50 protein-coding genes (1 of these 50 only partly in view) are annotated in these 57671 nt (G+C 39.3%); 34 read left to right on the forward strand and 16 right to left on the reverse strand.

What is annotated here, in order from left to right:
• The first annotated feature begins 170 nt into the window (after positions 1-170).
• From G3O08_RS01790 to G3O08_RS01825, 8 genes are all read left to right on the forward strand, one after another.
• Positions 171-986 (forward strand): polysaccharide biosynthesis/export family protein, encoded by an 816-nt coding sequence (locus tag G3O08_RS01790; protein WP_204336739.1) that lies wholly within the window; start codon positions 171-173, stop codon positions 984-986.
• 11 nt (positions 987-997) lie between these two features.
• The gene (locus tag G3O08_RS01795) at positions 998-3262 is read left to right on the forward strand and encodes a GumC family protein (protein ID WP_163282957.1); all 2265 of its coding nucleotides are present in this window, start codon (positions 998-1000) and stop codon (positions 3260-3262) included.
• A gap of 141 nt (positions 3263-3403) precedes the next feature.
• Positions 3404-4729 carry an MATE family efflux transporter gene (locus G3O08_RS01800; RefSeq protein ID WP_204336740.1) on the forward strand — a complete coding sequence of 442 codons (1326 nt, stop codon included), beginning with the start codon at positions 3404-3406 and terminating at the stop codon, positions 4727-4729.
• 206 nt (positions 4730-4935) lie between these two features.
• A complete protein-coding gene (locus tag G3O08_RS01805) occupies positions 4936-5871 on the forward strand; it encodes a glycosyltransferase family protein (RefSeq protein WP_163282958.1) in 936 nt (311 codons plus the stop codon).
• Positions 5872-6040: 169 nt separating this feature from the next.
• Positions 6041-7162 (forward strand): glycosyltransferase family protein, encoded by a 1122-nt coding sequence (locus G3O08_RS01810; RefSeq protein WP_163282959.1) that lies wholly within the window; start codon positions 6041-6043, stop codon positions 7160-7162.
• A complete protein-coding gene (locus tag G3O08_RS01815; RefSeq protein ID WP_163282960.1) occupies positions 7159-8196 on the forward strand; it encodes a glycosyltransferase family 4 protein in 1038 nt (345 codons plus the stop codon). The genes G3O08_RS01810 and G3O08_RS01815 overlap by 4 nt, the downstream gene beginning before the upstream one ends.
• Positions 8197-8206: 10 nt before the next feature.
• Entirely contained in the window at positions 8207-9085 is an 879-nt protein-coding gene (locus G3O08_RS01820; protein WP_163282961.1) for a glycosyltransferase family 2 protein, read from the forward strand.
• A 183-nt stretch (positions 9086-9268) separates the two neighbouring features.
• Entirely contained in the window at positions 9269-10516 is a 1248-nt protein-coding gene (locus G3O08_RS01825; RefSeq protein ID WP_163282962.1) for a glycosyltransferase family 4 protein, read from the forward strand.
• Positions 10517-10751: 235 nt separating this feature from the next.
• Here G3O08_RS01825 and G3O08_RS20845 read toward each other — a convergent pair whose 3' ends face one another.
• On the reverse strand, positions 10752-10988 hold the full coding sequence (locus G3O08_RS20845; protein ID WP_204336741.1) for a hypothetical protein: 237 nt from the start codon (positions 10986-10988) through the stop codon (positions 10752-10754).
• Between G3O08_RS20845 and G3O08_RS01830 the strand changes: the two genes are divergently transcribed.
• From G3O08_RS01830 to G3O08_RS01870, 9 genes are all read left to right on the forward strand, one after another.
• Entirely contained in the window at positions 10975-11919 is a 945-nt protein-coding gene (locus tag G3O08_RS01830; protein ID WP_204336742.1) for a hypothetical protein, read from the forward strand. The two genes, G3O08_RS20845 and G3O08_RS01830, sit on opposite strands and share 14 nt — an antisense overlap.
• Positions 11916-12986, forward strand: coding sequence for a glycosyltransferase family 9 protein (locus tag G3O08_RS01835; protein WP_163282963.1), 1071 nt, complete (start codon positions 11916-11918; stop codon positions 12984-12986). Before G3O08_RS01830 ends, G3O08_RS01835 begins: the two co-directional genes overlap by 4 nt.
• A gap of 104 nt (positions 12987-13090) precedes the next feature.
• On the forward strand, positions 13091-14197 hold the full coding sequence (locus G3O08_RS21620; protein WP_204336743.1) for a glycosyltransferase: 1107 nt from the start codon (positions 13091-13093) through the stop codon (positions 14195-14197).
• On the forward strand, positions 14198-14770 hold the full coding sequence (locus G3O08_RS01845; RefSeq protein WP_204336744.1) for an LbetaH domain-containing protein: 573 nt from the start codon (positions 14198-14200) through the stop codon (positions 14768-14770).
• An 18-nt stretch (positions 14771-14788) separates the two neighbouring features.
• Complete coding sequence (locus G3O08_RS01850) at positions 14789-15643, forward strand: glycosyltransferase family 2 protein (RefSeq protein ID WP_163282965.1); 855 nt, start codon at positions 14789-14791, stop codon at positions 15641-15643.
• A gap of 9 nt (positions 15644-15652) precedes the next feature.
• On the forward strand, positions 15653-16627 hold the full coding sequence (locus tag G3O08_RS01855; protein WP_163282966.1) for a glycosyltransferase family 2 protein: 975 nt from the start codon (positions 15653-15655) through the stop codon (positions 16625-16627).
• Positions 16628-16659: 32 nt separating this feature from the next.
• Complete coding sequence (locus G3O08_RS01860) at positions 16660-17904, forward strand: WcaI family glycosyltransferase (RefSeq protein WP_163282967.1); 1245 nt, start codon at positions 16660-16662, stop codon at positions 17902-17904.
• Between the two features lie 567 nt (positions 17905-18471).
• Positions 18472-19869 (forward strand): undecaprenyl-phosphate glucose phosphotransferase, encoded by a 1398-nt coding sequence (locus G3O08_RS01865; protein ID WP_163282968.1) that lies wholly within the window; start codon positions 18472-18474, stop codon positions 19867-19869.
• 296 nt (positions 19870-20165) lie between these two features.
• Positions 20166-20972, forward strand: coding sequence for a universal stress protein (locus G3O08_RS01870; protein ID WP_163282969.1), 807 nt, complete (start codon positions 20166-20168; stop codon positions 20970-20972).
• 2 nt (positions 20973-20974) lie between these two features.
• Here the strand turns inward: G3O08_RS01870 and G3O08_RS01875 are convergent, their stop codons facing one another.
• A complete protein-coding gene (locus G3O08_RS01875) occupies positions 20975-21400 on the reverse strand; it encodes an NUDIX domain-containing protein (protein WP_163282970.1) in 426 nt (141 codons plus the stop codon).
• A gap of 97 nt (positions 21401-21497) precedes the next feature.
• Here G3O08_RS01875 and G3O08_RS01880 point away from each other — a divergent pair, with 97 nt between their 5' ends.
• The 4 genes from G3O08_RS01880 to ppsA all read left to right on the forward strand — a co-directional run bounded on the left by G3O08_RS01880 (position 21498) and on the right by ppsA (position 27250).
• Complete coding sequence (locus G3O08_RS01880; protein ID WP_163282971.1) at positions 21498-22586, forward strand: endonuclease/exonuclease/phosphatase family protein; 1089 nt, start codon at positions 21498-21500, stop codon at positions 22584-22586.
• A 261-nt stretch (positions 22587-22847) separates the two neighbouring features.
• Positions 22848-23855 carry a DNA cytosine methyltransferase gene (locus tag G3O08_RS01885; protein ID WP_163282972.1) on the forward strand — a complete coding sequence of 336 codons (1008 nt, stop codon included), beginning with the start codon at positions 22848-22850 and terminating at the stop codon, positions 23853-23855.
• Complete coding sequence (locus G3O08_RS01890) at positions 23852-24382, forward strand: HNH endonuclease (RefSeq protein ID WP_204336745.1); 531 nt, start codon at positions 23852-23854, stop codon at positions 24380-24382. The genes G3O08_RS01885 and G3O08_RS01890 overlap by 4 nt, the downstream gene beginning before the upstream one ends.
• Positions 24383-24814: 432 nt before the next feature.
• Positions 24815-27250: a phosphoenolpyruvate synthase gene (ppsA, locus tag G3O08_RS01895; RefSeq protein ID WP_163282974.1), complete on the forward strand. Its 2436-nt coding sequence runs from the start codon at positions 24815-24817 to the stop codon at positions 27248-27250.
• Between the two features lie 269 nt (positions 27251-27519).
• On the opposite strand, the gene G3O08_RS01900 is transcribed toward ppsA, so the two are convergent.
• Together G3O08_RS01900 and G3O08_RS01905 are read right to left on the reverse strand one after the other, a co-directional pair.
• Entirely contained in the window at positions 27520-27909 is a 390-nt protein-coding gene (locus G3O08_RS01900; protein WP_163282975.1) for a group III truncated hemoglobin, read from the reverse strand.
• A 2-nt stretch (positions 27910-27911) separates the two neighbouring features.
• Complete coding sequence (locus tag G3O08_RS01905) at positions 27912-28259, reverse strand: cupin domain-containing protein (protein WP_163282976.1); 348 nt, start codon at positions 28257-28259, stop codon at positions 27912-27914.
• A gap of 292 nt (positions 28260-28551) precedes the next feature.
• On the opposite strand from G3O08_RS01905, the gene G3O08_RS01910 reads away from it, so the two are divergent.
• From G3O08_RS01910 to G3O08_RS01945, 9 genes are all read left to right on the forward strand, one after another.
• Entirely contained in the window at positions 28552-29742 is a 1191-nt protein-coding gene (locus G3O08_RS01910; protein WP_163282977.1) for a hypothetical protein, read from the forward strand.
• A gap of 15 nt (positions 29743-29757) precedes the next feature.
• The gene (locus G3O08_RS01915) at positions 29758-30330 is read left to right on the forward strand and encodes a condensin complex protein MksE (RefSeq protein ID WP_163282978.1); all 573 of its coding nucleotides are present in this window, start codon (positions 29758-29760) and stop codon (positions 30328-30330) included.
• A gap of 3 nt (positions 30331-30333) precedes the next feature.
• Entirely contained in the window at positions 30334-30861 is a 528-nt protein-coding gene (locus G3O08_RS01920; RefSeq protein WP_163282979.1) for a DUF1016 N-terminal domain-containing protein, read from the forward strand.
• Positions 30862-30867: 6 nt separating this feature from the next.
• Entirely contained in the window at positions 30868-31956 is a 1089-nt protein-coding gene (locus G3O08_RS01925) for a PDDEXK nuclease domain-containing protein (RefSeq protein ID WP_239540832.1), read from the forward strand.
• 8 nt (positions 31957-31964) lie between these two features.
• Positions 31965-35639, forward strand: a complete 3675-nt coding sequence (locus tag G3O08_RS01930; RefSeq protein ID WP_163282980.1) for an ATP-binding protein — start codon at positions 31965-31967, stop codon at positions 35637-35639.
• A complete protein-coding gene (locus G3O08_RS01935) occupies positions 35632-36498 on the forward strand; it encodes a DUF7281 domain-containing protein (protein WP_163282981.1) in 867 nt (288 codons plus the stop codon). The genes G3O08_RS01930 and G3O08_RS01935 overlap by 8 nt, the downstream gene beginning before the upstream one ends.
• Before the next feature lie 165 nt (positions 36499-36663).
• Positions 36664-37032: a KilA-N domain-containing protein gene (locus G3O08_RS21965; protein ID WP_449397379.1), complete on the forward strand. Its 369-nt coding sequence runs from the start codon at positions 36664-36666 to the stop codon at positions 37030-37032.
• Between the two features lie 24 nt (positions 37033-37056).
• Entirely contained in the window at positions 37057-37494 is a 438-nt protein-coding gene (locus G3O08_RS21970) for a hypothetical protein (protein WP_449397380.1), read from the forward strand.
• Positions 37495-37918: 424 nt separating this feature from the next.
• The gene (locus G3O08_RS01945) at positions 37919-39424 is read left to right on the forward strand and encodes an RNA-binding domain-containing protein (protein ID WP_163282982.1); all 1506 of its coding nucleotides are present in this window, start codon (positions 37919-37921) and stop codon (positions 39422-39424) included.
• A gap of 487 nt (positions 39425-39911) precedes the next feature.
• On the opposite strand, the gene G3O08_RS01950 is transcribed toward G3O08_RS01945, so the two are convergent.
• From G3O08_RS01950 to G3O08_RS01985, 8 genes are all read right to left on the reverse strand, one after another.
• Positions 39912-43046: an efflux RND transporter permease subunit gene (locus G3O08_RS01950; protein WP_163282983.1), complete on the reverse strand. Its 3135-nt coding sequence runs from the start codon at positions 43044-43046 to the stop codon at positions 39912-39914.
• Between the two features lie 51 nt (positions 43047-43097).
• On the reverse strand, positions 43098-44156 hold the full coding sequence (locus tag G3O08_RS01955) for an efflux RND transporter periplasmic adaptor subunit (protein ID WP_163282984.1): 1059 nt from the start codon (positions 44154-44156) through the stop codon (positions 43098-43100).
• 13 nt (positions 44157-44169) lie between these two features.
• Positions 44170-45498: a TolC family protein gene (locus G3O08_RS01960; protein WP_163282985.1), complete on the reverse strand. Its 1329-nt coding sequence runs from the start codon at positions 45496-45498 to the stop codon at positions 44170-44172.
• 95 nt (positions 45499-45593) lie between these two features.
• Positions 45594-46028, reverse strand: a complete 435-nt coding sequence (locus tag G3O08_RS01965) for an OsmC family protein (RefSeq protein ID WP_163282986.1) — start codon at positions 46026-46028, stop codon at positions 45594-45596.
• A gap of 1 nt (position 46029) precedes the next feature.
• Positions 46030-46419 (reverse strand): DUF302 domain-containing protein, encoded by a 390-nt coding sequence (locus G3O08_RS01970; protein WP_163282987.1) that lies wholly within the window; start codon positions 46417-46419, stop codon positions 46030-46032.
• An 8-nt stretch (positions 46420-46427) separates the two neighbouring features.
• Positions 46428-46913, reverse strand: coding sequence for a hypothetical protein (locus tag G3O08_RS01975; RefSeq protein WP_163282988.1), 486 nt, complete (start codon positions 46911-46913; stop codon positions 46428-46430).
• A gap of 6 nt (positions 46914-46919) precedes the next feature.
• The gene (locus tag G3O08_RS01980; protein ID WP_317164000.1) at positions 46920-47564 is read right to left on the reverse strand and encodes a TetR/AcrR family transcriptional regulator; all 645 of its coding nucleotides are present in this window, start codon (positions 47562-47564) and stop codon (positions 46920-46922) included.
• A gap of 361 nt (positions 47565-47925) precedes the next feature.
• Entirely contained in the window at positions 47926-48552 is a 627-nt protein-coding gene (locus G3O08_RS01985; protein WP_163282989.1) for a porin family protein, read from the reverse strand.
• Between the two features lie 1370 nt (positions 48553-49922).
• Here G3O08_RS01985 and G3O08_RS01990 point away from each other — a divergent pair.
• Together G3O08_RS01990 and G3O08_RS01995 are read left to right on the forward strand one after the other, a co-directional pair.
• Positions 49923-50171: a DUF6364 family protein gene (locus G3O08_RS01990; protein ID WP_163282990.1), complete on the forward strand. Its 249-nt coding sequence runs from the start codon at positions 49923-49925 to the stop codon at positions 50169-50171.
• Entirely contained in the window at positions 50168-50584 is a 417-nt protein-coding gene (locus tag G3O08_RS01995; RefSeq protein WP_163282991.1) for a type II toxin-antitoxin system VapC family toxin, read from the forward strand. The genes G3O08_RS01990 and G3O08_RS01995 overlap by 4 nt, the downstream gene beginning before the upstream one ends.
• An 11-nt stretch (positions 50585-50595) precedes the next feature.
• On the opposite strand, the gene G3O08_RS02000 is transcribed toward G3O08_RS01995, so the two are convergent.
• The 3 genes from G3O08_RS02000 to G3O08_RS02010 form a co-directional block, all read right to left on the reverse strand.
• The gene (locus tag G3O08_RS02000; protein ID WP_163282992.1) at positions 50596-52458 is read right to left on the reverse strand and encodes an ABC transporter ATP-binding protein; all 1863 of its coding nucleotides are present in this window, start codon (positions 52456-52458) and stop codon (positions 50596-50598) included.
• A 115-nt stretch (positions 52459-52573) separates the two neighbouring features.
• Positions 52574-54244, reverse strand: coding sequence for a CotH kinase family protein (locus G3O08_RS02005; protein WP_163282993.1), 1671 nt, complete (start codon positions 54242-54244; stop codon positions 52574-52576).
• A 225-nt stretch (positions 54245-54469) separates the two neighbouring features.
• The gene (locus G3O08_RS02010; RefSeq protein WP_163282994.1) at positions 54470-55555 is read right to left on the reverse strand and encodes a BamA/TamA family outer membrane protein; all 1086 of its coding nucleotides are present in this window, start codon (positions 55553-55555) and stop codon (positions 54470-54472) included.
• 117 nt (positions 55556-55672) lie between these two features.
• Here G3O08_RS02010 and G3O08_RS02015 point away from each other — a divergent pair, with 117 nt between their 5' ends.
• On the forward strand, positions 55673-56746 hold the full coding sequence (locus G3O08_RS02015; protein ID WP_163282995.1) for a CNNM domain-containing protein: 1074 nt from the start codon (positions 55673-55675) through the stop codon (positions 56744-56746).
• A 6-nt stretch (positions 56747-56752) separates the two neighbouring features.
• Here the strand turns inward: G3O08_RS02015 and G3O08_RS02020 are convergent, their stop codons facing one another.
• Positions 56753-57484, reverse strand: coding sequence for a TIGR04283 family arsenosugar biosynthesis glycosyltransferase (locus tag G3O08_RS02020; RefSeq protein WP_317164010.1), 732 nt, complete (start codon positions 57482-57484; stop codon positions 56753-56755).
• A gap of 65 nt (positions 57485-57549) precedes the next feature.
• On the opposite strand from G3O08_RS02020, the gene G3O08_RS02025 reads away from it, so the two are divergent.
• On the forward strand, positions 57550-57671 hold the start of the coding sequence (locus tag G3O08_RS02025; RefSeq protein ID WP_239540837.1) for a DUF547 domain-containing protein. 703 nt of this gene lie beyond the right edge of the window; 122 of the gene's 825 nt are visible here — the first part of the coding sequence; it begins with the start codon at positions 57550-57552; the stop codon falls past the right edge of the window.

The following is a 57671-nucleotide window of genomic DNA, read 5'->3' on the forward strand; positions in this document are numbered from 1 at the left end:
ATACTGAATTTGAATAGATAAGTATAGCAATATCGAAGATTCACCATTATTTCCTAATATTGCACGTTTTTAAAGGCTTGATAAAAGACTTTAAGTACTTTAGTAGATTTTTTGAAACCAATTTGTAATTGCTCGCTTGGCAAATAAATTAATACACCTAAAAACCTGTTTTGAAACAAATTTTTAGATTAAAATTTCCGTGGTTACTACTTATTCTAATAACTGTGGGATGTGGTCCGAACCGCGATATTGTTTATTTCAGTAATCTGGATGATGATGACATAAATAAAGCAAAGATTATTGAAAATGTTGTTATACCTACAATACAGCCTGACGACCTATTAAGTATAACCGTTAATAGTTTGAGTGCTGAATCGAATATGCTCTTTAATCAAGGGGTGCTAGGTAGTTTGGGAAGTAGTGTTTCAGACGCGAATAGATCACGTCAATCAACTCAGGCTGAAGGTTATCTGGTAGATAAAAACGGAAATATAAATTTTCCAGTTCTTGGCAGGATTCATCTCGGCGGTTTAACAAAAGAAGCTGCAACAGATACTATTCAGAATATACTGAATAGAGAGTACGTAAAAGACCCGACGGTCAATATTAGATTTTTGAATTTTAAGATTACTTTGATCGGAGAAGTAAAAAACCCATCTACGGTAACTATTTTAACAGAACAAGTCAATATTCTGGAAGCGATAAGTTTAGCAGGAGATTTAACTGTAATCGGAAAGCGCGAAAATGTACTTATCATTCGTGAAAAAGATGGTGAGCGAAAATTGATACGAGTTAATTTAAATGATAAAGAGTTATTGACTTCGCCCAACTATTTTTTGCAACAGAACGATATAGTATACGTAGAGCCAGATAGTTTTAAAGCTGCGCAAGCCAACTTGAGGCGGGCAAACATTCAGTTTGTATTATCAACAACTTTAAGTGCGCTTAGCGTTTTAACCGTCATACTAGCACTTAGCACAAGATAAAAATCAGTTTTATGTTTGATCAAAAAACCGACTCTAAAGACGTTAAGGCATTAGTTTTTAAATACTTGAGGTATTGGTATTTATTTGCTATCGGTGCAGTTGTAGCCTTTATTATTTCACTTATTTATTTGCGTTATACCACTCCTCTGTATGTAGCTAAAACCTCTATTTTATTTAAGGATGAAAAGGGTGGAGGGCCTTCCGAAGCAGCTGTATTCAGTGATATTGCGACATTTTCGGCAAGCCGCAGTATTGAGAATGAAATATTAATACTGAAGTCTAATAGTTTGATGCAGCGCGTAGTTGGTGAATTAAAGCTAGGAGTTAACTACGTTATAGAAGGATCTGTGCGTGATGTAGAAATATACAGTGAAGACTTAACGCTCAATATTATTCCAAAAGATTTTTCTCCAGATTTTTACGGAAAGTCTTTTATAATATATTTCAAGGATGACAATAGTTTTGAAATCGAAGATGGTGAAATAGAAAACTACAGGTTTGGGCAGGAAATAACCAAACCCTATGGGACATTTACTATCGTAGCACAAGCTGATGCTACATATAATAAAAATAATAAGCCATTAACAGTAAGTTTTAAAAACGTCGAAAATTTGGCTAAAGAATATTCGGCCAAGCTTCAGGTTAATTCAATTACGAAAGATGCCAATGCATTGTCTATTTCTATCATAGACGCCGTACCAGCGCGTGCTCGCGATATTTTGTCAAAATTAATTGAAGTGTATGAGGATGAGAGTATTGAAGATAAAAATCAAGTAGCAGAAAAGTCAGTTGAATTTATTGATGAAAGACTTAAATACCTTACTGCCGAGCTAAGCAGTGTAGAGCAAAATGTAGAGCAATATAAGCAGCAGTATGAGCTTACCGATGTAAGCTCACAAGGGCAGGAATATATGGCTGCCGCAAGTGCCAACCGCAGAGAGCTTGAAGCCATGAACGTACAATTAGATGTATTGCGTTCTATAGAAAACTATTTAAAATCGCAAAGTGCCGATGAATATGAGCTTGTGCCGAGTTCTCTAACCATTTCAGACGCCACTTTGAGTGGATTAATTACATCTTTCAATGCCATACAACTCGATAGGGAACGACTGCTTCGCACCAATAAACCAAACAATCCTATTATTATCAATATGAGTGAGCAGCTCAAAAACCTGCGTGATAATATACTCGAAAATCTTAAGAATATTCGAAGTGGATTGTATATTAGTAGAAGAAGTTTGGAGGCACAATCAGGTATTGTTAGCGACAAAATTCAGCAAGTACCTGTAAGAGAGCGACAGTACATTGAAATTACACGACAGCAGGAAATTAAACAGTCCTTATATCTTTATTTGCTTCAGAAGAAAGAAGAGGCTGCGCTCTCTCTCGCATCTGCCGTGGCGAATACCAGAATGATAGATCCACCAACATCAAAAGGGCCTGTTTCTCCAAATAGAACCAATGTTATGGCCTATTCGATTCTGCTTGGAATCTTTGTCCCATTTATCGGATTGTTTATTAAGAATTTACTCACCCAAAAAATTGAGCTTAGAAGTGAAGTGAATAAACTTACTCAAACACCTATTCTCGGTGAAATCTGCCATGATAAAACTGGAGATATCGTGATCGCCAATGCTCACAAACGCACGCCAATAGCCGAAATGTTTAGATTGCTGCGTTCAAACTTGCGTTTCTCGCTTGCCGGTAAAGAAAACAAAGTCATACTAATTACTTCAAGTATGAGTGGTGAGGGCAAAACCTTTTTTAGCATCAACATGGCTGCAAGTTTAGCCGGCGCGGGAAAGAAGGTTCTCATAATGGAGTTTGACCTTCGCAGACCAAAATTGTTAAAGGGTCTCGGAATGCCAAAAACAAAAGGACTGACCGACTACCTTGTTGGTGATATTCCCGATGTAGATTCGATCATTAAATCTACTGATATTGATGCAAATTTGGACGTTATTTCTGCGGGAACCTTGCCTCCAAACCCTGCGGAGATTATTTTGAATGACCGTGTAGCTCAACTTATAAAGAATATGCGCGAGCGCTACGATTATATTCTTCTCGATTGTCCTCCGGTAGGAAAAGTTGCCGATGCACTTACCCTTAACGAGCATATTGACACAGCTATTTATATTGTACGCTATAACTATACCGATAAAGATCAGATAAAAATAATAGATGATATCTTTCTGAATCAGAAATTGCATAATCCACTAATAGTACTCAATGATTCAAAAAAGCTCAATAGCGGCAACTATGTTTACGGATATTGATTTCTATTTATTGGAGCCTGAAATTTGTGGTTTTTACGTTGAACAGATACAATTCTGATTTGACATCCTACCTTATTTATTTAGGAGCACTAAACCTGAGAAATATTATAAACAGAGTGATTTTTAGAATAAACTTCTGCAATGTTTAAGCTTAAAGACGGTTTGAAAAAAATGAAGGAGGTCGGTTTCGACACTGCCCGAACCAAGGAATGGCTGCGACTTTCGAGCATAACAGGTGGCACACAAATTCTTATTCAGGGCATTGGTCTTCTTAGCGGAATTATCGTAATAAGATTGCTTCCTACTACAGAATACGCCCTTTATACATTGGCTAATACCATGCTTGGTACCATGGTGGTGCTCGCTGATAGCGGTATAGGGTCTGGTGTAATGGCCGAAAGTGGCAAAGTATGGAAAGATAAAGAAAGACTCGGTGTGGCTTTAGCTACAGGGCTTGATTTAAGAAGGAAATTTGCGGCCGGAAGCTTACTCATAGCGGCACCAATTCTTATTTATTTATTGCATTACCATGGTGCTGATTGGTGGATGTCTGTACTAATTGTGATCTCCCTTATTCCCGCTTTTATCAGCTCACTATCTGGATCCATATTTCAAATTCCGCTAAAGCTGAAACAGGATATTGCTCCACTTCAAAAAAATACGCTATTTGAGGGTCTTGGTCGTTTCGCAATGGTGTTTTCGCTATTTGTATTGCCGTGGACTTTTATAGCCATCCTTGGAGCTGGAATTCCGCGCCTTATTACAAATATTCGCTTGCGAAAACTATCAGCCGGATATGCTGATTGGACGCAGAAACCTGACGTGGAAGTAAGAAAAAGAATCTTAAAGATGGTGAAAAGGCTAATGCCCGGAGCGGTTTATTTTGTGGTATCTGGGCAAATAAGTATCTGGCTCATCTCCATTTTTGGAACCACTGCAAGCGTAGCAAAAATTGGTGCGCTAGGCCGCATTACTATCATGCTTACCGTTATAAGTACAATATTTGGCACCTTGGTATATCCCCGATTTGCACGGCTTCCGCTAAATTCAAAAATTTTGATGAAGCGCTTTTTGCAGGTTATGGCTCTTCTGGTCCTTACAGCTGTTATGGTAACGGTAGCAGTAGGCATTTTTAGTGACCAAATTCTTTGGGTGTTGGGCGAGAATTATCAAAACCTAAATATAGAATTGGTAATGAGCATTGCGGCAAGCAGCATTGCGCTTATTAGCGGAGCCGCTTTTACTATGAGTACTCAAAGAGGTTGGGCTATCCACCCGGGTATTTCAATTCCGGTAAATGTGGCTTCAATTATACTAGGTGTCCTTTTAGTTGATGTTTCTACCTTAAGAGGAGTTCTACTATTTAATATTTTTATCGTCGTAATGCGTGTTTTAATGAGCGTATCATATGCTATCATAAAAATTATTCAAAACAATAAGTACCGTTTATCAGTAAAGGATAAATAAGATAAGCAAATCATACGTTTTTAGGAACACCTTTCTATTTGTGGAATGTATAAATTTTAGATTAACTGCATATCGGCCTTTCTTCTACCTTTGCAAAATAGCGGCGAGGTAGATTAATAATAAGGGATGTGGCGGAATGAATGAATAACTGCCCAACCGATGTAATAAAAAGCATATTATCAATTGAAAAAAACTATACTTAGCTAATGATTGTAGCGACGACGCTTGCGGAAAATAAGTACTTTTTAGGCCTATCTGCCTTACTTAATTCAATGGTGGCCAATGGAAAATATATTGACAAAATTGTAGTGGGATATCGGGAGGAATTACCAAATTGGATTCCTGCTTTAAGTCCTTCTAAAAACGGACTTTCTTGCGTGCTAAACTCCGGTATCGAGCTTGAATTAATCGAGATGAATGGAGACTTACATATGGTGCACGAAAAGCCAAAATGGTTTAGATACTTTACAGATGTGCTTGAGCCCGATGCGGATGAGTATTTCTTCTTCGATTCTGATATTGTAATCGTAAACCGTATGAACTTTTTTGGCGAGTGGGTGAGGCAAGGAGTAGCCATTTGCGAAGATGTTAATTATAGTATGAACCGCAACCATCCTATTCGGAAGCAATGGATTAAATTTGCTAATGAGGAAGGTCTTAATGTTAAGTCTGAAATTGATTGGTATTACAATAGTGGGTTTCTTGGCTGGACAAAAAATACGAAGTCCTTTTTATCGGATTGGGAGAAATGTTTTGAAATATTAGCCAAAAGAAGTGGTGATATGAAGCAATTTCGGGTCAATAACCGAACTCATCCGGTTCTTAGCGCAAATCAGGATTCATTAAATCTGGCGGCAATGATCACAGCACTTCCTGTATCCACAATAGGGCCTGAAGCCATGGGTTTTAAGAGTGGAATGCGACTGATGTCACATCCCATCGGACCCAAGCCCTGGAACAAAAACTATATAGGCGATTTTCTTAAAGGCTATCAACCACGTGTTTCCGACCTTCACTACTGGGAAAGCATAAACGGAAGTGAATTTGCTCCAGAAAGTGCTATTTTGGTGTCTTATAAAAAGTTTATTTGCAAGCTTTTAAGAGGCTTGGGGCGTTTTTATCAACGAAATGGTTCATCATAACAGATATATTGCGGAATGAAAAATTGCAAATTCATTCTTATCAAATCTTTAGTCGATTTTATCTCTGAAAATCAAGTTGTTATTATCGAGTTTTGATCATGATAGCTGCAGAGTTTTTTACGGGTAATTAACCTGATGTCGGCATCAAGTTTAATTTACGGAAATTGAAATGAAGAAAGTTTTATTTGTATGTGGAAGTTTAGAACCTGGTCACGACGGGGTAGGCGACTATACACGAGAGCTTGCCGGAGCGCTCAAAAAAAGAGAACTTGAGGTTAAAATCATTTCAATAAGAGACCGGAATGTTGTTAATGCTTCTGAAGAAAGTCAGCCTGCTCGCGAGGAAGACGTTGATGTTGTGAGACTAAGTATGTCACTTTCACTAAAGAACAGGAGAAAGGAATATCAGCGAGTGATTGCAGAATATAACCCCAATTATATCAGTCTTCAATACGTTCCCTATGCTTTTTCCTCAAAGGGAATTCCATTTGGACTGCCACGATTTTTAAATACAGAAGACAGTAGAATTAAGTGGCACTTCATGATTCATGAAGGCTACATTGATGGAACTCTTAATTTTAAAGACAATCTAATTAAGAGAAGCCAAATTGCTGTTTTAAAATCTTTGGAAAAGAAACTCAAACCAGAGATTATTGATACAAGTACACATCAATATCAATCTTGTTTAAGCGCTATAGGCCTCAAGAGTCAAATTCTCGGATTGTTTGGAAATATACCTATACTAAAAACCGGTGAACACAAGAGTGACGATGGAATATCTCGTGGGGTGTATTTTGGTGCATCGCCCAATTTCGAAAATATGAATGCCTTCGTAGAACCAATAAGGCGATTCTTGGAAGAAACCAACGAAAAACTGGAAATTACTTTGTGTGGGCAATCGGGAGAGAAAGGAAAGCGCTTTGCAGCTTTACTTCGCGCCAGAGTGGGCTCTAATAGTTTCACTGTGCAGGAAAAAGGACGAATGAGCTCTGAAGATTTGAGCAAACTCTTTCTCCATATGGACTTTGGAATAGCCAGAATACCTCCGCAATTACTCGGTAAAAGCGGGTCTGCTATTGCGCTGCTGGAGCATGGGCTTCCATTATGGATACCTTTGGCAAAATCTCAAGATGAAATCAAGAAGAACTTTGATTTCCGTTTGAATCAATGTTTTGGTGATTTGGCTGATTTAAAAAAATCAAAATATTCTTTTGATTCAGGCAGTAGACTGGAGGAAATTGTAGATTCTTTTATTCAAAAATTAACATGGAGTCAAGAAGTTGTCGTATGAAAAAACCGAATATACTCTTCATCTCATATGCTTTTTATCCGAATGTAGGCGGAATAGAAGTTAATGCAGAAATTCTGACTACACATTTTCATCAATTGGGCTATCCCGTGCGAGTAATTACTGCAGTATGCGAAAATGGAGAAAAAATCTTCCCATTTCCGGTGGTGCGAAACCCGAACATGACAGAACTTTTTAAGCATCATAAATGGGCTGATGTTGTTTTTGAGAACAGCCCTTCCTTGCGGTTAAGTTGGCCGCGTATTCTTTTTGCTACAAAATCAGTAATTGCTATTCGGGGGCGTATAAGTCGAGATGACGGTAGACTTAATTTTCAAGATAAATTGAAATTAAAGGCACTCCATAAAGCTGATGGAGTAATTGCCGTAAGCAGGGCAATGAGGGATACTTTTTTTCCCGACGCTACGGTGATTGGAAATCCATATAGAGACGAAATCTTTAAGAACCTGGAACTAAATCGGGCGCCTTTAAGCTTTGTGTTTTTGGGTCGGCTTGTAAGTGAGAAAGGAGTACATATTGCTCTTGAATCATTAAAGCAAATCAATTTGCACCGGCAATCTCATCAAGAGAAACCTGTGTTTAAAATTGTAGGAGATGGACCTGAACTCGAAAATCTACAAAAATTGGTGGTGCAAAAAGGATTAGAGAGTCAAGTTACCTTTGAAGGAAGAAAAGTAGGTGCTGAATTGGTCAAAATTTTAAATACTTGCAGGTACATACTCGTACCTTCAGCAAATGAAGGATTTGGCAATGTAGCTATAGAGGGGATGGCGTGCGGTTGTTTACCAATTGTTTCAGATTGTGGAGGATTGCCAGACGCAGTTGGCGATGCCGGTATATTGTTTGAGACTTTTTCACCTGAAGCGCTTACTACCGCAATTGAAGAGCTAATCAATAATCCTAAATTGGAGGCTAAATACAGATCGAATATGGGGGCGCATCTTAAGAACCATCTTCCGGAGAGGGTAGCTCTGAAATATTTAAGTGTTATTGATAACGCATGTCAGAAAAAGTAACGAACGAGAAATGAAAGTTTGCGTTGGAATAACGACAAAAAATCGAAAGGTAATTTTACCAAAGGCTATCAACTCTGCATTGAAGCAGGATTACAAGGACATAGAAGTCTTTGTGTTCGACGATGGCTCTACTGATGGAACTTCAGAATTAAAATTCAAATATCCCGAAGTAAGATGGGAACGAGCTGAAGAGAGTCTCGGTTTGCTAGAGGCCAGAAATAAAATGATGCGTTCTTGCGGAGCCGATATTTTTATAAGCCTCGACGATGATGCCTGGTTTTTGAAGAATGACGAAGTTGAATTAGCTGTCGATTATTTTAATCAAAATGAATATTTGGGAGGTATAGGTTTTGATATTCTGGAGCGCGGTACAGCGAGATATAGAGAAGTGCCCCGTGCACAACCTCTTCCAACTAATTTTTTTATGGGTGCAGGGCATGCTTTGCGATTAAGTATTGTACAAAAAGTTGGCTATTATGTTCCTTTTCCTGTAAAGTATGGCCATGAAGAGAAAGACCTTGGAATTCGAATGCTGGATGAAGGGTATGAAATATGGATGCTTCCGGGAGTACATGTATGGCATGATTACACTCCCATAGAGAGGAATATGACTGATCAAAATCGTGGTTTCATTATAAATGATTTGGTGTATAAATTTAGAAGAGTGCCGTTGCTATATCTTCCTCCTGTTTTAGGCTTGAGTATTTATCGCACCTTAAGAAATAAAGTACGCTCGGGATTTAATGGCCGGCAACACGTTTTAGATTTTTTGAAGTTAATACCTTCGCAACTCAAATATGTGAACCGCGTAAAGATTAGTACGTATAATGATTACAGGGTACTTTCTAAATCTTATCTGGAGTATAAATTTAAAAACAGACAAGAGTAAGCCTATACTAAAAGCGCATAGTCAACCTTTTAAGAAGGCAGTGAGAAAAAAAATTATGACTTATAAAAGCCACAAAATAATCTTGATAATTATCAATAAAGTGTTTATATCCTCGTCTTTTAGGTGCTATCTTGATCGCCGAAATCGGTTGTTATCCAGATTAACACACTGAAGGGTTATTCTATGAAAGTTCTTGTATCTCATCCTACGGGCAATGCAAATGTACGCGCAGTGATTGATGCTTTTAATCGCAGCGGCATCCTGTTTGAATTTAATACCACAGTAGCTGTTAATCCGGAAGCTTCGTGGCTAAAGGTTTTACCTAAATCGCTACGAGATGAACTCTTGCGTCGAAAATATGATATCCACCGAGACTTAATTGTTTCTTATCCTTTTCGAGAAATGGGAAGGTTGGGCTTCGGAAAGCTTGGATGGAAGAATTTTACTAAACATGAATATGGGAAATTTTCTGTTGATGCGGTCTATAGGTCTTTAGATACTAGAGTGACAAAGAGAATAGAAGAGCTTGAAATTTCAAAAAAGCCTGACGCAGTATATACATACGAGGATGGGGCTTTAGCAACATTTAAAAAAGCCAGCCAGCTTAATATTAAGTGTATTTATGATTTACCAAAAGGGTATTGGCGAGCTGAAAGAGATCTATTGGGAAAAGAACGCGAAAAGCGACCTGAATGGGCCACCACACTAGCAGGTTTTAAAGATTCGGATCAAAAATTACGAAGAAAAGACCTTGAGCTGGAATATGCCCAACATATAATTGTCGCGAGCAGTTTTACAAAAAGTACACTTTCATACTATCCAGGAAACTTACCGCATATAACTGTAATACCCTATGGTTTCCCTCCGGTTATTGAAGATCGCGAATACACATATACTAAAAATCGTAAGTTGAAACTACTTTTTGTGGGTAGTCTGTCGCAGCTGAAAGGTATTGCCAACGTGCTTGAGGCAGTTAATGTTCTTGGGAACCAAGTAGAACTTACAATTGTAGGTCGGAAATCTACGGAGGCTTGCCTTCCTTTGAATGTGGGTTTAAGTGAGCATCGATATATTTCCAGTTTGCCGCATCAGGAAGTTCTACGCGAGATGAGCAATCATGATGTTTTTGTTTTCCCATCACTTTTTGAAGGTTTCGGTATGGTGGTTACCGAAGCTATGTCGCAGGGAACTCCGGTAATAACGACGAATAGAACTTGTGGAGCTGATGTAATATCTCATAATGAAAATGGATGGATTGTAGAAGCGAGCTCAACAAGTGCAATAGTAAGTCAAATTAAATTAATTTTGGAAAGCCCTTATTTAATTGAGAAGGTGGGAAGAGCGGCAATGGATAAAGCGCGAACCAGACCATGGGCCCAATATGGAATTGAGCTTGTTGAAGTAATTAGCAGTATTTGTAAAGACAGATAAAATTGGAAACCACTTTAAAAAATAATGGCTCTAATCAACCAATACTTCTCGAGTATCAAAAGAGAATAGAAAAATCGGAGGCGAGAAGACAATTTGTAGTTAAAGGAATTTGGCTTTATTTCATTTTACTTATTTTCGAAGGAGCTCTAAGAAAATGGGTGCTTCCCTCTTTAGCCACTCCTTTGCTAATTGTGAGAGACCCTGTCGCAATTGGTTTATTACTGTATGCTTGGTACTATGATTTCTTTCCTAAATCGATTTTTATTGTTTGGATAACCATAATAACCTTGGTTTCAGCCTTTGCATCTTTGTTTATTGGACATGGTAATATATTTGTCACCTTGTACGGAGCGCGCATTCTACTGATCCATTTTCCTTTTATTTTCCTAGTTGGATCTATCCTTAATAAAAATGATGTTATAAGAATTGGTAAGGCGCTGCTGTGGATTTCTATCCCAATGGCAGTGCTCATTGTACTGCAGTTTTATAGTCCGCAATCAGCTTGGGTTAATACCGGTGTGGGTGGAGATATGGATTCAGGTTTCGGAGGAGCAATGGGTTATTTCCGACCCCCGGGCACTTTTTCTTTTAATAATGGAACATCTGCATTCTTTCGCATGGCTGCGGCGTTCATATTTTATTTTTGGCTTAGACCGGGAAATATTCGTAAGGTCGTTTTAATCGCTGCAACTGTAGGTCTCATTCTTGCTATTCCTTTTTCAATTAGTAGAGCGCTCACATTTTCGGTGGTGGTCATGATCGTTTTTGTTTTATTGACTCTTTCAAGAAATCCAAAATATCTTGGTAAAATTCTCGGGGGTATTATTGGAATTAGCATTTTGGTGATTTTGCTTATGCAAACAGGTTTTCTAGATACTCCAATGGAAGTGTTTTTGAACCGTTTTGAGCAGGCGGCAAAATCAGAAGGTGGAGTGGAAGGGACACTGGGAGAAAGATATTTGGGTGGTATGTATAATGCTATTGTTGGAAGTGGTAATGAACCATTTTTTGGTAAAGGATTAGGGATGGGAACTAATGCAGGAAGTGTAATGCTTGGTGCAGGTGAGAGAACGTTTTTGATATCAGAAGGTGAATGGGGAAGGCTAGTGGGCGAAATGGGAGCACTCTTGGGTATTAGTGTAATCGCTATACGCTTGATAATTAGTGTAAAACTCACTTTGGCAAGCTATTTTAAAATTCCAGATGGTGAGGTACTTCCTTGGATGTTACTTAGTTATGTATTATTGATCTTCCCACAGGGCGCTTGGGCCCAACCAACTACCCTGGGATTTAGCACCCTTGTTACCGGTCTCTTAATCGCATCATTTAACGAAGCGCCCGAACCTAAATTGGATTCTACGGGTATAACTGAAGAAAGTGACAAAAAACCAACGCGGGCGTGAGCAATAAAAATAACATATTAATTTATCGGCTTGGAAGCCTCGGAGATACAGTGATAGCCCTGCCGATATTTCACAAAATTCTGGAGATTTATCCCGACGTAGAAAATATTACACTGCTAACCAATAAACCGGTTGCTTCTAAAGCAGCACCGCTGGAAGCTGTTTTGGGCAGTGGACTTTTCTTTAACGAGGTGCTTTCATATCCCGTAGGTACGCGAAACCCGCTAGTTCTTGCCAGATTAATAGCAGAAATCAGAAAAAGGAAGATCCATACTGTTATCAATATCACCGCGTTGCGCTCGCCCGAAGCAGATAAGCGCGATAAAGTATTCTTTAAAGCGGCTGGCGTAAAAAAGCTAATAGGATTTGATAACGCACCCGAAGATTACAAAGTTCAAACAGATCCTGAAACAGGATTTTTTGAATGGGAAACAGCAAGGCTTGCACGCAAAATTCGCGAGCTGGGTTCATTAGATTTTAACCTGGATAAAAACTGGGACTTAAAACTAACCAATGCTGAAATCTCCCGGTCAGACGAGCTTTTAAACTCAATTCCCTCTGAAACATCTTTTATTGCCATGAATGTAGGTACCAAAATGGAAATAAAAGACTGGGGAATTGATAATTGGGTACAGCTCGTAAAATCCTTGAGGCTGCGTTTCTCTAAATTTACTCTTGTATTAATTGGTGTAGATGAAGAGTCGCCATTGGCGGAAGCCTGCCTTAAAGCATGGGCTGGCGAAGGATTAAACCTTTGCGGAAAATCTTCTCCGCGCGTCTCAGCTGCCATTTTGAAAAAAGCTAGTTTATTTATAGGCCACGATAGCGGCCCAATGCATCTTGCCGCTTGTATGGGAACACCGTGTGTGGCAGTGTTTTCATGCATTAACCAGCCTCGACAATGGTATCCGCGAGGCGATAGAAATAAGCTTATCTTTCCCAAAACTGATTGTGCTCAAAGTCCACAAAAAAAATGTGTCAACAATGAAAAATGTGTTCTCACTATAAAACCCGCCGAGGTGCAAAGCGCAGTGCTTGACATTTTGGGTAAAAAACAGCTCGCATGAAAATTTTGCGTGTAATAGCGAGTATGGATCCTAAATCTGGAGGTCCTTGCCAGGGAATTCGGAATACCACTGAAGCGCTTTCTTTACTTGGAGTTCAAAATGAGGTGGTTTGTGTAGATGCTCCTGATTCTCCATATTTAGGAAATGATTCTTTTCCCATCCACGCTCTGGGGCCGGCTAATAACTTTTGGGCTTATTCTGCTAAATTATTTCCCTGGCTGATTAATAATATTGGTCGGTTTGATTCCGTGATTGTTCACGGTTTATGGCTGTATCCGTCTCATGCAGTTAAAAATGCAATGAAAGAACTGTCAAAATCACCGACTGCAAAAAGCATTCCCTGGTTTATAATGCCTCATGGCATGTTAGATCCCTATTTTCAAAACACTCCGGATAGAAAAATCAAGGCTATTCGCAATAAGTATTACTGGAAGATTATTGAAAACAAAGTAGTTGAGTCTGCAACTGGTCTGTTATTCACTTGCGAAGAAGAACTTTTATTGGCAAAAAAACCGTTTGAACCTTATAAGCCAAAAGCCGAATTAAATGTAGGATATGGTATTCAGTCACCACCTGATTATTCTCCTGAAATGTCTACGGCCTTCTATGAGCAATGCGAACTGAATAGTGATGAGAAATATTTGCTTTTTTTAAGCCGTATACATCCCAAAAAGGGAATTGATAACTTAATTAGGGCCTATCAAAAATTGATTGAAAGCGAAGGAAATCAGCCCATTCCTCTTTTGGTTATTGCCGGACCGGGTTTAGAAACTTCTTTCGGAGAAGAAATGCGTGCGTTGTCAGAAAGTGATGAGATGTCAAAAAATCGTATTTCCTTTCCAGGAATGTTGCACGGAAAAGCAAAGTGGGGAGCTTTTTATGGATGCGAAGCCTTTGTTCTCCCGAGTCACCAAGAGAATTTTGGAATTGCTGTAGCTGAAGCATTGGCGTGCGCTAAACCGGTTTTGATATCTGATAAGATTAACATTTGGAGAGAAATTACTGAAGGCAAAGGAGGGTTGGTTGAAAGTGATACGGAATCAGGTACCTTTGCACTTTTAAAAAATTGGGTAAATCTTTCTTTAACTGATAAAAGTGCACTTTCTACAAATGCTTTTTCTACTTATCACCGCTTTTTTAAAATAAATAACAATATTCAAACTTTGGTTAAAACCCTTGAAGAGTATATTTCAGTAGAAAAACAATCATGATTGATGCATAACGTTGATACACATACCGGTCCATCCTTTTCCTTTCAAAATAGATTGGCGCGTATGATATGGAATGTGTTCTATGTAATTTTTATTCGGTATTCGCCTAACCTCCTTCATGGATGGCGTGTACATTGGCTGCGTGTGTTCGGTGCTAAAATCGGCAAAGGGGTACACGTTTATCCGAAAGTAACTGTTTGGGCTCCTTGGAATGTTGAAATAGCCGATTACAGCGGAATAGGAAATGGTGTTAAATTGTATTCTCAAGGCAAAATCTTTATTGGTCGTAAGGTGGTAATTTCTCAAGGTGCTCATATTTGTGCGGGAACGCACGACTACACCAATCCGGGATTCCCATTAATTTCAAAACCCATTTCTATTGCCGATTTTGCCTGGGTAGCCGCCGAGGCATTTGTGCATCCCGGAGTTAATATTGCGGAAGGATGCGTAATTGGGGCACGCTCTGTGGTGACGAATGATATGCCCGCATGGACAATTTGTTCCGGATTTCCGTGTAAACCTTTACGCGAAAGAATCAAACAGGAAGAAATAGAAACATTTAAGAACCATTAAAGGAACTTTTCTCTAAACATGCTCGATCTCACAATTGCTATACCTGTTAAAAATGAAGAGAAAAATCTCGGTGGTTGCCTGGAAGCTATTGGTAGGGGATTGGTGCGAAAAATTGTAATTATCGACTCCGGAAGTACAGACAATACCAAAGCTATTGCAAAAGAGTTTGGGGCAGATGTACTTGATTTTTACTGGGACGGAAAATTTCCCAAAAAGCGTAACTGGTTTTTGAGAAATCATACTCCAAAAACAACATGGGTACTTTTTCTCGATGCCGATGAATATCTGACTGCTGATTTTAAAGCAGATTTAAAAGATGCCCTCACGGCAAATTCTGATAAAAATGGGATTTATGGTTTTTGGCTCAATTATTCAATTTACTTTCTCGGTAAAAAGTTAAAAGGCGGATATCCGCTTACCAAACTCGCGCTATTTAGAGTGGGAGCGGGTGAGTATGAGAAAATTGATGAAAATCAATGGAGTAAGATGGATATGGAGATTCATGAACATCCTATTTTAAAAGGTAAAATCTCCAATATTAAAAGTAAAATAGACCACCGCGATTTTAGAGGGATTGACAGCTATGTGGATAAGCATAATCAATATGCAGCATGGGAAGCAGCCAGATTTTCACAAATTTTGAATGACGCTGATTTGAGTAACCAATTTACATGGAAACAGCGTATAAAGTACCGGATGATTCATTCGATTTGGATTGGTCCGTTATTTTTTATTGGAAGTTATATATTTATGGGTGGTTTCAGAGATGGATCGCGTGGATTTGCCTTCGCTATTCTAAAAATGTCTTATTTTACGCAGATTTACTGTCGTCTCAGAGAATTGAAACAAAAAGAAGAAAATAGATTAATTTAACCAAAACCAATGATCGGAGTTGTTATTATAACGTACAATAATGAAAAGCATATAATAGATGCTTTTCAATCTGTTGTAGATCAGGAATTCACAGATTGGATCTGTGTGATGATCGATAATGGGAGTACGGATTCAACTTTTGAAATCATGCAGCGTTTAGTTGCCGGCGACCCTCGCTTTTCTGCCTTCAAAAAAACAAATGAGGGCCCCGCAGCCGGGAGAAATTTGGGTTTCTCTAAGCTTCCTGATCATATTGATTATGTCCATTTTCTTGACGGCGACGATATGCTCCACCCATCATATCTCTCTACAATGGTTGAATATTTAGATACACATTTGAATGTTGGGCTGGTTGCTTGCCAGTTTGAAGAAATTGATAACGATGGAAATTACCTGGGAAAAGGTCATCGAAGTAGATTTTCTCCTTCCTCCTTTTTTGGTTTTCCGCGCGATCTACCTTTAAAAATAGTTAAAACACCATTTGTAGCTTTCTTTGCAAGCACTGGAGCTGGGCCATTTGGTACTTATAGAAGATCTGTTTTTGTAAAGACAAATGGATACGAACTCAAATCTCATGAAGACACCGATATGTTTTGTAAGATGAGTTTGCTTGCTGAGGTACATTATTTACCTAAATATCTCTACACAAAAAGACAAACATTAAACAATCTGGCACATGCCCCGGCTTATCGTTCTACCCATGGGTTTTTTAGACGTAAGTGGGACTTTTACCAAACCGATAATCCTACGCTAAATCTTTTAATTGATAGAAGTATTCGTTATTATTATATCAAACATGTACCATTGCGCCATTTTAAGGTGTCAGTGAAAGCATTTAAACAATTTACTAGAAATAAGAAATTCAACTCCCTTTCGTGGTCCATGCGTTGTTTTAAAAATGGTGTAATGGAATTGCTTTTTAAGAAGTCGTATAAACGCATAATTAATAAACGAAAGTCACTTCAGTCCCAGCGAGTGCAATAGCTGCGCTGAATCCAAAAAACACATTTTACTAATTGAGAAAGCGCGTTTTATTGCTTGGTTACAATTTTTTTCCTGAGCCAACCGGAATTGGGAAATATAGCGGCGAAATGATTGAATGGCTCGCTAATAGTGGTTGCGAATGCACTGTACTCACCACTTACCCATATTATCCTTATTGGAAGGTGCAGGAACCTTATAGAAAAAACAGATTTTGGTATAAAATTGAAAAGCAGAATTTTGATTCTGGTGGAAGTATTAAAATTATCAGATGCCCCATATACGTCCCCTCAAACCCTTCGGGATTAAAACGTATTGTTCTTGATTTTACATTTCTTTTTACTTCTGCATTTCCTTTAGTTTATCTCCTTTTTAAAAAAAAGAAAGATTTGGTAATGGCCGTGGCACCTTCATTTTTAATAGGGCTTCCGGCTGTATTGTATAAATTTTTTAAGCGTTCAAAATTTATCTACCATATTCAAGATATGCAAATAGAAGCCGCACGCGACCTCGGTATGATAAAATCCAAATTTCTAATCAAGACCTTATTCGGAATAGAGAATTTTATTTTTAGAAAGGCAGATATAATTAGCAGTATTTCTGACGGAATGACGCTGAAGCTGCGGCATAAGAGTAATCGCGAAATATATTTCTTTCCCAACTGGGCTGATATCAAAACATTTCATCCTATTCATAATAAGACCGAAATCAAAAAGGAGTATGGCTTTGAGGACAAAGATGAAATTGTTTTATATTCAGGAGCTATAGGTCAGAAGCAAGGCCTCGATGCAATTTTGTCGGCTGCTGATTTTCTGCGTGAAGAGGCAGATATTAAATTTATAATTTGCGGACAGGGGCCTTATAAGTCGGCGCTCGAAAAAACGGCATCAGAACTTAAGCTTAATAATACTTTCTTTTTTCCACTTCAGCCATTAGAAAAGTTTAATGATTTTTTGAATCTTGCAGATGTGCACCTGGTCATTCAGAAAGCCGACGCCAGCGATTTGATGATGCCATCAAAGCTTACCTCAATTCTTGCTGTTGGTGGGCTTGCCTTAATTACAGCAAATGAAAATTCAGGGCTCCATTCAATTGTAAAAAATCATGGAGTGGGGATGGTAGTTCCAGCAGAAAATCAAGAAGCATTAAACCTCTCTATCCGGATGGCATTGCGCGAAAAAGAAAAAAACCGCCTAATCAGAGAAAAAGCGAGAAGCTATGCCGAGCAATTCCTCGATAAAAATGAGATAATGAGCAGGTTTAAAGGTGATATGCTCTGAATGTGATCATATTTATCTAAAATAATGCAACATGAACTTCTTTGCGCTGTTTCAGAATTAAATAGTTTAGAATTGGGGAATGCTGAGAACTCTGAAGTGTGGAATTTATCCTACAATTAACTTAGTTTGTCGACGGATCATGCTTTTCTATCCTAATGGGTTGGTGAAAAAATATTTCGTTAACAAAGATTTATAGGCAGTTAATACTCAATATTTCAGCGTTTTATGAGCCTCAAGTATAATCAAACGCAGGCATGCTTTTCCTTTTAAAATTATTTGGGCAAGCTTTTTGGCAAGTTGTTGTGACGAATTACAAATTCATGTTTCAAAAAAAAATTACAAGTTTTATGAAATATATTGGACAATATGGGTATTTTGTCTTATATTTGTCCCTGTTCGTCGAAAGATTCAATTTGAAATAATAAAAACGAAACAGTAACAATCCGGTCGTTTTGACTTAACCGGTACGTAGTGCAAAGTTAATCTAGGCATTACACAAAACGATCAGGGTTTAACAACCTTTGCACAACCACACTTTGGTTTGTTGAGGCCAAATTAAGATGCTTTATGGAATATCGCTACGCTACCTTTTTTAAACTGCTTAATGCAGCAGTTGACTACTTTCTGCTAAATATTCTGCTCCTTACAGGGCTGCTCATTATTTCTCCAAATGCCATGGAGACATCTTTAGTAAGCAATCTGGGGTTTCATCTCCTCATTGTAAATCTGCTATGGTTTTTTGCTTCAACACAAAGCAAACTTTACGAACGTGTATTAAAAACAGAGGCCGTCCCATTTTTGAAAAAAACTATTTGGGCGCTTGTAACTTTTTCTCTGGCTCCTTTGTTTTTGAATCTGGTTACCCCAAATCTTCTGATATCACTTGAGTTTGTAATACCATTTTTATTGGTGTTTTCTCTTATCATTCTTGCAAATAAGATTCTGTTTTTATCTGTACGGAAGTCGCAGCGTCGATTTTGGGTAGATTACAAAAAAATTGTCATTTTGGGAACAGGCGAATCATGTAGAGAACTTTATGACCATTTTTTAGATAATACCAATTCGGGCTATGTAGTGCAAGGGTACTTTAGTGATAAGCCATGTGCCGATCTATCTACAGAATTCAAATACCTGGGTAAGCTTGAGCAGTCAGTTGCTTATGCTGCCAAAAATGGTATTTCCGAAATATTTAGCGCCCTTTCTTCTGATAAAAAAGAATTGGTGAAAAGATTAATGCAGGAGGCTGACCAAAATTTAATCAGATTTAGATTTGTGCCGGATCTTTCCGCATTTATGGACAAAAATGTAATGATAGAGTACTATGGTGCATTGCCTATTATATCTCATCGAAGAGAGCCACTTCAGGTAAAAGTAAATGAGATAATCAAGAAAATATTTGATTTTGTATTTGCGGCTTTTACAACTGTTTTTATACTTAGCTGGCTCGTTCCACTTATTGCCATTGCCATTAAAATAGATTCTCGCGGACCTGTGTTTTTTCGTCAGTTACGTTCTGGTAAGGACAATAAGCCATTCTTCTGCTTGAAGTTTAGAAGTATGTATGTGAATAACGACTCTGACTCAGTACAGGCAAGTAAAAATGATAAAAGGATTACTCGCGTAGGTGCTTTTTTGAGAAAAAGTAGCCTCGATGAGTTTCCGCAATTCATTAATGTTCTTCTTGGTGATATGTCTATTGTAGGGCCGCGCCCGCACATGCTTAAGCACACTGAAGATTATTCAAATGTAATAGAAGACTTTATGGTGCGACAGTTTGTTAACCCCGGCATTACCGGCTGGGCGCAGGTAAATGGTCTTCGTGGAGAAACAAAAGAAACCGAATCTATGACCAAGCGGGTTAAAGCTGACCTGTGGTACATGGAAAACTGGAGCTTTTTGCTCGATATAAAAATTGTATTTCTAACAATGATTCAGACATTGAAAAAGAATGAAAATGCTTTTTAACCTTTATTTTTGTTAAGTTTAAAGCCCGGTCTTATAGATCGGGCTTTTGTTTTATAAAACGCTTATCTTGAACAGGCTATCTGCCCTGGAATTTAATTAAACTTTTGAAGATTAAGGAGTATTAGTCGAGATTTAAAGTTAAATATTCGCGTAGTACTATCTCTTCTATATGATTAGCAACATGCCTAATATCAGGATATATCCTAAATACTGCTTGTAATCTTGATTGAATGAAGTAATTTCGAGAAATAAAAAATTGAGAAGGATTCTTTTTTACTCTTATCTTGCGCTTCATCATGAACCACTTATTTGTATTTGTTGATTTTTCCGAAACGTCTATTCTTGCGTTTAATCAGGCATTGGCTATAGCTGAATATAAAGGTTCCAAAATCAGCATTTGCCATATTGTAGCCAATCTTACTAAAGAAATACAGGCGGCTGTAGAATTAAAATTGAAGCCGTTTATTGAAACTGCTCAAAAAAAGGGTGTCAAATTAGATTCGGTAATTGTTGAAGGCGAACTTTTTGAAACTGCAAAATCCGTTGTAACGCGATTAAAGCCTGACCTTATTGTGGTTGGTACGCACGGTAGAGATGGAATTCATTTGCGCCTCTTTGGTAGCGCAATCCACAAACTTGTGCGCGAAGTTCCAGCACCTTCTTTGGTTCTTGGCAAAACTTGTTCAATCATGCGAAGCGGTTTCAGAAAAGTGCTTGTCCCTGCTAGTTCACAGCCAGCTTATCTTATTCAGGTAGAGCGCGCCTGCGAATTGCTTGCGCCGGATGGTGAGATAACGCTATTTGCTATAGAAAACGCCAACTTTCCCGTTGATAATGCTTCGATGGTAAATATGGACAATGCCAGGGAATTGCTCGAAGCAAGAAATGTGAAGTGGAAATATGTAGAAGTTCAGGCAAAGCCGCATCAAACGGGGATGGCAGCTCAAACATTGGAATATATTCTGTCAGAGAAAATAGAAATGATAGCCATAGCTGCCGAAATCGCCGAACGATTCAGGCATTTTGGAAAGCTTGATAAAGAGGCCATTTTGCTAAATGAAGATGGAATAAAAGTGCTCTGCGTAAATCGGCAATTGGTTTAATCTTATTTTTTGAAAAATTTTATCGCATCTTTTAGAATCTCGGAATGATCGAAACCTAATTGGGGTAAATCATTCAGGTCAAACCATTTTGCAGCCTCCGCATCTGAAGCAGCTTTAGTTTTTACAGCATCAGCATTCACTTGTCCTATAAATGCAACAGTTACCGTATGTCCGCGTGGATCACGCCCAGGATCGCCATACGCTTTTAATTGTGAGAGGTTTTCCATCCTCAGAGATGTTTCTTCCTCTAATTCTCTGATGGCGGCTGTTTCCAGATTTTCGCCATCATCTACAAACCCTCCGGGGAATACCCACTGCCCTTTGAAAGGATCATTCTTGCGCTGCACAAGAAGCACTTTTTTGATGTTAGCTGCAAAAGAAAATATCACAGCATCTACAGCTAGCCTTATATCCTGTTTTATTGCCATCGCATAAAGATAGTAGATTTTGCATTTTCAGTATTCAAACAAAGTTTTATTTCTAATCTAAAGAGTTTTATATTTATCGCCAGCTCACTATCACTTTATGACTACGATTATTTTTTACACGCTTGCAAGCATTTTGATCATTTTAAACCTGCTGCCCATTGTCCCAAATCAGCATTGGGCTTTTAGAGCTTGGGATTTTGGACGTATTCAACTGCTTATATTAGAGTTACTTGTTTCTATATTCGGGTGGGCTTTGATAAGTGATGCTGACACAGTTTTTTACATCATTCAAGCCTTAATTATTCTGGTGATAGTCCAAAACATGTGGTTGCTATTTCCATATACACCTCTCTACAACAAAAAGTCTCGATCAAAAACGGAAAATTCTTCAAAGTTGATGTCCATTCTTTCGGTAAATGTTTATCAATTTAATACAGATTATCACTTGCTCATAAACCTAATAGCGGAGCAAAAGCCAGATATCGTTTTCACGGTGGAATCTAATAGCGACTGGGAAAAACAGCTTTGTGTAATTGAAAACGACTATCCTTATCATCATAAACACACGCTGGAAAATACATATGGAATGCATTTTTATTCCAAGCATGAAATCGTAAATGCCAAAACCCATACTTTTGTTTCAGATGATATACCCAGTTTTGAGATTGACTTGAAACTGAAAGATGATACCGATTTTACTTTTTTCGGAGTACACCCGCCCCCGCCCAGCCCAAGCGAAGAACAAACGTCAAAGGAACGTGATGGAGATTTACTTTCAGTGGCTAAGCGCATTGACAAACTAGATCAACCCATAATTGTGGCAGGTGATTTCAACAATGTAGCATGGGCACGATCGTCCAAATTGTTTCATAGAACGTCAGGACTCATTGACCCTCGTCTTGGCTATGGACTTGTCTCTACTTTTCATGCAAAATATAAGTTTCTACGTGTCCCCATAGATTTGCTCTTTCATTCAAGTCATATTTATATCGAAGATTTTAAAAGACTGAGTGCTATCGGATCAGATCACTTTCCCATGTTCTGTAGTTTTTATATAGATAAGATTAGCCACTCGCAAGAAGATGAAATAGAAGAGAAGGAGCCCGGTGATAAGGAAGATGTGGAGGAGAAAATTGAGGCTGGCAAAAAGGAAAATGGTGATCGCCATATAGTGGCAAGTGAATAATTTGTCGCTACATCATACGAAATTGTAGTTTAGATTTCTTATTAATGTGAGTGAGGAGAATCACGTCCGATACCGAAATAAATCCCGAAATTTAATTGAGGCAGAATTATTTCTTCCAAACCATAGATTCTACTGAGCTTGATTCTTTTTCAAGGGGTAGCTACTTAAGAAATGAGGTACAGCAATTGAAGTCAAACTTATAATTTCAACCCAAAAAGGGATTAGTGGTTAAGTGAAAATATAATACTATGTTTGAACATAATGACACAGAGAAAATATAAGGTTTTAGAAATTTGTGCTGGTGCGGGAGGTCAGGCACTTGGCTTAGAGGATGCTGGCTTTGATCACAGTTGTTTAGTTGAAATTGAAAAACTCGCATGTGAAACGTTGAAATTTAATAGGCCTGATTGGAATGTGGTTGAATTGGATGTCAAGCTGTTTAGCGCAGAGGATCTAAAAAATATTGATTTACTTGCCGGTGGGGTTCCTTGTCCTCCTTTTTCAATTGCCGGAAAACAGGAAGGAGAAGACGATGAGCGTGATTTATTTCCTCAAATGATAAGGTTGGCAAAAGAATGTGATCCTAAAGCTATTCTTATTGAGAATGTAAAAGGCTTACTAAGTAAAAAATTCGATAATTATAGGTATAATATTGATAATCAATTTTATAAATTGGGTTATAGAGGGAGATGGCAATTGTTGTACTCATCGGACTTTGGTGTTTCTCAACTTAGACCTCGTGCTGTATATGTTGCGTTTAAGCAGGAGTATATTGATTATTTTCAATGGCCGCAGAAACTTAATAAATTGCCAGTTTCAGTGGGCGAATTGTTACACGAGGAAATGTCTGCCAATAAATGGAAGCTTTCTAACAATTGGAAAAACACAGCTAATAGTATTGCACCTACATTAGTTGGTGGCTCAAAAAAACATGGAGGCCCTGATCTTGGCCCTTCAAGGGCAAGAAAAGCCTGGGCGAAACTAGGAGTTAATGGTTCTAGTTTAGCTGATAGTGCCCCACAAGAAGATTTTGATGGCCCTCCTAGGTTGACCGTTCAGATGGCTGCCCTTGTTCAGGGTTTTCCCGCAAGCTGGAGATTTATTGGACGTAAAACTGCAGCGTACCGACAAGTCGGTAACGCTTTTCCGCCGCCAGTTGCTAAACATATTGGAATTCAAATTATTTCAGCTCTAAATAAAGAAAATAAAAATGAATGGTCGCACAAAAGAGAAAAGGTGCTCGAACTAAACTTCGAGAGTATTTCTTGAACAATATTGGAAAAATTCTGAATTCTGATGAGTTAAGAGAAGTTGCTGGTATTAGTGAGTGGGCGAGACGAATTCGTGAATTGAGAAACGAAGAAGGTTTGAACATTCTTACCCATAATGATCGAAGCGATTTGAAACCTGGACAATATATTTTGGTTACTTCGAAACCTTTACCAGCATTTGAGCGAGGTATTTCCAAAGAAACAAGAGCATTTGTGTTGGATAGAAATGGATTCACCTGCCAAATGTGCGGAGTTGCGGAGGGTGAACCACATCCATACGACAATAACAGAAAGACTCGTTTGCATATTGGCCATATAGTTGATAAATCAATGGGTGGAATGGATGAAGCAAATAATTTAAGAGCAATTTGCTCGCTATGTAATGAAGGAGCCTCTAATCTGACCTTGAATAGACCTAGTACTATAAAATTGATTGCGCAAGTGAGAAGAGCATCAGCAAATGATCAACTAGACATTCTAAAATGGTTAATTCAAAAATTTCCCAATCAATCAAGAAAAATATAGATAGCTGTTTCCCTTGTAGATTATACTTCCCCATACCATTTCTTAAAAAGTAGTCATAATGCTTTACCTGTGGATGTGATTTTAAAATAAAATAGTTTTCTCAATGCTAAAATCTGAAGAGACACTTTACGATTTCTTACCATTAGAGCGCTGAAACGGAGTTAAATTTATTTTCGATATCAATCACGAGCTGATGTTAAAATAAATTTAGGGAGAAAAGTGTCAATAAATTAGTAGATTAAAAGGCTTATGTTATTCATTACCATTGTTGATCATTTATGTAAAACTCGTGTCAAGAGCCCACTTGACTTGCAATCTATCTTTGTATATTTCCGCATACATTTAAAACGCTATTACTTTTGTAACCTGCTTAAAATCAATTTGTAAAAAATTTAAGATTTATTCAAATTTTAAACAAAACATAAAAACTCGATGAACCAAAACCCATTTATAGTTGATCTCAATGAAGTAGATCTTTCCATGCTCGACACTGTGGGTGGTAAGAACGCTTCCCTAGGCGAGATGATACAGAACCTTTCAAATCGCGGGATTTCAGTACCTGGCGGATTCGTAATTACTGTTCACGCTTTTAATAGTTATATAGAACACAATGATTTGCGGGGGCGAATTGATAAAGTGCTCGACAATCTCGATCATTCAGATATTGTTTCGTTAAGAAGGGCGGGATCAAATATTAGGCGAATGGTTGCAGACGGGGTGTTCTCTCCTGAATTGCAGCAGGAAATTAGAGAAAAATACATTGCTCTTTCTGAAAAGTATGGCAATGAGGGTACTGACGTTGCCGTGCGCTCATCGGCTACAGCCGAAGATTTACCAGACGCTTCATTTGCCGGTCAACAGGAAACATTTTTGAATGTTCGTGGAACACAATCATTGCTCGTTTCTGTTAAGAGTTGCTTTGCGTCTTTGTACAATGACCGGGCAATATCTTACCGCCAGGAACGCGGATTCGATCACAGTGCAGTACGCCTTTCTGTTGGTGTGCAAAAAATGGTTCGATCTGATTTAGGTGCATCCGGTGTGGCTTTTTCGATTGATACCGAAAGTGGTTTTCGCGATGCAGTGATCATTAATGGTGCTTACGGTCTTGGGGAGCTCATTGTGCAGGGAGAAATTTCTCCTGATGAGTTTATCGTTTATAAACCAAAGTTAAAAGACAAAAATCTAAATCCCATAATCGAAAAGAAAATGGGTCAGAAGCACCATAAAATGGTCTATGGTACTACGCTCACGGAATTGGTGAAGCGCGTTCCGGTAGATAAAAAGCTAAGTGAAAGCTTTTGTATTACCGAAGATCAGATTTTACAGCTCGCCAGATGGGTTGTCGAAATTGAAGATTACTATACTCAGAAACGCGGTGTATGGACTCCAATGGATGTAGAATGGGCTTTGGACGGCCTAAACCATCAATTGTATATTGTGCAGGCAAGACCGGAAACCATTCATTCGCAGATCGAAACAGGTAGGGTTTTGGAGTATCAGCTCGACGAAACTCCAGGTGATGACAAGCTACTCATGGAGGGTATTGCAGTTGGCGATAGAATTGGTGCAGGAAAAGTGCATAAGCTTTTTACGCTTGACGGCAGAGATGGGAGTGAGGATGAAGAATCTTTTAAAGAGGGCGAAGTACTTGTTACCGAAATGACCGACCCGGACTGGGAGCCAATTATGAAAAAGGCATCTGCGATAATTACCGACAAGGGTGGTCGTACCTGTCATGCGGCCATTGTAGCACGAGAAATGGGGATCCCAGCGATAGTTGGTACCGGCAATGCCAGTAAAAAGTTTGAAAATGGGCAAGAGCTTACAGTGTCTTGCGCCGAAGGTGAAGTAGGAAAGGTTTATAAAGGGAAGATTAGTTTTTCCAAAACGGAAACTATGCTTGATGACCTTCCGGTAACGAAAACGCCTATAATGATGAATGTGGCGTCGCCAGATCTGGCTTTTAAATTTTCGCGCATACCCAGCGCAGGAGTTGGACTTGCAAGAGAAGAGTTTATCATCAATAATTATATCAAAGCACACCCTCTGGCATTGCTCAATCACAAAACGCTGGGCGATGAGAAATTAAGTAAGAAAATTGCAACGCTTGCGCATGGTTTTGAGGATGAACGTGATTTCTTTATCAAAAAGCTTTCTTATGGTATTGGACGAATTGCGGCAGCTTTTTATCCAAAGGATGTTATTGTTCGTTTCTCCGATTTTAAATCAAATGAGTACATGAATCTTTTGGGCGGCAGCTATTTTGAGCCCAATGAAGAAAACCCAATGATAGGTTGGCGTGGTGCATCTCGTTACTATTCAAAAGAATACAAAGAAGCTTTTGGGATGGAGTGCGCTGCAATAAAAAAAGTGCGCCAAGAAATGGGCCTCGAAAATGTAATTGTGATGATTCCTTTTTGCCGAACGCCGGAAGAAATGCAGCGTGTCCTCGCTACCATGGCAGAATTTGGCTTGACACGGGGCGAAAATGGATTGAAAGTTTTCCTTATGGCCGAGCTTCCATCCAATATTTTACTCGCTGATGAATTTGCTGACCATATTGATGGTTTCTCTATAGGATCAAACGATTTAACTCAACTTACGCTGGGGCTTGATCGTGATTCAAGTCTGGTTGCTCATCTCTATGACGAACGAAACAGAGCGGTGAAAACCATGATTAGCATGTTGATAAAAACGGCAAAAGCCAAAGGTGTGAAAGTAGGAATATGTGGGCAGGGGCCTTCTGACTTTCCTGACTTTGCCGAGTTTTTGGTTAATGAAGGGATAGACACAATATCGGTAACCCCAGACTCAATTCTTAAAACGCTGAAAGCCATCCATAAACTGGAAAATGGATTGCAATAAATCGCAAGTAGAATAGAATAAAAAATAATAGCCACTCAATTTAAGTGGCTATTATTTATTCAATTAATATGATGGATGTTGCTATGATAAATTGATTTTATCACTATCCAACCCTGGCGCTTTAGCTTCGCTCTATACCTATTTTGGATCTGCTTTGCAGCAATGTTTAATATGTCATTCTTGGTTGATTGTGCTATAGCTCTGTGAATTCGCATACTTGCTCTTTCGTACCATTTTTAATTTGATTCAACTTATTTTTTTGCCTTCATTTATTCGGGGCGCTTGTGCCAAATCGCTAAAAATAAACCTGTTGACATACGCCTTGCGGCTGCTTTTGCCTTTTCTGCCCGTTCTCCCTCAAAGAGTTGATCCAGCGTTTCATACCAAAGCTGTAGCCATTTCCCAAAGTGAGCCTGGCTAATTGTATGGCCTTCCTTCTCGTCCATACGTTGATGGGCGGCCGGAGGATTTCCTTTGAACTTAACAACCCCAAAGAGATTTGTTTCCCAAAAATCAGTCAGTTTTTCTAAGTGTAAAGGCCAATGATCATCTGGAATACTCCCATTAAAAATGGGTCCGAGAAGCTTGTCTTTACGAATTTTTACGTAAAAGGTATTTACCAGCAAGCTTACGTCATCGCGACTATCAATTGTTTTCATTTTCAAGATTTTTGAGCTACATCTTCTACGCGCTCAGGCTTATCGAGTTTAGAAAGTGAAAGTCGTACAACGCTGTCCTCGTGTGCCAGCAGGTCGTGTGGAACATTTCCCGAAAGGGTAAGAATGGCTCCTTTTGTCAATTTATGTGTTTCGCCCTCAATGCCAAAATCAATGCTGCCTTCCAGCAAATGCACAATAATAGGGAAGGGTGCTTTATGCTCTCGCATGGCCTGACCTTTTTTGAGCAATATGCGTATTTCTTTCGTGAAGGAAGTTTCAAGTATTACTTCTGTCCGAACTTTTGCATCGTTGTATGTTAAGTCTGAGTTGAATGAGTGATTGTTTGTCATAATCTATCTATCCCTTGCGGTAGTTGTATTGTTTCTGCAAAGATACGCGATTTTTATCAGGGATAAAAATGTCCGAAATATGTTTTGACAAGTTTTGTGCTCAGTTTTAATTTACAACTCTTAATGAAAGATAACCAAATCTTAAGGCTTTTCATTTGTCGTTGTGATGAAGTGGCCCGCTATTTTGGGCTTCTTACGCATCTTGCGGCTTCACCTTGCAGCTAAAAGCTTATCACAACACCATATTCCATTCCAGTTTTTTCCCTATTTTGGCTTTTTAAAGTCACTTCGAATGCAGGCTTTCCGCACCTTAAAAGATTTTATTCGCGCTCTGGCAAATAACGAGGCGTTTTTCTCGGCTCTATTTGCTCGGCGAAATGTGAGTATTCGCTATGAAGATGCGATGGATTTGCTGGATGGCCGACCAGACAGATTGGCGTTTTTGATTGAGCACGGACTGGTTCAACAAAATGGTGAATTCTTGGAATTGGACGAGCAGTTTCAAGAATTTTTTGAGCAAATTCTGGAAGTGAATATTGAAGTGAGTACCGCTTATATTCAGGAAAGTGTGGAGAGCATCCAAAGCAATATCACTTATTTTCTCAATGAAAACAGCTCTTCGCGAAAGCATCAATATTTGCGGAAAGTAAAAAGCGATTTGCGGAAGCTCTACAAAAATATATGGCGCAATACACTCGATTTGCGCCGCAATATTGAAGATACTTACAAAACCGAACCAAACTACAAGATCAAAATTGCCAAGCTGGAACGCTATGATCAAAAAGCTGGCGATATTGAAAAGTTGATTGCTGTGGTTGAAGATTTATGCTTTGAGAAAGAAAAGCTCTTTTTTATTCGCGCTACCGACGAAGAGCTGAATAGAATAAAGTGGCAATTGCGAAGTACGTTTAGTGATACCCGCCACCAATTGATTGAAATACAGCGGCAAATAATCAATTATCTGAATCTTGTTCGTCAGCAATCTCTTCTCGTTGAGCGGCTTAGAAAGGTGAAATTCTTGAAAGACCAGTTTGAACTGAAAGAAAAATCGAATATTACACAAGTTCTCGATAGACGTCATGATTTGATATTTGAAAAACGTCCGACCTATCCGCTCAAGCTTTCAATTCGTGAGCTGCAAACCGATTCTGCACGTGAAATTATTGCTGCTGTTTTGGCTAACAAAAAGCAGAAAGCACAATTAAAAAGGCAAGTTGCAGATGCATTTACTGCCGGTGAGCTGGAAGCTGAAAAAGATGAAAGTGCTTTTGTAAATATTGATGAAGTGAAGAATAGCTTTTTGGCTTCGGGACGCGAGCTTTTGGATTTTTTGCTTCAGTACCCCTTGCCGGGAAATATGGATTTTGACGCCAGGCTTACCTTGTATTGCCGCTTGGTGGCTTTGTTTCCCAATGAAATTGATGTTTCGGAAAATTATGCTTTAAAAAATGGTGTTGAATATGCGATGGCCTATCCAGCCTAACTAAACCAAGAAAAGATGCAAGACCTACCCAGACAAACCACCCGAATTTTTGAGATTCTTAGTAAAGGCTATTTCGTAAATTCCAATAGTAACGACTCCGAACAACGCGAGCTTTACACGATTATTGATGAACACAGCGACCAGTTAAAAAGCTACTTTGTACAGATTGGTTTTCAGTTGGAGCAGGGCGACGATTATTTCTATTTTTCCCGAAAGGAAGACAAAGCCACAATGAGTCGCAAAATTGAAACGGCTTATAAATGGATAGATATTTTGGATTTTTTCAAAACGTTTAATACCGGATTTGCTCCCGGATTTCGGTTTTATTCCACCCAAGTAGTTGAAGAAGTGCGGGTAAACGGGCTATTGCGAAACAAACTGAACGATATTGACAAGGGGAAAGGCGTATCTGCCCGAGACCAGATTGAAAAGATTCTTACACGCATGGAGCGTGAAGGTTTTATTGAGAAAATAGATGATTTTAACGATACCTGGAAAGTGACGGCGGCTTTGCATTATATGGAGCAATTGATTCTTGCGCTCGATGTTACTGAAGATGAAACGGATATTAAAGCAGAAAAAAGCTAAAAGATGAAGTTCACAAATCTCATATCTGTTATTTCTGAAACGCATTCGTATTTGCAAGCCGAAGCGGTTAATGGTTTAAATAGTGTCTGGATCAGAAAGTTGGATACCAAGGCGCAAGCAGTATTGAAAAACAAGGAGTTGACATTTGTCAATGACTGTTTTCAATACAATTGCAACGCTGGTAGCGTACATTATGGACGGACACTGAATAGGTTGCTGACTGCTCGTACTTGGCTTATTGGTTTTTATATTGTGGAGTATGAGCAGAATGGCGAAGACAGAGCAAAGTATGGAGAAAATTTGCTCAAAGCTATTGAAGAGAATCTAACCGATCAGAATGATTTTGTGATAAATCAAAGACGTTTGAGAGAATTTCGACAGTTTTATCTTGCCTATCCGCAAATGTGGCGGTCGCTGTCCGCCATTTTGGAAGTAACATCAATTTGGCGGTCGCTGACCGCCATTTCTGACGAAGCAACCAACATAAACATTCTCCAGTTGCTGACTGGAGAATTCGAAAATACCAAATAAACACATATGATGGAGAAGGCCTATACTGACTGGATTGAATATCTGAAACAAAAAATTAAATCAGCACAGCTTAAAGCAAGTATTGCTGTAAATGAAGAGCTATTACGTTTGTATTGGGATATTGGAAAAAGCATAGTTGAGAAACAAGAAGCCTTTGCGTGGGGTAGCAAAATAGTAGAGCAAATGGCTAAAGATTTAAAAAGAGAATTACCCGATACCCATGGCTTTTCAAGAACGAATTTGTTTGCCATGCGCAAGTTTTATTCGTTTTACAAGCATCAAGACATGGTTCAACCAACTAATGAACAAATAAAGAATACGGATATTCGAGAAAATATCCAATTAGTCCACCAAGCTGGTGGACAATTGCCAGCAGATAGTATTTTGTGTAAAATTCCTTGGAGACATCACGTAGCTATCATGAGTAAATGCAGCACTTTAACAGAAGCAATATTCTATATTCAACATACTATACATAACAATTGGAGTAGAAATGTTTTAGAAATACAGCTGGAGTCAAATTTGATTGAAAGACAAGGAAAGGCACAGAACAATTTTGAACTAACACTACCAAAACCGCAAAGCAACCTTGCTCAAGAAACTCTGAAAGATCCTTATAAATTTGATTTTTTGACGCTGGAAACGAATGTGCAAGAACTTGACTTAGAACGAAATTTAACAGAAAATATTACCCAATTTTTATTGGAACTGGGTAAAGGTTTCGCTTTTGTAGGCAGACAATACCCCTTACAAGTGGGAAATAAGGAGCGCAGACTTGACCTTTTATTTTACCACATTAAAATGCATTGTTATGTGGTAATAGATATTAAAATGGGTGAGTTTGAACCCGAGCATGCTGGTAAAATGAATTACTACCTTTCTGCAATAGACAATCTTTTGAAAACGGAAAAAGAAAACCCAAGTATTGGCATTATTCTGTGCAAGTCCAAAGATAGTTTAGATGTAGAGTACACGCTGCAAGACATGAACAAGCCAATGGGAATAAGTGAATTTACATTTAGTGAATTGCCGAAAACGATTAGGCAAAATATGCCCACAGTAGAAGAATTAGAAAACGAACTTAGCAGACTATAAACCAATCCATGCGTCAACTCAATAAAATAGTTTTTATAAATTCGGCGACCATTCGCTACCAGGAAGTTTTGCTCGATGGCAATGTGCATTTTATCGGAACGCAGGGCGTTGGAAAAAGTACCTTGCTGCGCGCTATCCTGTTTTTCTACAATGGAGACACACAAAAGCTGGGCATTCCCCGCGAGAAGAAAATTTTTGCAGAATACTATTTCCCAAATACCAACTCGTATATTCTTTACGAAGTGGAGCGTGAAACCGGCTCTTTTACCGTTTTGGTAATGCGCAGCGGCGCTGGAGTGGTTTTCCGGTTTATCGACTCGGCGTACAATCCCGAATGGATATTGCGCGATAATCAGGCACTGGAAAAATGGGGCGACATACGACAGCAGTTAGATAAACTCGGAATAGATTCTTCAAACCGTGTGGACAGATTGATGGATTACCGCGATATTATTTATGGGAATCCTGCCGTAAATGCAGCCAATCGAAAGTATGCGCTGCTTGAGAGCAAACAGTATCAGAATATTCCCAGAACTATCACCAATGTATTTTTGAATACCAAGCTCGAAGCCGGGTTTATCAAGGAGACTATTATCCATTCGCTTAGCGAAGAAGAGTTGGTGATTGATTTGATGACATATCGCCATCACCTGCATGATTTTGAAAAGGAATATGTTGATATTCAAAATTTTACGCAAGTTAAAACGCAAGATCAAGCCGAAAAGATAATTGCGTATTTCAATCAGATTAATGAGCGGCAAGCGGCACAAGCCATGAGTGCGGCACAACTTGGAAATGCAGTAAAACAAGCCGAAAAAGAAGCGCAAAGTCAAAAAACGAAACTGGAAATTGCTTTTCGCGAAAAGAACGAAAAGCAGAAGAAGTCTGACGAAAAAGAGAAACGGCAGGCAAATCAGGTTTCGCTAATCAGGGGAAGCATAAAAAGTGTTGAAGCCAAAATTCGCGAAGCACAGAAAAAAGAGCGGGAATATAATGAGAAAGGAATTACAGAAATTCTAAATAGGGTTTCCAAACAAGATGAATGGTTAAATACCGAAAAGCGACTGGGTGAAGAACGCAGTTCGCTTACGGCAAAATTTGAGAGTATTGAGCAGGCTTTTCAAGTTCGCAAGCAGCAACTTGATAATGGTCTTGATCAACTTGTAAATGAGCAGGAAAAAGCTGGGAACCTGACCAATCAAGAGTTTCAAAACGAAAAGGAAAAACAAAATAATCTAAGGGAAAGTCAGATTAGCGAGCTGCAGAATTCTCTTGATGAAAAGCTGGAACTAATTCATAAACAGCTTGATGTCGAAAATGAAGCGCTGACAAAAATTCGCGAAAAACGAAGCGGCTTAAAAGCAAAAGTTTGGTATGCCGATGAAATTCAAAACTTAAAAAAAGAAATTTTTCAGGCGGATAAAAAAGCTGACGAAGCAGAAGGGAAAATAGAACTTCACAAAGAAAAAATACGGACATTGAAAGGGGAATGGGAGCGTGAAGAAGAGCGGTTAGTAACAGCGAAAGAAGTGCATAAAGTAAAATTGGATGATGAGATTAATTCGCTTCAAAACCAATTGGCGTCAACGCAAGCAAAACTCGACGGATATAAAAATGCCTTGTACGGGTATTTGCAAGAGCACTACCCTGATTGGCAGGAAACTATTGGCAGAATAGCCCGTGAAGACATTCTCTTTAATGAAGATTTGCAACCCGAGCTAAAGAAAATTAGCGATTTATTTTTTGGACTGGAATTAAAACTGCAACACGTTGATGTGACAGCTAAAACGCTGGAGCAATATGAATTGGAAAAGAAAAAGCTGACGGAAGCACTCGAAAAGTCACGAAAAGGATTGGCTCGACTCGATGTAGAGCATATTGCTGATTTAGACAAGCTCACGAAAAGATTTCGCCCAAAAATAAGGGAGCATAAAGACGCAACCCAAAAATGGGAACTCGAAAAGCAGCAAAGCCAAACCCAAATTGAGAAAAAGAACTTGCTTCTGGAAGAGCTGGAACAAAAGGCTAACACTGAAAAAGATACCGCACTTGCAAAAGTTGAAACCGAAATTGAAGCCGCAAACGCAAAGGTGAAATTGGTTTTAAGTCAAGTTGCGGCAGAGAAAAACGCTATTAAGGATGAGATAGAAAAGCTCGAAAAATCTTTTGCCAAGCTTGTCAAGGCATTTGCACAAACCAGAGATGAGAAGCAAGAAGAAATTGAGAGAATATTTTCTGTAAAGAAAAACGAAATAAAAAGACGAATAGCCGAACTGTTAAAACAGCAAAATGCAAAATTGAAAGATGCTGGTGCAGATACGGCCAGATTGAACGCCATTGATGCTGAATTGCAAAAAGTAATTTTAGAATTGCAATTTATTTCCGAAAATCAGGAATTGGTTATTGAATACCGCAAAGACAAACGCGAATTGTTTGATAGAATCCCGGAATTTAAGAAGGAACGTGATAAAGAAAACGGAAAGCTCGAAAATGCGGAAGGTCGTCTTGATGAACTTGAAAAAGAACACAGAAAAGAGCTCGCTGAACTTTCAAATGACATCAAATTAATTGAAGAGAAAATCAGAAAGTTAAAAGATGGCTTTGATGAACTTGAGCAATTTTCAAAAAGCGACCTGTTCAAGGACATCGAAACATGGATGGAAGCCGGCGATAAAGCGGGCGATCCGTATGCCATCCGAAAACTGATAGATGAAATTCGCGACATTAGCCTAAGCTTAAACAGCTTAAAGGAAAATCTTCGCGACACGATCAACCGGTTTTTAAATCGCTTTTCGGATGCCAATCTTTTTCATTTCCCTACGTCGCTATCTGATTTGCAGGATTACATGGCTTTTGCCGCCAATCTCAAGGAGTTTATCGACGAAAACAAAATTGCAGAATACCAGCAAAGAGTGGAGCGCAGGTTCGCATCCATATTGAGTTCGGTAAGCAGGGAAACCGGCGATCTGATTAGCCGTGAAGGCGATATTCAAAAAGTGGTTTCCAATATCAACCGCGATTTTCGAGAGCGGAACTTTGTGGGTGTAATCCAATCTATGGAATTGCGATTGGAAGATAGTGCAAGTAGGGTTGTGAATACGCTAAAGCGGATACGTGAATACGAGCAGGAGCAAGGCCATTCGCTGGGCGAACACAATTTGTTCAATGCTCAAAATGGCGACGCAAACAATAAACGCGCAGTAGAATTTCTAAATCAACTGAATCGTGATATTCTGGAATCGAAACGCGACCGAATTTTACTTTCCGATGCTTTCGAGCTGCGGTTTAGAGTAGTAGAAAACGAAAACGACAGCGGATGGGTCGAAAAACTATCGAATGTAGGCTCGGAAGGAACAGATGTGTTGGTAAAAGCAATGATCAATATTCTGTTACTCAACGTATTCAAAAACAGTGCTTCACGAAAATTCAAAGATTTCCGCCTGCATTGCATGATGGACGAAGTGGGAAGGCTGCACCCAACAAATGTGCGTGGAATATTGAAATTTGCAAATGATCGCAACATCCTGTTGATCAATGGATCGCCCGTTGAGCAGGATGCTATGGCGTATCGGCATATTTATGAATTGCGGAAAGACAAGAAAAGTCAAACCCAAGTGCGCAGGCTTATTACCGTGAGACAACCGACAGAAACGCAACAAACAGAAAACCTGCCTGATGAATAATCTCTCATTGGCAATAGCCAAGAAATTGCTGATTCTCGAAAATGGCGAAATGCTAACCGGAAGTAGTTTTAATAAAATTCAGCTTGCGAAACTGGAACAAGAAGGCATTGTGGCAATTCAACGAATTGGACGTACAAAAACACGGGTGCGGCTCAATTCTGAAGCGGGACTTGCGAATTATTTGCGCAACCGGTATCAGATAGAAAATCTTGAAGCTTATGTGGAAATGTTGCAGCAGATAGAAATCTCGGGAAGGGAAGCCCAGCAAATGGCGTCAAACACCAAATTGCGAACCAGCAGAACATTCAAAGGCTTTTTAGTCAATGTAATCAAACCCATAAAGGCCAAACTTCACGGCAAAGAAATTGTAATTGAACCGCGACCCGGAACCTTCACATTTATTCACGATTACGAGAATTTTGAGATTGATAAAAAAGTGCTGATAATTGGCATGGAAAATCCCGAAAATTTCAGATTTATAGAGCTACAAGACGCCCTTTTCCCGAAAGGAGAAAAGCTTTTTTTAAGCCGCTACCCGCAAACCAACGATTTGGTTAATTGGCTAAGCACGATTCCTAATTCCTATTTGCATTTTGGAGATTTTGACCTGGCTGGAATCTCAATTTTTGAAAATGAATATTCGAAAAAGTTGGGCGAGAAGGCATCTTTTTTTATTCCTGATGATATCGAAAAGCGAATTGCTGAAAAAGGTAATCGCGATTTGTATAATAAGCAATATGTAAAGTATAATACTTTAAAATCATCGGATACACGCTTGCAGGCTTTGATTGATTTGATTCATGCCAACAAGAAAGGGCTGGAGCAGGAAGCGTTTATTGGGAATGGAATGGATAGGTGAAACTAATTTTTCTCACTGGTGATGATTTCTCAAGTTGAAGAATCTGAATTTCTTGCAACTTTACGTGTGCGCGACACCAAAACTGGTAATTGTACTTTTGGTGGCTACTCTTAGATAAACGTGAAGAAATAGAGTGGCGAATATGATATATTAAGAAATTGAAAGATGAAAAAAAATGTAGAAATAATTGTTCAGGGATTTACGATAAAAACCTTTAAAAGTAATTTTGGCGATTATATTTCATTGACTGCCATTGCAAGAAACAAAAATGCAAATGAGCCTAAAGATGTAGTAAAAAACTGGATGCGTTCTAAATCTACCATTGAATTTTTAGGACTTTGGGAACAAATAAACAATACAAGTTTTAAAGGGGTCGAATTCGACTCCTTTAAAAATGAAGCGGGATCCAATGCTTTTACTTTATCTCCCAGTAAGTGGATTGAAAATACAAATGCCATCGGAATTATATCAAAACAAGGCAAAAATGGAGGCACTTATGCCCATAAGAATATTGCTTTTGAATTTGCGCCTTAGGTTAGTTCCGCTTTCAAACTCTATTTGATAAAAGAGTTTCAACGATTAAAAGAAGTTGAAAGTGATAGGCTTAAACTACAGTGGAATTTTCAAAGAATACTTGCCAAAGTAAACTACAAAATTCATACGGATGCTATTAAAGCAAAACTTATTCCCATAACATTAAGTAGCAAACAAACTTCTATTATTTATGCCAATGAGGCTGATGTGCTTAATATGGCACTGTTTGGAAAAACAGCAAAGCAGTGGCGGGACGAGAATCCTAATGAAAAAGGAAATATAAGGGATTTTGCAACTATTCAGCAATTGGTTGTTTTGTCTAATCTTGAAAGCATAAACGCAATGCTTATTCATCAAAACGTATCACAAAAGGAGCGATTGATACAGCTCAATTCATTGGCAATTACACAAATAAAATCACTGGTGGAAAATACAACGATCAAGAAATTAGAAAATGAATAAAGTAGTCTAAACCAAAATTTTAAGAGTTAAAGAATTCCCGATGATATTGAAAAGCGACTTTCAGTAAATGGTAACCGAGATTTGTACAATAAGCAATACGGGCGGTATAAAACGATGAAAACTACGGATATAAGATTGCAGGTTTTGATTGATTTAATTCACAAGTATAAAAAAGGACTTGAGCAGGAAGCGTTTATTGGGTCTGGAGTAGATGGGTGAAACTATTTTCTTTCACAGGTGATTGATTCTCGAGTCGTTATAACCAATAAGATCTTATAATAATTCCAATTTGTATATATTTATGGCTTAGCTTTAAGAAAGATAAAATCTCATAGAGCCGGTAATACTCAAAAGTCTTACCATATTCCTAAGCTGATTAAGGAGTGCAAGGCAATTGCGCTCAGATCCAAAAAACTACGATGTAATGACGAAAGGCGAGCTTATCCATAAAATAAACGACCTGGAGTGGGAAGATTTTGAAGTGAAAGAAGCGAAGGCTGAACTCCCTAAATCTGCCTGGAGTACAGTAAGTGCTTTTGCCAATACGTCGGGTGGATGGCTCGTATTTGGCGTGAAGCAAATTGGCAGAAAATTTGAAATTCAGGGAGTAAGGAATCCTGAAAAAATTGAACAGGATTTTCTCGCAACTCTTCGCAGCAAGCAAAAATTTAATGCAGCGACGAACGCAATATCGGTTAAGCATGTATTTGATGATAAAACTGTTATTGCTTTTTACATTCCGGCTTCGGACAAAAAGCCGATCTACTATAATACGCAATCAAACACTTTTATAAGAAGGGGGAGTGCTGACCAAAAAGCAACATCCGAAGAAATTGATGCCATGTACCGAGAACAGACTTTTGGCACTAAATCATCGGAGATAGTTCCGCGTTCATCCATAACTAATCTCAAAATAAAATCTGTAAAGGAATACCGTGATTATATGGCGCGTTTTAATCCGGATGTAAGCTATAATCGGTTTGAAGAATCTGAATTTCTTACCAAGTTACGCGTACTCGACACCGAAACGGGTAATTGTACTTTTGGTGGTTTACTATTCTTTGGTAAACGCGAAGAATTAGAGCGATTTTTCCCCGATTTCCGTATTGATCTATTGCAAATTCCTGGGACTTCATACAGGAATGCACTATCTCGCTATACCTATCGCTTGAATGAAGATGAGTATGAAAATCTTTGGGAGTGCTATTTCGCTTGTTTTAAAAGACTCAGAACAGAAGTAGATGTGGAGTTTAAGCTTTCTACCGAGGGGTTTGGGGAAGAACTTTCTCCAGGATTAAAAGCCGTTAGAGAAGCTCTGATTAATATGTTGATGCACGCGGATTATTTTTCGCCGGCTCATTCGCGTATTCGTATTTTTTCCAATCACATTGAATTTTATAATCCGGGCGGATTGCCAAAACCACTCGAAGAATTGAAATTGAAAGACTTGTCAATTCCGAGAAATCCCGTCTTGGCGAAACTTTTCAGGATGGTGAAATTGGCAGAAAATGCCGGTTACGGCTTTGATAAAATAGAATCAAATTGGTATTCTTACAATAAATCGGCACCAGAATACGTACTCGATTTTGACTCAATTATTTTAAAATTGTACACCAAACCCAAAGCCGTTTCCAGTGAACAGGCCGAGAATGATGGAAAGATGTCGGAAAGATGTCGGATTGATGTCGGAACGATGTCGGAAAGAATTCGGGAAGTTGTCGGAAAGAATGCAGATGCCGTATTTTTGATTTTAGCATCAAATCCGCATATATCCGCCGAGAGAATAGCGAATGAAATAAATAAATCGCAAAGAACAATAGAGCGTGAAATAGAGAAATTACGGTCTGCAGGCTTTATAGAACGTGTAGGGCCGAAACTCGGTGGGTATTGGAAAATAAAAACGGGTGAATCATCAAAAGAAGTGGAGTAACACCAAATTGAAAGGGCGAAGTTTAATTTGCTGAATGCGTGTTAACGACCAATTAATCAGATGTTTACATATTGCGTTGAGCTGTCTGTGAGAGTTAACCCGAATTATTCATGACGAAATCATGAATAATGACGATAACTATCTGTAAATATATTTATTACAGGTAGTTATGTTAGGGTTGACCCTAACATTTTTAAAATTTTGGACACCCACTTTTGGGTATCGAAAAGATTATTGGTTTCGTGAACATATAGGTAACTAATTGATAATGAAAATTTTAAAAATCGTCAGCCGCAGACGAAATACTTAGTGAAACGATATCACAACCGACGACCGGAGGGAGACCGTATGGTAGGGCGTAATTCCTATGAATTTACTGGGTTAAGTTTTCATATTGAAGGAGTAGCTAAAATGCGTGCATTGTTATCGAAAGTAGGATGTCGGTAACACAAGTATTGATAAAAATGGAAGCATTCGTTCAGATTATTCAACCATTCTCAAGTACTGTCGAATATTCATTAATAGCGGACTTCTCCTTCTTCCCAAATTTCTCCTTAACCGCATCAACAGCGTAATAAACTACAGGAACCAAAAACACCGTAAGAATAAGCGACGAAAGTAATCCGCCAATAATAACCCAGGCGAGTCCGTTTTTCCATTCAGCGGCCGTACCCGTAGCAAGTGCAATTGGAAGCATCCCAAAAACCATTGATAAAGTGGTCATCAAAATGGGGCGCATTCTGCCCTTGCCAGCAATAAGCAATGCTTCTTTAAAGTGCTTGCCTTCAGCTTTTAGCTGGTTGGTGAAATCGACAATCAAAATAGCATTCTTGGTCACCAGACCCATAAGCATAATCAATCCCAAAAGAGCAAATAGGCTCAAATTGTTTAGTGATAAATTCAACGCGAGAAAAGCGCCAATTGCAGCTACCGGTATTGAGAATAGCACAACAAACGGATAAATATAGCTGTCGTAAAGCGCTACGAGAATGAGATAAATGAGTAAAAACGAAATCATCAATACAGAGCCCAAAGCCCCAAAGCTGTCATTTTGCCGTTTGATATCGCTCCCCCAGGTCATCTGCATATTTCCCGGAAGGGGATTATCATTAACATACGCCACGACTTGGTCTGCAAGTGTTCCCGAAGGTCGACCCAGCGCATCGGCTGTGAGCGTTACCGCAGGCTGCCGGTCTTTACGCTCTAAAAGTGAAGGGGAATTATCGGGAATAACCTTGGCAAAGTCGGCAAGTTTTACAGACATGCCCATCGGATTGATAAGTGGCAGATTATACAAGTCATCGTAATTTTTGCGGTCAAATTTATCGAGCTGGATCCGCACAGGATATTCTACACCTTCCTGTGTTATTGATGCATCGTCGTTTCCAGTATAGGCAGTCCGCAAGTTCATGCCCACGTATGCGGTGTTCAAACCCAGACGCTGCATTTTGTCCTTATCGGGAACTACTTTGTATTCCGGACTTCCTTTCTCAACCGAAAGGCGGACATTATCGGCACCGGGAAATGTTTCGATTACACCGCGCAAATGTCTGGCAGTAAGCATAACTTCATCGGCATCGCTTCCGCTAAAAGTGATTTCGATAGGGGCAGATCGGGGAATGAGACCAAGGGCGTAAATGGAATAATTAATGGCTGGAAATTTAGCCCGCAGTTCTTCCCTAAGGTTCTGCATATAAGCTTCAGTCGATATCTTATTTCGCTCTTTTTTTGGCTTGAGTTGGATGGTAAGCTCGGTGATGTAAGGCGAGCCTACGCCCATGCTTCCTATTCCCGTGCTCGGGCCGCCAACATTGCTGAAAAGTGTTTCTATTTCTGGCTGCTCCAAAATATAGGCTTCTACTTGATTTGAAATGAGATTGTTTTGTTGGATGGCTGTGGACTTATCAAACTCAAGCGTCATTTTAAATTTTCCTTGATCGCCTGTGGCAATAAGCTCTTTCCCAATAATCCCCTGCTTCATCATGGCTCCGGTAAAGACGAAAAGCAAAAGCACAATACCCGTGAAAATGAGCTTGTGCGCAAGTACCCAATTCAGTATTCGGCCATACCATTCTGTGAAGTCATCGAGTTGTTTTTCAAACCACAATAAAAATCGGTTGAAGAAATTGGTTGGCCTTAAATCTTCTTTTTTACCTATTCGCGAAGCCAGCCAGGGTGTAAGCGTAAATCCTACCAGTAGACTGGTGAGTGTAGAAGTGATAACAACCACCGAAAATTGCATGAGCATATCGGCTACGAATACTTGCAGGAACAGGATGGGAAGAAATACAACCACATCGACCAGCGTGATGGAAACGGCAGAGAATCCAATCTCCATCCTGCCATCCAGCGATGCTTTCCTTTTTTCCTTGCCCATATCAATATGGCGCTGAATATTCTCCAAAACTACGGTCGCATCATCAACTAAAATACCGATAATGAGCGACATGGCGAGAAGGGTCATCAGGTTTAGCGTATATCCCAACAACCACATTACAGCAAAAGCGGTAATCAATGATGTAGGAATGGCTACAATAACAATAAGCGCATTTCTGATGCTGCGCAAAAACAGCAGCATTACCAGCGAAACTAAAACTACAGCCAAAATAAGATCTATAACCACCGAGTTTACTGCGGCTTTGGTATTGTCGGTGCTATCATCGGCTATTACGAAGGCAATTCCCGATTCTGAATTTTGTTTTTCAATTCGCTCAAAAGCCAATCTTACCGCGTTTGAAACATCTACAGCATTGGCATCGCCTTGTTTTTTGAGCAACATACCAATGCCGTTTTTACCGTTGTATCGGCTTACCGAAGTGGTTTCTTTTATGCCATCAACCACTTCTGCCAAATCTCTTACGTATATAGCGCTGCCCGGATCGGGCATAGCCACTTGCACATTTTCAATATCGCCAACCGTGTTAAATTTGCCAACGAGCCGAACCGCCTTGCTCTCTGTGTCACTTCGCACAGCACCGGCCGGAATGTCTATTCCCGATCGATTAATCGCTTCAACAACCTGGGGCATCGAAATGTGGTAATAGCTAAGTTTCTCCGGGTCGATGTTTACCTGAATCTCGCGCTCTTCGCCGCCGAGCAATGTGATTTCTGCCACTCCTTTAATCTGTTTTACCTGTGGAAGAAACTCGTCTTTCATCCGCTGATAAAACTCCGTTTGTGGCAAATTGCTCGTTGCGCTAATCGACATAATGGGCAAGTCGTTTGGAGAGACTTTGCTCATTTCGGGACTAAGCACATCTGCTGGCAAATCCTTGCTAATATTGTCGATATACCGCTGGGCTTCCTGCATGGCTTTATCGAGATCGGTGCCGTAATCAAGGTTGGCAATAATCACCGACGCATTTGGCAATGATTTGGTAATCAAATAATCAACACCTTCCAAGTTTGAAAGCGCGTCTTCAATTTTTTCAGATACCGATGTTTCTACTTCGCTGGGCTCGGCACCGGGATAAACGGTTTTGATAACGATTACCGGCTGATTAAAATCAGGCATGAGCTCGTAGCTTAAATTGTTGAAGCCGATAATTCCCAAAACTGCAAAAACGCTGAATAGAACGATGATGAGCGAAGGACGATTAATGGATATTTCTGTAATATTCACAATGCTTGTTTTTTCAATGGTTCAATGCTTATTGTAGATTTTTGCACAGTTCTAATCTGCGGAAGCGGTATTTGCTCCATCAAAAAGATTTACAAAACCACGGGTTATCAAAATGTCGCCAATATTTAATCCCTTGGTTATTATTACTTTATCGCCAATGCGTTGCCCCATCTCTACATTTCGCAACGCCGCTTTACCCTTGTCGGAAACATATACCTGGGTTTTGCCATCATTTTCCTGAATGGCAGATGATGGGATAATAATGGCCTTTTCAGATTGAGAGCTTTGGTAATTCAATCGGCCAAACATGCCGGCTTTTATGCTTAAATCGGGGGTGTTTCTTACAGTAAATTGTACTGGAAAAGTATTTCCCATATTGGCTTTGCTGCCAATAAGCGTAGTAATTCCTTCCATGCTTATATTCGGGTAAGCGTCCGCAATAATCTTCTGCTTTTGGTTGATTTTAAATGTTGACAAATCATTTTCCGAAACGTTTGCTGTAAATTTTAAAGTAGCAATATCTGTGAGTTGCAGCAAGGGAACTCCCGGAGGAGCAAACCCACCTTCTTCGGTCATTTTAGCGGTTATTATACCGTCAAAAGGGGCTTTTACAGTCGATTTTTGGATTTGCTCAATTAAGGTTGATCTTTGAATCTTTGCTGCTCTTAATCCCAGCTCTGCTTTTTCGCGTTTTATACCTTGTATGGCGTCGGCTTCCGCCAATATGGTATAGCGGTTTACATCGGCTTCAAGCCCTTCAATTGTAACTTCTGCCGACTGAAGCTGAAGTTGTAAGATTGTTTTGTCAAGCTCAACGAGTGGCTGGCCTTTTTTAACCATATCACCTGCATCGACCAACACAGCTTTAACTTTGCCTTGTGTTTCGGCACTTAGTTTTGATTCGCGATTGGGCGCAAAGTTTCCTGTAAAGGATTGGCTGTCTCCGATGTTTTGTGTTGCAACTTTTTGAGTAGTTACATGCACCACTTCTTCACTACTGTAGTGATATACTTTATCTTCTGTAATTGTCTTATTGCCTTTAAGTTTAAAAATCATGAAGGCCACAAGTGCTACGGCTATGATAATTCCTATTATTTTCTTCCAATTCATCGTTCCTTTGTTTTTACTTGTTTTGGCTAAAATTTCCCGTTATTTTCTTTAAATCCAGATCAGCTTTCAAATACTCGATTATCGCTGATAGGTAATCCTGTTGAGCGCTTCGCAATTCATTGTCGGCGAGCAATACATCGCTTAAGTTGGCAGTGCCTTCTCTGTGTTGTAAAATAGTTTGCTCGTAAATGTTTTTGGCAAGAGATACCTGACTATCCGTATTCTCTATCGCTTCCTGGGCCACCATTTTTTGATTGATTGCATTCTCGAGTTGCATTTCATTTTGGGCTTCGAGCATATTTAATTGAATCTGGTTATTGTCTATTTCCAGTACTTTTCTATTCATCTGGCGTTTGGTTACCATTCCATTAAATAGGGGGTAGCTAAATTGCAAACCCACGAAACCAATCGGGTAAAAATTAAGGAAATCATTGGGCTTTTCGGTATAACCAAAACCGCTGGTACCATAACTTCCAAATGCGTTTAGCGATGGCAATAAACGCGTATTTTGTAGCGTGTTTAATTCGCTCTTTATAAGCTTGTTCTTGGCTTTTACTAAAGCGATATCTATCGATTTTTTTAATGTATAATTTTCAATGATTTGGGGATTAATATTTTCTTCAATTTTCAGGTCTTTATCCAATGGCAGCCCCATGTAGAATTTTAAAGCATTCAAAATTTGTTGGTATTGGCTTTCTCCTGCTTTCTTTTTGGTTTTGAGCTGGGCAATTTGAAGTTGAATTTTGGCTACATCGCTGCCTTGGGCTAAAAGTTGTTGGTTGAGTAATGCTACCTTTTGCAAGAGTGAATTTGCATTAACCAGATTGCTGTCAATAAACAGAAGTTGGTGGTGAATGATTTGGGCGTTATAATAGAGATTGGAAATCTCAAAAAGGACATCTTCTTCGGTTTTTTGGTACTGTAAGTCAGTTAGCTCATTAGCAAGCTGCGCTGTTTTTATACTCCCGACTATTTTTGGATTGTAAAGTGGAACTGTTGCTTGAATATTGGCACCAATATTATGTGGTACACCAAATTGGATTTCTTTAAACTGCCCTTCGGGTCCGCCAAAAGCAGAAGTGGGCATAATCTGGTAGGGCAGATCAGTAAAGTATTTGTAATCGGCATTAAGGGTGACTTTTGGAATGAGATTCGACCTGGCTTCCTTGCTTTGCTCCTGACTTATGGCCTGGTTGTTACGGCCTATTTGCAGCTGCCTGTTTTGCACTATGGCTTTATCAATACATTGCTGCAGGCTCCAGGTTTGAGCCGTGGATTCTGAAGGATAGCCCATCATTATGATGACTAAGGATAGCAGTATGTGAGCGTTCACTAACTTCATTAGGTAAATTTTTTTACGTCGTTGAGTTGATAAAATACCCACCGCAAATTTTGCGGCAGGCATTTGAACTGTTATTGTAAACTTTCATAGTTCGTTTATGAAACAATGGTTGATTCCAAATTCACTTTTGTCTTAATAGAATTTGAAATAAGACAGGCAGCTTCAGATTTTTCTAAAATGCGTTCGGCTTTATCTTTTTTATCTGGATCTGATATTTTCAAAGTGGCTTTTAAATTAACTTCGGTCATCTGAAACCGCTTTTCCACTTTCTCCATAATCCCATCAGCAGTACAGTCGAAATCTTGGAATTCCAATTTTGAATATTCGGCTATAGCCAAAAAGGTTGTCATAAAGCAGCTAAGCACTGAAGCAGTGTAAAGGTGCTCGGGCGACCAGAACCCAGCTATGCCATTGTCAAACTCGGGCGGAGTTACAACAGTAATTTTCTGCTCCAATCCTGGGGCTTCCATGATTCCTTTGCGCCCTTCATCCCATTTTAGAGATACCTTATAACTGTGTTTATCTTCCATTTTAAACGTTGTCTATCGCTCTGTTAAGCTTATCGTTTATTTCTTGTGCAGATTCTTCAATACCAGGAGTATCAACCATATTCATCGCTACGAGTGGCGCTACTGCCGAAACTTCAACATCCCCATTTTCCAACTGGCGCAGGGTAACGTTGCACGGCAATAGCGTGCTCATATGTGGATCGATGGAAAGAACCTTATCGGCATAAACAGGACTGCATGCACCGAGAATGAGATGCGGCAGATAGTCTTTGTCAAGCTTCTTTTTCATCACAGCCTGAATGTCGATTTCTGTTAATACACCAAACCCTTCAGCCTTTAAGGCTTCTTCAACTTTAGGTCGCAGATTGGCTACAGTAGTATCGGTTATAGTTTTTGAGATGTAGTATTTCATGATTTCTTTTATTGAAAGTGGGTATGGTAATTTTCGTAAGATGTTTTTAATTTTTCAATCACTTCGTCAGCTTCCTGTGGTGATTCAGCATTTTCTAAATCGCTTACCAGTGTTAAATGGGGGTGAAGCCATTTGTGCAATTCGTCGTGGCTTCTGCCATCCATGGTACAGCTAGAGATTAAGTTTTCATCGGCACTTTTTAACTCCTGAGCAAGCGATTTATAATCTCCGTTTTTTGAAGCCAAATGAGCGTTTAGTGCTTCTTCACCTTTCTCAACGCTCGGTTTCATTTCATCATTTACAAGCCATTTATCGCCGTTGTTTAATTGAAGTGATAGATCAGAATTCTGATCCAGGTCATCGCCATGGTCAGCAACATTTTCATCAGAGTGCATTTCAGCATCTGTTGTGCTGTGATCGTTTGATCCATCTCCACAAGAAATAAGCGCAGAGCTGAAAAAAAGAATTGAAGCATACTTAACTAATAGATTCATAGTGTTTTATTTTTTTATAAGTGTTAATAAAGATTGAAGCATTTTGTCGTTTCTGGCTTTCAGATTGAATTCAAAGTTGGATATTCTCCACTTGTACATTAATAATCTAAAAGTTCCCATAATAATATGTACCAATTCTTCCGGAGTTAGATCCGTTTTTAGAAATCCGTTTTTCTGGCCGGAGACAATTATTGGCATGAGATGGCTAATTTTTGTTTCCATTATCTTTGTGATTGCCTTGTTTATCCGTTCGCTTTCTTCCAATAAACCATCAGAAAAAACCACAATCACGAAATATGGATTTTCGGTAAAGAAGGCTGCCTGATTTCTGAAGAGTTTCAGAAACCGAGTCTCGGTGTCTTCCGATTTGTTCATTGCTTGAGTAAATCGGTTGTCCATATCATAAGCCAAGTAGTAAAGCATGGAGACAATTATTTCTTCCTTGCTTGAAAAATGTCGGTAAATAGCACTTTCAGAAAACTGCATTTCCTTCGCAAGGTTCTTTATAGTGAGCCCCATTACTCCAGAGCGGGTTAATAATTTACCGGCTGCGGTAATAATCTCAAACTGCCGTTCAGATAAGTCGATTCTTGAAGAAGGAGCAAGGGCTGTCATTTCTTGTTTTAAATTAGTAAGTGAGTAATCACTCACAAAGGTAATATAATATTTTTGATGTGCGTATTTCTTTCAAAAATACTTAGGATTGGGGTTGTTTTGTGTGACCTAAGTCATACAGAGCTTTCACAAAAGGGAAGATGAAAGAAAGTCAATCAGAATTCCCTATATATGTTGTAACTTGATGTTTATAAGGTATATATATAGACATCTGCGGTTAAAGTATAGCGATCATCAGATTTTCATCTTTCACTTTTGCACCGCCGTTATAGGCTAGCATTTCTGTTGTCATCTACCAATCCAACATCATAACTCGCTTTGATAAAAACCTAAAAATAAACACGCCCCGAATCCTTGCGGAATGGGGCGTGTTTAGTATTCATTTGATTTTGTTAAATCAGTCAATCACAAAGCGGGCTCCTACGTTCAGCACGAATGAATTGTGCTTGATGTCCTTAAAGTTTTCAGATGCAGAGTCACCTTCGTATGAACTGCTTAGGCCGAACTCGTAACCTGCTTCCAAAAAGAGGAAAGCCAAATCAACACCTGCGCCTATTTGAGCACCCCAAGTATTTTTCTTCCACTTAATTTCATCACTGCCAAATCCATCCGAAAACTTATTCGTGGTATTGAAATTCACCGAGGGACCGGCAAAAACTCTAAAATTAAGCAAAGGATCAGTTTCCGGATCAATGAACCTAAAACCTAACAATACCGGAATCTTTACACCGGCAGTTTTTTCATCCGAAGTGATTGCGGTCGTGCTACCATCCGGATTATCTATTACATATTGAGTTACTTGTTGGAAATAAAAAATACCAGGAGAAAGGTAAAGGCGATTTCCAAACATAACCGAACCACCAAATTGGTAGCCTATTTTCGCTGTTGTTTTTGTTCCGTTGGGTGTGGTGCTTACGTTACTTAGGTTTATTCCGGCGGTTGGTTTAATTTCTAGCTGTGCATTTGCGGTAAAAGCAAATAGCAATGCAACTAAAGTTGCTGTGAGTAATTTTTTCGTATTCATAATTTTCATTTTTTAATGTTTATGGTGATTATTGAATTATTCTATTTTGTGAATAATCTCTTACACACCGAACACTTTTATCTTAATAAAGTTTAAGAATAAACATTCCAATTTGTACCAAGTAGGCGTATTTTAACTATTTTGTTTAAATAAAAATGGGTGTCATTTATTTGAAAACATGTTTTATAAAGTAAAAAATACAAAAATTCGATTAGACCTAGCTTTATTGTTAAGTATTAAAGCGTGTGCAAACACAGTATCAACATTCTGTAATGAATAGTGTAAAGTTGGTGGTGGAGTAATTGAGTCTTCAACAGCCATGACTTCTCTGGCGATTGACATTTCTACCTTTACCGGTTCGGCCAATTGAGCTAACTAGAATGCCTTCAGTATTTATCCAAACCCAACGACAACCCTAAATACAGTGAAAGCGAAAGGCCTCAACGCCATTTCTAATTTTAAAGATCTATTCTGCAAATGGAAAACTAACGAAAGCAATAAGGATCAACAGAAATGAGAAAATTGATGTTTCTTACCTGTCTCCGGTTATCTCCTTTGCTGTAACGCTGATAGATGGAAACCAATATGACCAAAAAGCGTTTTCAATAGTTCGTTAACTGTGTTTAGCCGGGCTTGGTTTTGTGGTGAAACACTAATTGGAGTCTGTCAACTACTCCCTTCCGTACGGACTCTCTCTGGTCGCCGGTAATGAGGTCACCCCGAAAAACGGGGTAAACTTTATTAAGTTCACTAAGATGGCTGGATCAGAATGTTCGATAGCCCATACGGGCCGCCCTCCGGTTGCAAGCGCTGTGCTGAGCGAAGTCGAAGTAGCGCACGCAGTTCTAAATACTTACGACTGAAAGGAGAGCGCATGTTCGGCTGAAAGGAGAGCGTATGTCGCGTAGTTTACCCCGTCTTTTCGGGTCGATTTCAGGATCGAAGTGATTCCGTATGGACAACCGTCGACCTTTTTGGGAGTGCCCCGCTGAAAAAGCCACGCGACGGCGTGGTAGACTAAGATAAACTTCTGTAAGGGTGTAAATAAGGCGTCCCGCCAGGTCGGGATCCGATGTCTTGAGCGGTGGCCATCGCGCGCTGGTTATCGAGCGCAGTCGAGATAAGTCGAAAGGACTGTCATGCTGAAATAGCTTGATCTTCGATTTTCAATACAAGGCTTTAGACCAAGCCAATGGCATGGTGCAACGCAGATCGAAGACCAAGCCACAGGCATGGTAGTGGACTGTATGGACAGAAACTATTCAGTGTGACTTAGGTCATGTAGATTTAGATCCATAACTAAAGTAAGTAAAACTTGAGTAAATGTTATACGGATAAATTTGTTATATTTGAACGTATAAGAAAGCGATATGGATACTAAACTTACATTAAAACTAAACAAGAATATCATCGAGAAAGCAAAGCAATATGCTTCCGACAAAAAAATCAGTTTGTCGCGATTAATTGAGTTTTATCTTCAATCCATAACAGCAGAGTCAGAGTCTGATGATTTTGAAATTTCACCTTATGTTAAAAGTATTTCTTCTGGCAAGAGCATCCCAGCTGACATAGATTATAAGAAAGAATATTCTGAACATTTAATGAAGAAGTATAAATGAAAGCTAAGGTTTTCATAGATACCAATGTCATGTTAGATTTCCTTGGAGAGAGGAAAGGATTTTACCAATCAGCTGCCAAACTGATATCCCTTTCAGATAAGAAGAAGTTGGAAATGTTTGTTTCTCCTATCTCGTTAGCAACTGTAAATTATCTTCTCACAAAATATGAAAGTATAGAAATTGCGATTGAAAAGCTGCGAAAGTTTAAAGTATTATGCAATATTTCGCCAATTGATGAGCTTATTATTGAAAAAGGATTAAATTCAAAATTTAAAGATTTTGAAGATGCGCTACAATATTTTTGCGCAGTTGAATCTGGTTGTGATTTGATTATTACGAGAGATGGAAAAGATTTTAAAGAATCGAAGATTCCTGTAATGACACCTGCAGAATATTTAGCAAGCATAAAATAAGTCATTTTGCATCAAACATACCCCTTAGCCTGCAACTTAAACAAACCAGCGTATTTACCATCAAGCTCCATCAATTCTTCATGGCTTCCAAGCTCCAAAAGCTGGCCATTTTCTAAAAATAGAATTCTATCAGCCATTCGAACCGTACTAAAGCGGTGGGAAATAAGCACTGCGGTTTTTCCTTGCATCAATTCGGCGAAGCGAATAAAGACTTCGTTTTCTGCACGGGCGTCAAGAGCACTCGTAGGTTCATCGAGTATCATGAGCTGTGCATTGCCCATATAGGCGCGGGCAAGCGCAATTTTTTGCCATTCACCACCGCTTAATTCTACACCACCCAAAAACCGCTTTCCAAGCATTTGCTGGTATTTTCCGGGTAGCTTTTCTATTACGGTATCTGCCAGGCTTTTTCCTGCGCTGGTTTCAATATGTTCTTGATTTTCAATTCCTTCAATGTCACCAACAGCTATGTTTTCGCGGGCTTCCAGCTGAAATTTCATGTAGTCCTGAAAGATGATGCTCACATTTTTCCGAAGCTCATCTAGCTTGTAATCACGCAAGTCGTGCCCATCGAGCAGTATACGACCTTCTGTTGGTTCGTATAGTCTGGCAAGTAATTTTACTAGTGTTGTTTTTCCGGCTCCGTTTTCACCAACGAGAGCTAGCTTTTCGCCAACATCTAAATGAAACGACAGATGGCGCAATGACCAGTTTTCACTTCCGCGGTATTGAAATCCAACATTCTCAAATGTAAAACCCCGCTTGATTGGATTGGGAATTGGAAGTCCGCTATCTGCTTGCCTAATATCCGGCTTAATTTCAAAGAAGTCGAACAAATCCTGAAGATAAAGCGCACTTTCGGCTATTTGGCTAAACCGGTTCATAATGCTTTGCAGCATATTGCGCATTTGCAAAAACGATCCTGCCAGAAAGGTGAGTTGTCCTACAGATATTTTACCTTCCACGGTATCCATGGCAATGAAAACGTAAGCACCGTAATAAGCTCCCGTTCCAATAATAGCGAGAAGCGATCCCCAAAAGGCGCGCTTGATTGCTAGCTTTCTGTTGGCTTCATAATATTGATCTGCAAGTCTTTTAAACCGATCGGAAATAAAACCGGCCAGGCCAAAAATCTTGACTTCTTTGGCTGTTTGATCACTGGCACCAATAAAGCGCAGGTAATCGAGCTCGCGCCGCTGCGGTGTCCAGCTTCGCGTAAGGCTGTAGCTGGCTTCACTAAAATGAGTTTCGCCCAGAAAGGATGGGATTATGGCTATGATCAAAATCACTATTAAAATGGGTTTGAACGCAATAATCCCAACAGCGAAAAAGGCAATCGTAATAATGTCTTGAACCTGCGTAAGCACTTGGCTCATAAGCACCGTTCGACTTGTCGTTTGGCGTCGTGCGCGTTCTAACTTGTCGTAAAATTCGCTATCTTCAAATTGGTGCAAATCAAGTGAAGCAGCGTGGTGAATAAGCTTAACCGAAGTTTTATTGCTGAATAAATCGCCAAGCTGACCATCTAATAAGGTAATACCACGATTGATCAAATCGCTGATTATTGCCAAGCCAAATTCCATTGCCAGATAAATCCATATCATGCTGAAATCGTGAGCAGGATTATCTATTTGAAAAATGATTTCATCGATAATCAACTTTCCCACCCAGAGCATTACGACGGGGATTGCTGCTTTGATAATCCGCAGCAGCACATTACCCAAAGTCATTGAGCGACTGGTTTCCCAAATCATTTTAAAAAAGCGCGGAAGGTTTTTGAAGGCTTCTAAGCGTTCTTTGAAACTTAGTTTGGGTTTTGTGTCCGAATCTGGAGAGATTGACCCCGAGGGATTTTTTTGGTCTTTTTTTGGCATTTTCAAGTACGAAGATAAAGAGAAAGGGTCTGATTGACCCTCTCACTTTGCTTACCTGAATATCGATAAAATCTATTCACACGGTATAAATCCAAATTTTCTTCACGATTCGGGATTATCGCACAATAATTTTCTCACTTAGATTGTTAATTCTCACAATATAAAAACCACCGTCCATATCAGATACAGAAATCTCTTCACCGTTGTACAATCCAGACTTTACCACTTTTCCCTGAATATCAATAATTTGAAATTCTTCATTAGTCAGGTCGTAAGCAGATTGAATTCTGAAATTTTTATCTGCCGGGTTTGGATATATCCTGAAATGCGTTTTCTCATATTGAGAAACTGATAAAGGATTGTAATTGAAATAGATATCGAGAAATGCGATGCGTTCCTGAATCCATCCAGTGGTATAATCAAAGCTCGCCTGATCAAATGAATAGTTTGGGAAAACCAGCGCTTCGCGTTCATACACATTATTTGCTATGAGCAGATTGTACGCCTCAGTAAAATCGCCAATGAGACTAGTAATTGTCAACGGCCCGGTACGTAGCGCTGCCCATCTCGCGTTAACATCTGCCGTGTAGTTGTTCACATCATTATCAATCACCCGATTCATAAATCCATTGGTAAGAATATCGTTGGTGATATTTTCCACCGTTCCATTCCATTTTGTACCAAAACTTCCATTGAGTTGGGCTGGAACATAAAAATAGGGGGCAGCACTATCGTATTTTGCTATGTAAATATTCTTGCCGGTATTATCTGCCGTGCGCGTTAAGTTTAGGAAAATGAAGTAGTCAAGATAGTTTTGGTAGTCAAACTTTGTCCAGATATTTTCAAAATCCAGACTATCAGAATTTAAAACAAAATCAGTAAAATCGTAAAGATTCTCCCAATTGATGGTGTCTACAGGATAAATCATGGTGTGCCCGGCCCAGAAGCGCAGGGTGTCATTAAAATCTGGCAGTCCCGTAAATAAAGTTGCTGCCTGGGCTTCTTTCCCTCTGTAGAGTTCGCCTTTTATAGCTTCATCATTTTGGCGAAGGCTGAGAAGTTCTGGTTCTATTTGCTGCGAAAGCAGGTAAATACCAGAATAATGACCACTAACAAAAACTTCCACATATTGCACATCGGTACCTGCCAAGGCATTGGGCTCTTCTTGCAGGTAAGAAGGCTCGTGCATGGCAAGCCATAATTTATGTGCATTGAGCGTTCGGATTCGAAGCGGGTCGTTGTACATGGAATTGAGCACCCAGTCATCGTTGCTTTGCATATCGCCAAATTGGGCATTTGTTGGGATTTGACTTCCCGATTCTGTCCAAAATTCAATGGAATAGCTCTTTTTGGGATTATTTGATAAATACGAGCTTTGAAAGTTAATGCCGATTGGAGCAACCAAAATCTGCTGGTCGTCAGCGTATGAAAATTCAGCTGGAATTTTGTTTCCGCTTGAAATTACACCTCCTTGAATTTTAAGGAGTGGCAGCTGCGTAAAAAAAAGTTGATAGTCATCTGTGTCGTTTGCCACAGTATAAGAATCGATATAATCAAGGCTAGTGGGGACAGCATTAAACTGAAATTCGAAAGTGTTTAGAACTAGGTCAATCCCATCATAATCAGCTAGATTTGAATATTCATCAAGGTTTTGACGTTGAACCACTATTATATGGTCATACGGATCGATTCGAAATCGATGTTCGGGAATATCGATTGTGAGAACTTGAGAAAAAGCTGTGGCTTGGGTAAGCAGAAGCAAGGCAAAGAGGTATAATCTTTTCATAGTCGTTTTTAATTGCACGAAATTTACTTCGAAATTAACTTGGAAACAAAGATTTGTGGCAAAATGTTTAAAATAAATCTCCGATTATTTGATGCTTAAGCCGAGGTAATTGGCGACTAAAGAAAATAATATGTAGATAAATCATTTTCTCCATTGGTGAAGAGATCGATTTCTCCAACCTTAATAAGAAACTTTTTTTTGGGTCTCTCTCCCATTTAGATCTCATCAAAAAGCCTCTCCAATGGTCAAATAATAAGCAGCTTCTCCGTTTCCAATACCCACATCAAACCTTATATTGATCCGATCTTCTTTATTTAGTGCCATGCGGAGACCGGCGCCATAAGTGCCACGCAAATTAGTGAGCTCCATATTCTTATAGCCATCCGCAACAGCGCCCACACCACCAAAAACCACGGCGCCAAGCCGTCCAACAATATCGCGTCTATATTCTGCTTGGAATATTGCGGAATTATTATCGCGGTATCGGCCTTCATAAAATCCACGCATACGCTTATTGCCGCCCAATAAGGCCAGCGAAATAAATGGCGCTTCACCATATATGGCCTCGCTATAAAAATTTAGTCCAAGAAAGTTATTTTCTGAAATGGTGAAAAAACGCCTTACATCAAGTTGGAAATGGGTGTAGTCAAAATCGCTGCCGAGATAGGCACCTAACTCACCGATATGAACCTCGGCATACCAACCCTTGTGAGATTCAAAATAATTGTCGCGCGTGTCATAAGTAAATGCCATCCCAGCTCCGCTGTTAAGTCCGCCATTTGAACCGTTAATATTTTGAGTTTCGAGAGCACCTTCGGGATTTAATTCGGTTATTTTAAAATCATCTGCCGTAAAGCGAACTCCGGCATAAATATTCGGAAAAATTTCGCGCAAAAAAGTAGCCCGCACACGGGGATAGTTTACTCCGTAAAGTTCTTCTAAATCTACAGGGTTTTTGTTTCCAATACCAAAATAGTAATAATTGTAGCGATACCACCCCAGTTCTCCAAAAATCGTGTATTTTTCTTCGCCCCACCACAGCTGGTAAGATGAGTAGGTTAGGATTTGATCGTTAAGTGTATAGGCACCTCCCAGCTGAATTTGAGAAGGGCGTGAATTGTCTGACTCGCTTTTAAAGCGCCAGGACAAAAAGGCTGCTCCCCCAAATGCCCAGCGTGTTTCGGGTGTGTAGTATATGAGTGGCAAAGGAAAGAAGGTTGTTCTTTTTTTAAGGGAATCTGGTTTTTCTTGCGCTTTTGCCGAAAGGCAAACCAAGAGCACGGCCATAAGAAAAAACCAAAACTTTTTCACGTTGCTAATTAACGATTTGTAGTGCTTTTTGGTTCTTGAAAATGAAATAAACATCAATTTTTTCCCGAAAGGGCATAATAACTGCTCTAGTTTCGGCAGAAACCTTAAATTTCGCAAATGGGATTATTAATAACGTTTTTCTTACTTTCTATTGTGTTTTCATTTCTCTGCTCAATTTGGGAGGCAGTTTTATTGAGCATTACACCTTCTTTTATAAAGAGTAAACAGCAAGACAATCCTGGGTTGGGTGATTTGCTAGCAAAGCTAAAAAACGACATTGATACACCGCTTTCGGCTGTATTAACGCTTAACACCATTGCTCATACTGTAGGCGCGATAGGGGTGGGGGCGCAAGCCGCAGCGATTTTCGGAACTAAATCTGCCAGTATTTTCGGGTTTGAATTTGGTTATGAATCTATTATTGCCGCGGCCATGACTCTGGCTATCTTGCTGCTTTCTGAAATTATTCCCAAGACTTTAGGTGCCAATAACTGGAAGGAACTTGCAAACTTCACTGCAAGGTCGCTTGTGGTACTCACATTTGTGCTAAAACCTTTTGTATGGATTGCCAAACTGATCACAAAGTCGCTGAATAGAGGAGATAAGAAGAGTGTTTTTAGCCGACGCGATTTTGCGGCAATGACCGATGTAGTAGGTGAAAGTGGCCAAATAGGTCAAGCAGATCACACTTTGATAAAAAATGTGCTTGGCTTTGATGAGCTTACAGCTAAAGATGTAATGACACCACGTATCGTTATGGTGATGGCCAATGAAAATCAATCGATTTCGGAGTATTTTGAGCAAAAAAAGTTTTTACAATTTTCGAGAATACCCGTTTATAGCGGCTCCAAGGATACGGTAACCGGAACAATTCTTAAAGATGATTTGCTGCTGGCTGTAATAGAAGGTAAAGGTGATGAATCGCTAAAATCTATAAAGCGGGAAATAACCATAGTACCCGAAAATTTTTCACTACGGAAAGTTTTTGAAGAAATGAACGAACGCCGGGTTCACATAGCAGTCGCGGTTGACGATTATGGAGGTTTGAGTGGTTTGATTTCTATGGAAGACGTGTTTGAGACGCTATTTGGAAGAGAAATAATGGATGAGACAGATTCCATTGGCGACTTGCAAGCGTACGCGCGTAAAAAATGGGAGGAGCGCGCGAAGAACTTGGGGTTAATTGAATAAGAAATGCTACTTCATCTCTGCTTTGGGATGCTTAATAAGATATAGATATATGTTGAGCAGTTTCTCGGGGCTTACGCCGCAATAGTAAAGCGAGAAAACGATAAAATTGGCCCAATTTACCCTCAAGTATGAGTTTTGTTCATATTTTCGGGTAGAAACCTGCACATCATCTTGGATGAGGGTAAACTCTGACAGTTTTTTGCCTCTTCTGATAATATCGTAATCTTCCATCACAACGTGCGATTCGTCATAGCCGCCGAGCTTGTCAAACAACGATTTCTGAATAAAAAGGGATTGATCGCCGCCGCGAAACATCATAATGGGAAAGCGTGTACAATACGAATTGAATTTTAGCATTCCCTTATTCTTATCAAATTTAAACCTGAAACAGCCAAACCGCGCGCCGTTTTTAACAGCGGTTACAATTTGTTCGGCAAAATCGGTGGGAGGCAAAGTATCGGCATGCACGAAATACAGGATATCGGCTTTAGCAATATCCGCGCCTATATTAAGCTGAGCCGGGCGAGACGGCTTTTTTAAATTGACAACTTTTGCTCCGGCATGTTGCGCGTTAGCAATAGTATTATCTGTACTTCCTCCATCTGCGATAATGATTTCAATAGGTGCGGAGCAAGATTCCAGTCGTTCAATCAATTGTATAATATGGCCTTCCTCATTAAGAGTGGGAATAATTATAGATATTGCGGGAACATTTGAGCTTTTGATAGCTTGTATAATTGATTAAAAACTACTCTTCAAAATGGAGCGTATATCCATTACGAAATCAAATTAAAACTAGATTTATGAAAAACATACTAATAGCCTTATTGTTCACATTTGCAGCAGTAAGCTGCTCACAGGCTAGCCAAACAGGTGACACAAATAACGCAAAAGCATCTGTGAAATCAGAAAAAATGATGGACTC

The organism is Cryomorpha ignava (assembly GCF_010686655.1).
Classification (GTDB): domain Bacteria; phylum Bacteroidota; class Bacteroidia; order Flavobacteriales_D; family Cryomorphaceae; genus Cryomorpha; species Cryomorpha ignava.

Coding starts and splice junctions, on each gene's coding strand:
- G3O08_RS01955 (WP_163282984.1), bottom strand. CDS start 44,156: ATGAATTGGAAGAAAATAATAGGAATTATCATAGCCGTAGCACTTGTG.
- G3O08_RS20845 (WP_204336741.1), bottom strand. CDS start 10,988: ATGAGCACTGCCATTGGGATAGAAATCCACAGCAGCGCCTTACCAATT.
- G3O08_RS01945 (WP_163282982.1), top strand. CDS start 37,919: ATGACGAAAGGCGAGCTTATCCATAAAATAAACGACCTGGAGTGGGAA.
- G3O08_RS01915 (WP_163282978.1), top strand. CDS start 29,758: ATGCAAGACCTACCCAGACAAACCACCCGAATTTTTGAGATTCTTAGT.
- G3O08_RS01935 (WP_163282981.1), top strand. CDS start 35,632: ATGAATAATCTCTCATTGGCAATAGCCAAGAAATTGCTGATTCTCGAA.
- G3O08_RS01865 (WP_163282968.1), top strand. CDS start 18,472: ATGGAATATCGCTACGCTACCTTTTTTAAACTGCTTAATGCAGCAGTT.
- G3O08_RS01880 (WP_163282971.1), top strand. CDS start 21,498: ATGACTACGATTATTTTTTACACGCTTGCAAGCATTTTGATCATTTTA.
- G3O08_RS01875 (WP_163282970.1), bottom strand. CDS start 21,400: ATGGCAATAAAACAGGATATAAGGCTAGCTGTAGATGCTGTGATATTT.
- G3O08_RS01815 (WP_163282960.1), top strand. CDS start 7,159: ATGAAAAAACCGAATATACTCTTCATCTCATATGCTTTTTATCCGAAT.
- G3O08_RS21965 (WP_449397379.1), top strand. CDS start 36,664: ATGAAAAAAAATGTAGAAATAATTGTTCAGGGATTTACGATAAAAACC.
- G3O08_RS01930 (WP_163282980.1), top strand. CDS start 31,965: ATGCGTCAACTCAATAAAATAGTTTTTATAAATTCGGCGACCATTCGC.
- ppsA (WP_163282974.1), top strand. CDS start 24,815: ATGAACCAAAACCCATTTATAGTTGATCTCAATGAAGTAGATCTTTCC.
- G3O08_RS01905 (WP_163282976.1), bottom strand. CDS start 28,259: ATGACAAACAATCACTCATTCAACTCAGACTTAACATACAACGATGCA.
- G3O08_RS01965 (WP_163282986.1), bottom strand. CDS start 46,028: ATGGAAGATAAACACAGTTATAAGGTATCTCTAAAATGGGATGAAGGG.
- G3O08_RS01960 (WP_163282985.1), bottom strand. CDS start 45,498: ATGAAGTTAGTGAACGCTCACATACTGCTATCCTTAGTCATCATAATG.
- G3O08_RS01995 (WP_163282991.1), top strand. CDS start 50,168: ATGAAAGCTAAGGTTTTCATAGATACCAATGTCATGTTAGATTTCCTT.
- G3O08_RS02015 (WP_163282995.1), top strand. CDS start 55,673: ATGGGATTATTAATAACGTTTTTCTTACTTTCTATTGTGTTTTCATTT.
- G3O08_RS01870 (WP_163282969.1), top strand. CDS start 20,166: ATGAACCACTTATTTGTATTTGTTGATTTTTCCGAAACGTCTATTCTT.
- G3O08_RS01925 (WP_239540832.1), top strand. CDS start 30,868: ATGATGGAGAAGGCCTATACTGACTGGATTGAATATCTGAAACAAAAA.
- G3O08_RS01830 (WP_204336742.1), top strand. CDS start 10,975: ATGGCAGTGCTCATTGTACTGCAGTTTTATAGTCCGCAATCAGCTTGG.
- G3O08_RS01900 (WP_163282975.1), bottom strand. CDS start 27,909: ATGAAAACAATTGATAGTCGCGATGACGTAAGCTTGCTGGTAAATACC.
- G3O08_RS01810 (WP_163282959.1), top strand. CDS start 6,041: ATGAAGAAAGTTTTATTTGTATGTGGAAGTTTAGAACCTGGTCACGAC.
- G3O08_RS02005 (WP_163282993.1), bottom strand. CDS start 54,244: ATGAAAAGATTATACCTCTTTGCCTTGCTTCTGCTTACCCAAGCCACA.
- G3O08_RS01855 (WP_163282966.1), top strand. CDS start 15,653: ATGATCGGAGTTGTTATTATAACGTACAATAATGAAAAGCATATAATA.
- G3O08_RS01800 (WP_204336740.1), top strand. CDS start 3,404: ATGTTTAAGCTTAAAGACGGTTTGAAAAAAATGAAGGAGGTCGGTTTC.
- G3O08_RS01820 (WP_163282961.1), top strand. CDS start 8,207: ATGAAAGTTTGCGTTGGAATAACGACAAAAAATCGAAAGGTAATTTTA.
- G3O08_RS01825 (WP_163282962.1), top strand. CDS start 9,269: ATGAAAGTTCTTGTATCTCATCCTACGGGCAATGCAAATGTACGCGCA.
- G3O08_RS01920 (WP_163282979.1), top strand. CDS start 30,334: ATGAAGTTCACAAATCTCATATCTGTTATTTCTGAAACGCATTCGTAT.
- G3O08_RS01850 (WP_163282965.1), top strand. CDS start 14,789: ATGCTCGATCTCACAATTGCTATACCTGTTAAAAATGAAGAGAAAAAT.
- G3O08_RS01885 (WP_163282972.1), top strand. CDS start 22,848: ATGACACAGAGAAAATATAAGGTTTTAGAAATTTGTGCTGGTGCGGGA.
- G3O08_RS01805 (WP_163282958.1), top strand. CDS start 4,936: ATGATTGTAGCGACGACGCTTGCGGAAAATAAGTACTTTTTAGGCCTA.
- G3O08_RS01970 (WP_163282987.1), bottom strand. CDS start 46,419: ATGAAATACTACATCTCAAAAACTATAACCGATACTACTGTAGCCAAT.
- G3O08_RS01985 (WP_163282989.1), bottom strand. CDS start 48,552: ATGAATACGAAAAAATTACTCACAGCAACTTTAGTTGCATTGCTATTT.
- G3O08_RS01910 (WP_163282977.1), top strand. CDS start 28,552: ATGCAGGCTTTCCGCACCTTAAAAGATTTTATTCGCGCTCTGGCAAAT.
- G3O08_RS01990 (WP_163282990.1), top strand. CDS start 49,923: ATGGATACTAAACTTACATTAAAACTAAACAAGAATATCATCGAGAAA.
- G3O08_RS01795 (WP_163282957.1), top strand. CDS start 998: ATGTTTGATCAAAAAACCGACTCTAAAGACGTTAAGGCATTAGTTTTT.
- G3O08_RS02000 (WP_163282992.1), bottom strand. CDS start 52,458: ATGCCAAAAAAAGACCAAAAAAATCCCTCGGGGTCAATCTCTCCAGAT.
- G3O08_RS01975 (WP_163282988.1), bottom strand. CDS start 46,913: ATGAATCTATTAGTTAAGTATGCTTCAATTCTTTTTTTCAGCTCTGCG.